The organism is Kitasatospora sp. NPDC101108, assembly GCF_055584725.1.
The window spans coordinates 1-53120 of the sequence record NZ_JBVJLM010000001.1 but is presented as its reverse complement, the minus strand read 5'-3'; the positions used below and the strand labels follow the sequence as shown (position 1 = coordinate 53120).

Sequence of the window (53120 nt, the reverse complement as noted above, 5' to 3'; positions counted from 1 at the left end):
TGGGGTCGTCGTGGGGTCGTCGTGGGGTCGTCGTCCCGTCGTCCGATCGCCGGGTGTCAGTCGCGCGGGTCGAGCAGGACGACCGCGGCCGAGTACGGCGCGAGCGAGCCCGGTGCCGAGCCGTGCCGGACCGTCGGTGCCCCGTCGCCGTCGTGCCAGGACAGGGTGTGCCGCACCCGGTAGTCGCCGGGCAGGGAGAGCCGGAACGACTGGGCGTGCTCCGGGTCCTTGTTGACCAGGACGACGGCGAGCGTCCCGTCGGCCCGTCGGACGGCGTGCACGCCGAGCGCGGGGTTGTCCGTGCCGGCGGCCAGGGTGTCCCCGCCGCCCCGGAGCGCGGTGGTCAGCAGCTTCATGGTGTGGAACGGGGCGAACGGCGTCCCGACCGGGGGCTCGCACGGCTCGGCGCCGGACCAGCCCGCCGGACACTCGCCGGAGGACAGCAGCCCGAGGTCCCCCCACTCCTTGCCGTCCTTCCCGAACAGCTGCGGGCCGTTGTAGAGGGACCACCAGTCGACCTGGGAGACGCCGTTCTCCAGCAGTGACAGGTTGCTGTCCAGCAGGTAGAGCGCGCCGGCGGTGCCGCGCTGGCGCGGGTCGCCCTGGTTGTTCAGATTGGTCTCGCCTGCGACGATCGCGATCCGGTGGTCCGGTCCCGAGGCGCGGTCGAGGGCCGTGCGCACGGTGGCCATGGCGCGGGCGGTGGCCGAGGTGTCGGCGAGCAGCGCGGCCTCGGTGGTGGCCCCCGCATAACGCGCGTGGTACCAGTGCACGTCCACGAAGTCGACCGCCGCGGCCAGTCCCGGGGTGCCGAGGACCGCCTCCGCCCACTCCTTGGCGTGGGCGTCAGGGCCGGGCTCGCCCAGCCGCTGGGGGTCGTACGGGAAGAGCTCGATGCCGACCCGGATGCCCGGGTCGACGGCCTTCATGGCCTTCGCGTACTCGATGCTGTTGCGGGCGTACGCCGCCGGGCTGCGGTCCGGATGGGCGTCCGGCTCGCGGACGTCGAGGTCGTGGCCCGGCCCGGGCGGGGTCGGCCCGGCGGGCTTGTCCCAGCCGTTGAGGTAGGTCTCCTCGCCGATCACCCAGTCCCGCACGTCGTACCCCCGGGTCAGGTTGGCGTAGCGCACCCAGTCGGCGGCCTCCTGCGGGTCCCCGGGCCTGGGGTCGGCGTCGGTGCTCGGGTGGTCGGCGGTGTCGGTCGGCCCGGTCCCGTAGTTGACGTGCACCAGCATGCCGGCGCCCGCGGCCCGCGCCGTCCGGGCGAAGCGGTCGAAGGAGAACGCCGGGGCGAGGTTCTGGTAGCCGTAGCCGCCAGGACCGTTGTACGGACCGTACGGGTCCGGGCTGAGCCGGCCCCCGTGGTCGAAGTGGTAGAGGTCGCCCGGCCCGCCGGCGTTGAACGACAGGGTGCGGATGCCCGCCTCACGGATCAGCCCCGGGGTGTCGGAGCGGGTGAACGGGGCGCTCCAGAAGGGGGTGTTGACCCCGATCGCGTCGGCCGGGACGGTGTTGGTGACCCGTCCGTCGACGGTGACCGTCGAGGGGCCGGGTGTCGCGGCCTCCGCCACCGGGGCCACGGCCGGCCCCGCGACGACCGCCACGCCGATGGCAAGGGCCAGGATCCGCTTCGCCATGGTGCTCTCTCCTGCGGGTGCGTCCGATTGATGCACCGTCAGCTTCGCCGATCCCGGCCCCCGGGCGGCAGGACGCTTCGTCACGGATCGCGGATGACAGCTGTCACCCCCGGCGCCGTGACCGCTGTCAGCCCTGCGGCGCCTCCGCCCGGGTGAACCCGTGGCTCCGCTCCACCTTCACCATGTGGAGCGAGTACCGGTGGTACCGCTCGGGCCGCCCGAGCTGGTGCGCCGCGCGGCGCAGCGGTGAATCCCAGCGGTGAATCCCCGGACAGGACAGCGAGCAGGGGGCGCTCGGGCGGGGCTCCGGCGTCACCCGACCGGGCGAGCCGCCGGCCGGCCCTCCGGAACGCGGCCCGGGCCGGGCCCGAGCCTGCCACGGGCCGCCGTCGGCGGCGCTCCGGTACCCCGTCCGCGCGGTTCTCGACCGGCGCCCGGCCGCGCGGGCTCGTAGCGTCCCCGCAGAGGGCGCGTGCGCCCTCCCCGGTGTCCGGACCGGAGAGCGGAACCGGAACCGGATCCCCGATCCGAGGAGGCAGCCATGGACGCCACTCGAACCCCGCCACCGCCACCGAGAGCCGCTGCCGCGTCCCCGGACTGGCCGAAGGGCGCCAGGCCCGCCTGGTCCGCGCCCGAGGTGGAGTGCCACCGCACCGGCGCCGAGGTCACCGCGTACGCCGGACGGCGGGCCCCGCAGTGGCCCGACCGCTGAGCCGCGAGCAGTTCCCGGCCAGGCCGTACGGGCTGCGCGAACGGCACCGGGACGCCCACCCGTTCCACCTGCGCCGGCACTCCGGTGGCTGCACGCCACCGGAGCTGCGGCGCTGGGCCACCAGCCGCCGGTACCACCAGCTCTTCCTGGCCCGCGGGAACGCCGCGATCATCGCCGACTGCCCGCATTCGGAGGTCTCTCGCGCCCGGGCCGGCCGGCTCACCCACCAGGACGGGGCCCACCAGGACGGGGCCTGCCAGGACGGGGCCTGCCAGGACGGGGCCTGCCAGGACGGGGCCTGCCAGGACCGGCCCGGCCGGGGGAGCCCCGACCGCGCCGAGGGCCTCGACGAGCGGCACGTCGCCTGCGGGGTGCACTCCGCCGCCGCCGGCTACCCGCGGTTCCGGAACCGGCCCCGGACCGAGGGAGCGGCGGCGGCGCTCACCGGGACGTTCCCGCCCGACCGCATGGCCGGCCGGTGAGCACCGCCCCGGCCCGTTCCGTCCCCGGACTCCGCCCGGGCGTCCGGCTGGTGCACGACCCGGTGCGCGGCCGTGCCGCGCTGCTCCATCCCGAGGGCGTGCTGCTGCTCAACGACACGGCCGCCGCCGTCCTGCGGCACTGCGACGGGCGCCGCGACACGCGGTCGGTCACCGCCGGGCTCGCCGAGGAGTACGACGGGGTGGACGACGCCCAGGTCGACGCCCTGCTCGCCGACCTCGCCGGGCGGCGACTGCTCACCCTGGACGGGACGGGTGCCCCCGTCCGGCCCGTGACGGCCGCCGCACCCTCCGGCGGCGCCGCCCGCGCACCCGCCCCCCTCGGACTGATCGCCGAACTCACCTACCGCTGCCCGCTCCGGTGCACCTACTGCGCCAACCCGGTCGAACTCGCCCGCTACCGCGCGGAACTGGACACCGCGCAATGGCTGGACATCCTCGACCAGGCGCGCGGGCTCGGCGTGCTCCAGCTCCACCTGACCGGCGGCGAACCGCTGCTGCGCCGCGACCTCACGCAACTGATCGGCCGCGCGGCGGAGTCGGGCCTCTACACCAATCTGATCACCAGCGGGGTCCCGCTCGCCCCGGGCGGCGCCCGCGCACTCGCCGAGGCGGGCCTCGACCACGTGCAGCTCTCGCTCCAGGACGCCGAGCCGCGTGCCGCCGACGCCGTCGCCGGGATCGCCGCCCACGACCGGAAGCTCGCCGCGGCCCGGGAGTTCACGGCCGCCGGCCTGCCGCTGACCGTCAACGCCGTACTGCACCGCGGCAACCTGGCCCGGCTCGGCGCCCTCGCCGACCGGGCGGTCGCACTCGGCGCCGACCGGGTCGAACTCGCCCACGTCCAGTACTACGGCTGGGCCTGGCGCAACCGCGCCCACCTCGTCCCCGACGCGGAGCAGATCCGGCAGGCCGAACGGGACGTCGCCGCCGCCCGGGAGCGCCACCGCGGGCGCGCCGAGATCGGGTACGTCCCCGCCGATCTGCACGGCGGCACCGTCAAGCCCTGCATGAACGGCTGGGGCCGCGAGCAGTTGGCGGTCACCCCCACCGGCGACGTCCTGCCCTGCCTCGCCGCCGCGCAACTGCCCGATCTGGCGGTGCCCCACGCGGTCACCGACGGACTGGCGGCGAGCTGGCACGACTCGCCCGCGTTCAACCGCTTCCGGGGCACCGACTGGATGCCGGAGCCGTGCCGCGGCTGCGCCCTTCGCGAGCTGGACCACGGCGGCTGCCGCTGCCAGGCCTACCAGTTCACCGGCGACCCGGCGGCGACCGACCCGGCGTGCCGGCTCTCGCCGCACCACCACCTGGTCACGGACCCGGTCCCGGCGGGGACGGCGGCCCCGGTGCCCCGGCGCTTCCGCTGAGGGCGAGCCCGAGCGTCGGAGAAGGGAACGCCGCCGTGAAGATCAGAGTCCTCGGAACCGCCGCCGGCGGCGGCCTGCCGCAGTGGAACTGCGGCTGCGCCGAGTGCACCGCCGCCCGCCGCACCGGCGCCGCCCGCAGCCAGGACTGCCTGGCGGTCAGCGGCGACGGCCACGCCTGGTACCTGGTCAACGCCTCCCCGGACCTGCGGACCCAGCTGCTCGCGGCCCCCGAACTCGCCCCCACCCCGGGCACCCGGGACACCCCGCTGCGCGGCGTCCTGCTGACCAGTGGCGAACTCGACCACACCCTGGGCCTGTTGACCCTGCGCGAGGCCGCCCGCCTGGCCGTGTACGCCACCGAGCCGGTGCGCCGCGCGCTCCACCAGATCTTCCCCGCCGGCCCGCTGCTCGCCTGCTACACCGAGGCCGACTGGCACACCGTCACCCCCGGCGAGCCCGTGGAACTCGCGGGCGGGCTGCGCGCGGAGGCCTTCGCACTCGGCGGCAAGCGCCCCCGGTACGCCGCCGACCTGCCCGCCGGGGGCGGGAACGACCGCACGGACTGGGTGACCGGCTACCGGTTCACCGGAGCGGACGGTGCCGCCGCCGTGTACGCCCCGGGCCTGGCCGACTGGACCCCGGCCGTCGACCGCGCGGTGGCCGGGGCGGACGTGGTCCTGCTCGACGGCACCTTCGGCACGGCCGAGGAGCTCGCCGAGCGGACCGGCGGTGCACGCCGCTCGTCCGGCATGGGCCACCTCGCGGTGCGGGACTCGCTCCCGCACCTCGCCGGCCAGCCGGGCCCCCGCTACCTCTACACCCACCTCAACAACACCAATCCGCTTGCCCGGCCCGACCGGCCCGGGGCGGCGGACCTGACAGCGGACCTGGCGGCCGCGGGCGCGGCGGTCGCCGAGGACGGCCTGCTGATCGAACTCTGACCCGGCCGGAACCCGGGTGTCCCCGACCACCGCCGGCCGGGCCAGTTGCCCGGCGAGGTCCCGGAGTTGTCACGGAATCGCCGCACCGGGCACACCGGGGGTGCGCGCGCCGATACGGTCCTCGCACAGTCCGCACCACGTCCCAGGGGGGACCATGCGTCGCACCACCTCGTCCTGGCCGCCGCTGCCGCCACCGTCGCCGCGCTCGGCACGGCCGCCTGCGACCCCGACACCACCACGAGCGGGAACGGCTCGGGCCCGACCGTCACCGTCACGACCGGGACGGCGCCCGCCGCGCCCGTCACCAGCGCCGGGGACGCCGAGGCCGCCAAGGACGTCGAGGTCACGGGCTGTGTGGTCGACCCGGCCATCCACTGGCCGACCGCCAACCTCAAGGTGACCAACCACAGCAGCAGGACGTCGAACTACATCATCCAGGTGGAGTTCGTCGACAGGTCCGGTACCCGCGTCGGCGAAGCCCCCGCCGCCACCAACAACCTCACCGCGGGCCGGTCCGCCACGCCGAAGGCGCTGGGCGCGACCGAGGTGAAGGGCGAGATCACCTGCCGGGTGAGCGGCGTCAACCGCTTCGCCGCCCCCTGACGGCGACGGACGGGCCCGCGCTCACGCGGCCCGCAGTTCCGCGAGCGCGTCCTTCGACAGGCTGACCCGGATCAGGGCGGCGGCCAGCCGGGCGTGCTCCTCCGGCGGGACGAGACCGCCCAGACCGCGCGGCGTGTGCGGCAGACCGAGGTCCTCGGCGGCCGCGCACGCCCGCTCGTCGAAGAACGGGCGCAACCACGGCCACACCGTCTGGACCTCCCGGCAGAAGATGTCGGCGCCGACCGGGCCGATCCTGGGCACCTCCTGGAGCAGCTCCCGCAGGGCGTCCGGATCGCCGTCGGCCTCGTCGCCGAGCCGGCGCAGGTCGCCGTGCCAGCGGTCGAGCACCAGCTGCGCCCCCTCGCCGAGCGCGGTCGCGGTGCTCTCGTCGTACCGGACGTAGTGGGCCCGGCCCAGCGCGTCCACCCGGTCCTGCCAGTCCGAGTCGGCCATCGCGCGCGGCGTGCGGTACCCGGCGGCGGACAGCTCCCGGGCGGCGTCGATGGCGGTGGCGGCGCTGATCCGGATCGAGCACAGCACCGTCATCACGAGGAGGCGGTACAGCGGGGAGGGCTTGTCCCGCAGCGTGATGCCGGCCTCCTCGGCGTACGTCCGGCCGTGCTCGGCGAGCAGCCGGTCGGTGATCGTGTCGACGCTCATCGCGTGCTCCTGTGGGTGGGCGGCTGTCAGGACCGGGCGAGCAGCGCCCGGTGGATACCGCGGTGGCCCAGCGCCGGCCACTGGCGTTCGGCCGCGCCCCCTCCGGCTTGCTCCCCGCGCGGCTGCCCGCGCCACCCCGGGCGAAACGCGGCCGGTGACGGCCGGTCAGCCCGCTCCGGGGAGCCGTACCTCCAGGTGGCCGGAGAGCACCCGGGTCTCCAGCACCGGCTGCGGCGCGGTGGCGGGGCCGCCGGCCACCTCGCCGTCCCGCAGCCGGAACTCGCTGCCGTGCCAGGGGCAGCGCAGGCAGCCGTCGACGACGCTGCCCTCCGACAGCGGGCCGGAGAGGTGGGCGCAGCGCTCCGCGAGCACGTGGCAGCGCTCGTCGTCGCGGACCACGACCACGGAGAGCTCGCCGGCCCGGCGGCGGACCGGCTGCCCGATGGGGAAGTCCTCGACCGGGCCCAGCGCGACCCAGTCCGCCGGGGCCAGCCGGGGCACCGCGGCGGCCCGGTCGGGCCCGGCGGCCTGCCGGTAGGCCAGGTGTCCGCCGAGTACGCCGCCGGCCGCCACGGCGGTCATCCCCGCCCAGCCGAGCAGCCGGCCGCGCCCGCGGTGCCCGCGGCAGCGGGCCAGCAGCGAGCCGGTGTACAGCAGCACACCACCGGTGTTGGCGAGCGCGTGCACCAGCCCGGTGCGCCGGCGCGGCGCGTCGAGCCGGGCCCAGTCCACCCAGCCCGCCAGTGCGGCGGGCCCGGCGGCCAGCAGGCCCGCCGCCACCAGGACGTCGGCCGAACGGCGCCGGCCCGGCGCCAGGTCGAGCAGTCCCGCCGACGTCCAGCAGCCGATCGGCAGCTGGACCAGTGCCGGGTGCAGCGGGTGACCCAGCCAGACCCCGTGCAGGGCATCACGGTACGGGCCCAGCGGAAGGGACTGGAACGCGTCGGCGATCGGCTGGGCCGGGGTGTCCAGCGCCTCCCAGTGCGAGGGCGCGTCCAGGGCGCGGCGCAGCAGGCGGGACCAGCGGTGGGTGTGCAGAGCTGTGGTGTCCATATCGGGCGGCTAGCCGAACCCGGCCCGGCCAAACCCGCCCCGACACCCGGGACCTCCGGTGGAAAAGGGCAGTGGCCCCCACTCCGTGCGGGTGACGATCCGGAGCACCCGCCCCGTCCGGGCGGGACTCGCCGGCCGGGGCCGGGCCGGGACCGGGTGTGCGGTGGCCCGGCCCGGGTAGGCGCGCAGCGTGGCCGGGGTGCATCGGCGAGTCGCACCTCCCCGGCCGGTTCTGCCCGCGACACCTATACTGCGGTGATCACGCCGCGGCGCGGCGTGGCCACCGGACCACCGGACCACCGCGGCACCGCCCGAAGGGCGGCGCGCGACGGAAGGAAAACGAGGCGGAGATGGCCGATCTGACGCGGATCGCGCGGATCATGGCCGAGGCGGTCAACGGCAAGGGCCGGCCGTCGCTGCCCGAACGGCTCTGCGCCGCCTGCGTGGAGGCACTGGCCGTCGAGTCCGCCGCCATCACCCTGATGGCCGACCCCGGCCACCGGGGCGGCGTGTGGGCCACCGACGAACGGGCCCGGCGGATGGAGGAGCGGCAGTTCAGCCTGGGCGAGGGCCCCGGCGTGGACGCCTTCCGCAGCCGTCGGCCGGTGGTGGTGGCCGACTTCCTGGCGCCCGACGAGGTTCGCTGGCCGGTGCTGGTCGTCGACCTCGCCTCGACGGCCCCGGCCGACCGCGTGCTGCGCAGCGCCTACGCCGCGCCGCTGCACCTCGGGACCTCCGGCATCGGCGTCCTGAGCCTCTACCGCTCGGGGCCGGGCGTCCCCGGCCCCGACGAGACGGCGGACATCCAGGTCGCCGCGACCAGTGTGACCCTCGCCCTCGTCGGCTCTTTCCTCGGGCCCTCCGGCGAAGTGCCCGCCCAGCTGTGGCTGGACGATCCGCCGCTCAACGGCGTGGAGGTCGACCAGGCGGTAGGGATGATCATGGTGCAGGCGCGGGTGCCCGCCGGAGAGGCACTCGACCTGCTGCGGGCCCACGCCTTCGCCCACGGCCGGGAGATCGACGAGGTCGCCCACGACGTGGTGGAACGGCGGCTGCGGTTCACGGAGGAGGACCGATGACGGATGACCGCGGGCAAGGACGGGGCGTAGCCTTGGCCCGAGGGGATACGGAGGCTGCAATGACGCGCGAAGCCCGCGTGAACGAGGCGTTCGCCGGGCTCACCGGGACCCTGGTCGGACCGGGATACGACACGGTCGAGTTCCTGCACCGCCTCACCGAGGTCTGCACGGCGCTCAGCGGGACGGCCGGCGCCGGTCTGGTGGTCTCGGACGGCCGCGGCGAGCTGCGCGACGTCGCCTACTCCAGCGACCGGGTCCGCCGGCTGGAGTCCCTGCAGATCGCCATCGGCGAGGGCCCGTGCCTGGACTGCCACCGCACCGGCGAACAGATCGTCGAACGCGACCTCGACCGGGCGCGCGGGCGCTGGCCCCGGTTCGCCCCGCAGGCGCTCGAACTCGGCTTCCGCTCCGTCCGCGCCGTGCCGCTGCGCCTGGAGGGGAACGTCGTCGGCGCGCTCAACGTGTTCGACGTCCGGGCGGGCACCGAGCCCGGCCAGGACGGCCCGGACGTCGTCCAGCCGCTCGCGGACCTCGCCGTGATCGCGCTGCTCCAGCGCCGGTACGGGCGCGAGCAGACCGTCGCGGAGGAGATCGGCTCGGCGCTGGCGGACCGCACCGCGATCGAGCGGGCGAAGGGCGTGCTCGCCGAGTCCGGCGGGCTGGACATGGACGCCGCCTTCGAAGTGCTGCGCTCCCACGCCCGGCGCAGCGGCACGGCCGTGGCGGACGCGGCCCGCGACCTGGTCGACGGCAGGCTGGCCCCGGCCACGGTGCTGGCGGGCTGACACCCACGGGCCGGGCGCGTGGTTCCTCCGCGTGATGGGCTGCATACTGTCCGGACACGTCCGGAGGTTCTCATGCCCATGGTGGATGTCATGGCGCTCGCCCGACTGGTCGCCGAGTACGGGTCCGCCGGATCGCGGCGGACGGCCGGTAGCGGTCGGCGCGCATTCCGGATCACCGGGGCCGGCGGTGTTTCCCCGCTGCGCCCCCGGGCAGCCGCCGGGTGTCGGAACCGCTGCCACCTGGGGCGACATCATGACCACACCTGATCCCGATCCCGACCGCACCCCGGCGCTGGACGAACACGGGGCACTGCCCGGCGGGGACACCCCACCGGCCGAAGGGGGAATCTCCGGAATCTCCCACCCGGAGCCCGTGGAAGTGCGGCGGGCCTGGGGGCCCTGGCCCGCCGTCGTGATCGTGCTGCTGGCGCTGGCGGTCTCCGTCATGCTGGTCGCGATGATCTTCGTGCTGGCCTGACGTGCCCCCGGCCGCTCGACCACCGCGGTCAGCGCTTGCCGGCCGCGAGTGCCTCACGGACGGTCACCAGGCAGGGGTCGCAGTACCGGTCCGGTACCTCCGCGCCGGTGCCGTCGGCTGCCGGAACCACCCGCTGGGACGGTTCGAGGAACCGTCCGCACAGTGACGACCTCGCGTCGTCCTTCGCCACCACGTGCCACACCACGGCGGGCGGCGACACCGCCGGGTCGTGTTCGGCCCACATCTCGTACACGGCGACCTCCGGGTCTCGGGGCTCGGTCACCCCATGCAAACCCGGGACACCCGGGTCGGCCACCGGGCCGGGCCCGGTGGGATGGTTACACCGCTCCGGAGCGGGCACACGCGCGGTCGGCCGGGAGGGACCCGGCCGGGCGACACGAGGAGGCCCCAGATGAGCATGGTGAAGGAGTCCGTGGACGTCGACGTCCCGCTGCACGCCGCGTACAACCAGTGGACGCTGTTCGAGGAGTTCCCCCGCTTCATGGAGGGCGTCGACGCGGTGACCCAGCTCGACGACCGCCACAACCACTGGCGCACCAGCATCGGAGGGGTCAGTCGGGAGTTCGACACCGAGATCGTCGACCAGCTGCCCGACGAGCGGATCGCCTGGCGGACCGTGGACGGCGACGTGGACCAGAAGGGCGTGGTGACCTTCCAGCGGCTGGACGATCTCCACACGCGGGTCAGCATGGCCATCGACTTCCGGCCCGAGGGCATGGTCGAGAAGACCGGCGACGTGCTGGGCGTGGTGGACCGGCGGGTGAAGGGGGACCTGAAGCGCTTCAAGGAGTTCATGGAGGAGCGCGGCCGGGCGGAGGGCGGCTGGCGCGGTCGGATCAGCCCGGGCTGACCCCACGCGGCTGACCCCACGCGCCGATGCGGCCCCGCTCCCCGGGATGTCCGGGGAGCGGGGCCGCACCCGTGGCCGAGCCGTCGGGCCCCTGGCGGGGCCCGGGGGGCGTCAGCTCTCGGTCGGCCGCTCGCCCTCGGCGTCCTCGCCGCCGGTCGCGCCCTCGACGGACTCCGGTGTCTCGATGCCCGGCCGGTCGGTGCGGTCCTCCGTCCGCCCGGCAGGGGTGTCCGGTTCCGGCTGCGCTGCTCCGCCGTCGGAGCGGATCCGTACCGCTTCCTCCTCGGCCGACAGGCCCGCCGTGTCGCCGGGGGCCTCGCCCCGCAGGTCGGTGTGGCTGTCCGGGAGGTCCAGCCGGCCGGCGGCGTCCTCCGGCACGTCCGCCACCGCGGTCCGCTCGTCGGTCTCCGGCTCCTCCTGGGCGAGCCGGGCGTCCAGGGACTCTCCCTCGGCCTGCTCGGCGCCGGTGGTGCCGTGGGACTCGGCGGCCACCGGGGTGTCCCCGGGGACGGCCGGGATCTGCGGGTCCTGTGACCACTCGCGGGCGGGGGAGCCGTCCTGGAGGTCGGGGATGCCCTCGTCCTCCGGCTCCGCGCCCGGGTCGTGGTGGCCCCGCTCGGGCTCCGGCAGCGGTTCGTCCGCCTCCGGCACCGGCTCCCCGGCCTCCCCCGGACCGGTCCGGCTCGTGCCGGTGGGCGGACCGGCCGAGGGCGGCGGATCGACCGAGGTCGGCGGCTGGTGCACCGGTCCCGCGTAGTCCTCGTCCGGCTGGACGCCCGGCACCGGGCCCTCGGCGATCTCCGGCTGCTGTTCGGCGCTCCCGGCCACGTTCGGCGTCCCGCCCTTGCCGATCGGCGACGGACGGCGCTCCGGGCCGTCGCGCCGCTCCTCGCCGGACTCCGTCCCCGCGGTGTCCGCCGGGCCGATCGCGCCGCCCATGTCGTGCAGCGGCCGTTCGTGTGACGATCCGTTCATGGTCTTCCTCCCTGCCGTGTGCGGCCCGGTCGCCCGGGACCCGGTGACGCGCCTACCCGGTCGCCGCCGCCCGTACCGGCCGGTTTGCCGGGCCGATGCGGGGTAGGCGCGCGGCATGGAGGACTTCGGACCCCCGGCGGACGACCGGTCCGCCGACGACACGGAAGCGTTCGACCTGTGCGACCACTGCGGCCGGGTCGTCGACGCCGCGGACCTGCTCAGCGCACTGGTCCCGGACTCCTCCGCGCTGCACCCGACCGATCCGGAGCTGGACGGCAGACGGGTGCTCACCGCCTGCACGGTGGAGCACCTCGCCGAACTGGTCGAGCAGTACCGCGACCGTCCCTTCGTCCCCGAGGAGCAGTGGGCCGGCAAGGTCTGCCGGGCGCTCGCCGAGCAGGAGGAACCCGTCCCGCTCAGCCTGGTCGCCCGGATGAGCGGTCTGTCCGAGCAGCAGGCGGCGCAGGGCGTGGAGTGGCACAACGCCCGCGCCCGCGAATGGCAGGCCCGCTACGGCGGCGGCACGGCCGCCGAGGAGGACGACGACGAGCTGTGAGCCCGACCACGCCGCGACTGACCACGGAGGACGACGCACCATGAGGACCGCCAAGCACTACCGCCTGGTCGTCACCGACCCGGACCAGGAACTCGTGCTCACCGCCACCGGGGCGATGGGGAGCGAGGGCACCCAGGTGTACGTGGACGAGTCCGGAGCCGTCCGCGCCGAGATCGACGGCGACGGCGCGATACGGACCATCACCTCCGCGCTCCCACTGGGCCGACCGGTCCGCGCGGAGCCGCTGGACTGATCACTGACCGTCGGCGCGACGGCCCGACGAGCCGCCGGCTGATTCCGAGGCCGCGCCCGGGACCAGCCGGTGACGGCTGTCGGGCCGACGGCCGTTCGGCGGGCGGCTCCCGTGCCGCCGGTCGCCCGACTTCGGCCGTCCGCGCCTCACGGGGTGTCCGGGTCCGCCGCCGGGGGCTCCGGATGGTCGGGCTGTTCCTCGTCCTCCTCCAGGCCCGCCGCGGGAGCGTCGGGGTCCGAAGGGCGGGGACGCGGCGGCCGGCCGCCGTCGAGCGGGGACCGGTCGGGCTCCTCCGGCCCGCCCTGCCGGTGGCCGACGCGACCGCGCATCGCCACCGCCCAGGAACGTCGTCTGATGCTCACCACTGCCTCCACCGGTTCGGTGCGGGTGCCTTCCTCCCGCCGGTGCCGCGCGGCTACCCGGATCGGAACCCACCAATCCGGCATGGCCGCGCGGTAGCCGGGTAGCCGCCGACATCCGGGGGCGCGGCCCGCCGCGCCCGACACCGCCGACCCTCGCAAGGAGGAGCGATGACCCACCCCAGCAAGGTCCTGGCGATCGTGACGAACTACGGCGTCGAACAGGACGAACTCCTCGTCCCCGTGCGGCACCTGCGCGAGAACGGCGTGCACGTCGACATCGCGGCCCCGAACCGGGACGACATCCGAACCCTGGTCGGCGACAAGGACCCGGGCGAGATCGTGCGCCCGACCCACACCCTCGACGAGATCGAACCCTCCGACTACGACCTGCTGCTCATCCCCGGCGGCACGATCAACGCGGACACCCTGCGGCTGCGCCAGGAGGCGGTGGCCCTGGTGCTGGCCTTCACCACCTCCGGCCGGCCCGTCGCCGCCATCTGCCACGGCCCGTGGATGCTGGCCGAGGCGGGCGTCGCCTACGGCAAGCGGCTCACCTCCTACCCGTCCCTGCGCACCGACCTCGCCAACGCCGGTGCCACCTGGGCCGACGAACCGCTGGTCACCGACGACGCCAACGGCTGGCGGCTGCTCACCTCCCGCAACCCGGGCGACCTCGACGACTTCCTGCGGGGCATCGACTCCGCCCTGAGCGCCCGCACCGGGGCCGCCGCCTGACCGGCCGGCTCGTGCCACGGCGCAAGCCACCGCGAGAGGCCACGGTGAAGGGCCACCGCGAAGGGCCACCGCGAAGGCCCGTACGGTGTCGCACGAGGCGGCACCGTACGGGCCTTTGCCGCGCCCTGTCAGCGCGACGGGAAGCGGTGGCGCTCCACCATCCCGGCGAACTCCTCCCAGAACGCCGCACCGGGCCGCTGACCGTCCGCGCAGACCGCGACCCCGGCCAACCCGTCCGGCGTGCCGAAACCGGCCGCCCGGGACAGCTCCACGCCCGAGCCCAGCACCGCGACCGTCCTGAAGTTTCCTGCGGAGGGGCGGAGTTCGGGCCGTCAGTGCCGCAGCAGGAGGTAGGCCGCCTCGGCCGGTCCGTCGGCCGCCGGGCAGAACGTCGGCGTGCAGGACTGGTACGGGCCGACCGCCGACCGGGTCGCGTCGGGGACCCGGATGGCGTGGGCGCCGGCCGCGAGCGCGGCGGCGATCACGGTCTCGTCGCAGCCGATCACCGTGACGCGGGAGGGCGGCAGGCCGAGCGCCCGGCAGGCCGCGCTCACCAGACCGGGTGCGGGCATGTGGCAGGCACAGCCGTCGTGCGACCCGTGCGGACACACCGCCCACAGGTCGATCGGCCCCAGCAGCGTTTCGGCCCGGGCCTGGACCGCCTCCACCTGGCCGCGTCCGATGATCCCGCGGGCCACCCCGGGCTGGTTGCTCAGCACGCCCACCGCGAAGCCCGCCCCGCGCAGCGCCGAGAGCGCGGCCCGGACGCCCGCCATCGGATGGACCATGGCGGGGTCTCCGTTGCAGGCCACGTTCTGGAGGAGGGTGCCGTCGCGGCCGAACAGCACGGCGCCCGACGGTCCGTCGGCCGTTCCTCCGGCCGGCGCCGCCTCGGGGCGGACGAACAGCCAGGGGCCGGTCCGGTCCGGGCGCTCGGCGGTCGGGCGGGGCTGCGGGACGGTCGGTACGGGTTCTCCTAGGTAGGCCATACTCCTGCGGGTTGCCGCCGTCGGGGGCCGCAAACGGTCCTGGCCAGGCGGATCGGGCGGGCCGACCGGGATCGGGGCGACCGGGATCGGGCGGACCGGGATCGGGGCGGCCAGGGCGGGGGTGGAGGGCTCAGGGCGAATGCTGCCCGGTGCTGTCGTGCCCGGTGAGGTGGTCGCGCAGGGCGGTGATCGCGCCGGCGCCCGGCGGCAGCCCCCAGACCGCCGATCCCGCCGGGCCCACCGAACCGGGCGAACCCGGCGAAGCCAGCGAACCAGGCGGACCCGCCCGGGGTTCGCGCAGCCGGCGCTCGCAGCGCCGCAGGTCGTCCGGCCGGGCCCGGGCCCGGAGGGCGGGGAAGAGCTGCTCCTCCTCGCCGCGCAGGTGGGTGCGGAGCACCAGGAGCAGCACGGCGATGGCCCGGCGCCGCCCGGAGACCGACAACCGGTGGTCGTCCGCCCGGTCGAGCAGCCGGCGGATCGAGGCGTGGGTGCGCCCGGCGGCGTCCGCGAGGGCCCGTCCGCCCGGCAGGCAGCGGCGCGCCAGTGGGTAGAGGTGCTCCTCCTCGGCCGCGAGGTGGGGCAGCAGGAGCCGGCGCAGGGCGGCCAGCAGCCGCAGGTCCTCGTCGTCGGTGATTCCGGCGCGGGTCCGGACGCGGTCCAGCTGCCGCAGCAGCGCCTCGATGGCCCGGTGCTGGGCGAACAGCCCGCTCGGGAACCCTTCGGCAGCGTTCATGGAGACCTCCGTTCGACGGGGGAGCGATTGAACGAAAGCGTCTGCCCGGTCCGGGCCCGGCCAACCGTGCAGCCGTGACCCGCAGGTCTCAGGGAGCGGTCGGCGGCGTCCGGGACGGTCATCCCGCCGCGACGCCCGAGCGCAGGTGGACGGTGACCTCGCGGTTCAGCCGCTCGCCGGGAAGCAGCCGGCTCAGCCGGTGGAGTCCCGCCCGGGGGCGAAGTGCTCGTGGTAGCGGCGCACCGCCTCGTCCAGCAGGTTCCGGCCCAGCCAGGCGAGCGGCAGCGGGTCGGCGATCAGCGGTTCGTGGTCCGGCCCGGTGCCGACCACCCGGCCGGTCAGCACCCAGGGCCGGCGCTGCGGGCAACTCTCCGCGAGATCCGCGTACTTCATCACCCGGCGGGCGACCCAGTCGGCGGCGGGCCGCGGCCACCACGGCTCGGGGCGCAGCGGGGTCACCGACAGCCCGGGCAGGGGTACGTCCGCCTCGTAGTCGCGGCTGAGGGCCCCGTCGTCGTCGGCGGGGCCCTCGGAGTACCGCAGGTAGACGTCCAGGTCGCCGGTGGCGAGCGAGGTCAGCAGAGCCAGATCGTCGATCAGGCCCATGCCGTCCTCGCCGCTCGTACTGCGCATCTCCCGCCGGCCTCGGTGACGTTGGCCGTCCCGGTCGTCGATCCGAAGCCGGGACGTACCCGGCGGCTGCCCGGACCGGCGGCGGCGAAACCGCCGCCGGCCACCGGCCCGGCGGCGTCTGCGCTGGTGACGGCCCCGCCGGCGGCCGGGTTTGCTCCCGGGCCGCCCGGGGACACGCCGACCGGCGGGGGCGATTGTCGAGGAGGAGACCAGCGATGTCGAACGATGCCATCGTCCTGCTGCGGGAGGACCACAAGGAGGTTCGCCGCCTGTTCCGCGAGTACCGGGGGCTCGCCGACGGCGGCGACGACGGCGCGCGCCGCAGGACGGTCCAGCGGATCGTCGAGGAGCTGACCGTCCACACCTACCTGGAGGACGAACTGGTCTACCCCAGGATCCGCCAGGAGCTGCCCGGGCTCGCCGAGGAGATGGACCGCGCCGAGCAGGAGCACCACGTCGCCGACCTGCTCTGCGAGGAGCTCAGCCGGATGTCCCCGGACGACGCCGGCTACGACGCCAAGACCGCCGTCCTGATCGACGCCGTGGAGCGGCACATCGAGCAGGAGGAGAGCGACGTCTTCCCGAAGGTGCGGGCCGCGCTCGGCCGCACGGAACTGCGGGAGCTGGGCGAACGGATGCAGGCCGTGCGCGAGACCGCCCCGCGCCAACCGGCGGCCGGCGGTGTCCTGCACCGCATCGCCGACGCGCTGGAGGGCTGACCCGGGCCGTCCGCGGCGGCGGTGTCTTCGAGGGCGCGCCGGAGCCCCTGCGGCGCCCCCGCTGGCACGTGTACTTCGAGACCGCAGACGTGGACCGCTCGGCCCGGGAGGCCGTACGGCTGGGCGGACGGCTGGGCGGACGGATCGCCGCGCCGCCGGCCGACTCGGCGTACGGGCGGGTCGCCGCCGTGGACGACCCGGAGGGCGGGCTGTTCCACCTGGTGTCCGCGGCACCGCCCGGTCCGTGGCCGGTTTCGCCCCGGTGGTCCCGGGCAGCCGAGCGGTGACCCGCGGATCGTGGACGGGGCCCGTGACCTGGTCACCGGCCGCGGCAAGTCCTGAGTGCGGGGGGGCGGGCCCGGCACCGGTCCCGCCCGCCGACCGAGGAGGTGCGAGGTGCGGCAACGACTGGACCGGATCGTCGGCCCCCGGGGTGACGGTGACCGGGTCAACCGGGGCCCCGGGTGGACCTTCCTCACCAACCACGCCCGGGTACTGGTGCAGATCGCCCGTGATCCGGGCATCCGGGTGCGCGGCATCGCCACCCGCTGCCTGCTCACCGAACGGGCTGTGCAGCGGATCATCGTCGACCTCGAAACGGCGGGCTACCTCTCCCACGAGCGCCAGGGCCGGGTCAACCACTACCGGGTGATCACCGGCAAACAGCTGCGCCATCCGGCCGACGCCGGACCGACCCTCGCCGAGCTGCTGGCCGCGCTGTTGCGCTGACCAGCAGCTCGGCAAGGGGCTCGGCGGCAAGGGGCTCGGCGGCAAGGGGCTCGGCGGCGAGGGGCTCGGCGGGGTCACTCGGTGGCGTGCTGGAGACCGACCCGGACGAAGTGCAGCAGGTCGGCGGCGGTGAGGGCGGTCAGCCCGGAGCAGACGAGCCTGGTCGCCCCGGGCGCGAACACCTGGGCGCCGGTCAGGCCGGTGGCGACCCACAGGCCGGCGCAGAACGGGCAGGTGAGCAGTTCGCCGACGGCACGGCGCACGCCCGTCCCCCGGACGTCCTCGGAGAGTTCGGCCGGGCCGGCCTGGCCGCGGAAGCGGGCGAACGGCAGCCGCAGCGGGCTGGTGACCGGGTCCTTCGTGAGCAGCCGGGACAGCCGGTGCACCGCCCCGGCGGTGAGCAGCACGTCCCACGGGCCGGGCGCGGGCAGCGGCCGCCCGGTGCGCCGGGCGACGGCGGCGAGCACGCCGGTGCCGCCGAGGTAGACGGCCATCGCGGCGAGGTACCCCCCGATCGGCTGCTCGCCCTCCGGCTCGTAGGTGCGGCGCTCCTCGCGGAGCGCGCCTTCGACGGTGTCGCCGGCGTCATCCGGCGGCCGGGGGCGTGCGGTCACCATCGGTACCACCGGCCACTGCCACCGCGGCGGCCTCCGGCGAACGCGAAACCGAGGAGCCAGAGCACCAGTACGGCGAGCGCGATCCACCACAGGGCGTGGACGGCGAAGCCCACTCCGCCGAGGATGATCGCCAGCAGCAGGACGAGGATGATGAGGATCATCGGAGTCGGTCCTCTCGTGGGCAGCGGGTCGTTACGGGTCCGGCGTGTGCCCGGTTCGGCCCCGTCCACACGCGTGCGGCGGCCCCGCTCCGAAGGGCCCACGGCCCGCGGGTATCCTGCCGGGATGCCTTCACCGGATGCCGGAAGCGATCCGGCCGTCGTGCTGTCGGGCTACGGCCCCGTGGGCCGCGCCTACGCCGAGCGACTGCTGACCCAGGGGGAGGGGCTTGCGCGCGACCACGGCGTACGGCCGAGGCTCGCCGCCGTACGCGTCGGCTCCGCGCAGGTCCTGCTCCCCGCAGGCCCCGACGGTCGAGCCGTCCCGTCGCGCGCGGAATGGGAGCCCCTGGCCGACCTGGCCCAGACCCTCGACCGGACCGGCGCACGGGTGCTGGTCCAGGCGCTCCCGTCCTCCCCGCAGGCCCGGCAGCAGGCCGCCGAGGAGGCCGTGCTGGCACTGGGTCGAGGCGTCCACGTCGTCACCGCCACCAAGAGCCACCTGCTGAGCCACTGGCGCGAACTCGGCGAGGCCGCGCGGGCCGGCGGCAGCCTGATCAGGATCTCCGGGGCCACCGGCGCGGCCCTGCCGGCCGCTGACCTGGCCCGCACCGGAGTGCGCGGGCTCGGCTGCCGCTCCGTCCGGGCCTGCCCCAACGGCACCGCCACCTTCGTGCTCGACCGCCTGGCGGCCGGCGACCCCCTCGACCGGGCGGTCGGCGAGGCCCAGCGCCGCGGCATCGCCGAGGCCGACCCCACGGCCGACCTCTCGGGCGGCGACGCGGCGACCAAGGTGCGGCTGCTCGCCGCCCTGCTGTGGGGCTGGGAGCCGTCCGCTGTTCGCGTCGGCACCGAGGCCGTGGACGCCTGCACGGGCCCGGCGGCGGTGGCCGCGGCGGCCCGGGGCAACCGGCTGCGGGCCGTGGCGAGCGCGAGCACGGACCGCCCCCTCGTGGTCGAGGTCCGCCTGGAGGAGACCGTGCCGGGCGACCCGCTGCACGCGCTCACCGGACCGGAGAAGGCGGTCGTCTACGGCTGCCCCGACGCCGGTGACATCACGGTCAGTGGCGGCCGGTCCAGTCCGCTCGGCGCGGCGCTCGCGATGCTGCGGGACACCCTCGACGTGACGGCGCCCCGCGGCCACGGTTTCGGCTGAGTCGAGCAGCCCTGCGGCACGGGTGGGATCGTGGACTCGTTGTGAGCACGGATCCTGCCGCCCGGCGGGCGGACGAGCGCGCGGACGGCGGCGCGGCCATGCGGCCGTGGCGCTTCGTCGTGTGGTTCGGCATCGTCAGCCTGCTCGCGGACTTCGTCTACGAGGGCGCCCGCTCCATCACCGGGCCGCTGCTGGCCTCGCTGGGCGCCACCGCGACGGTGGTCGGCGTGGTGACCGGCGCGGGCGAGGCGGCGGCGCTGGTCCCGCGCCTGCTGTCCGGGCCGCTCGCCGACCGCACCGGGCGGTTCTGGGCGCTGGCGATCGGCGGCTACCTGCTCACGGTGGCCGCCGTCCCGCTGCTCGGGGTGGTGGGCTCGCTCGGCGCGGCCTGCGTGCTGGTGATCGCCGAGCGGGTCGGCAAGGCGATCCGCTCCCCGGCCAAGGACACCCTCCTCTCCCACGCCACCGCCGCCACCGGCCGGGGCCGGGGCTTCGCCGTGCACGAGGCGCTGGACCAGGTCGGGGCCGTCCTCGGCCCGCTCACCGTCGCGGGCGTGCTCGCGGCCACCGGCGGCTACGGCCCCGCGCTCGGGGTGCTCGCCGTCCCGGGCGCGGCCACGCTCGGGCTGCTGTGGTGGCTGCGCACCCGGGTGCCCGACCCGAGCCGCTACGAGACCGTGCCACCCCCCGCCCCCCGGACCGCCTCCGCTCCGGCCGTACCGACGCCCGCGCGGGCGCGGCTGCCCCGCGCCTTCTGGGCGTACGCCGCGTTCACCGCCGCGACGATGACCGGCTTCACGACCTACGGCGTGCTCTCCTTCCACCTGGTGCGGCGCCACCTGCTCCCCGCCTCCGCCGTACCGGTGCTGTACGCCGGGGTGATGCTGGCCGGCGCGCTGGGGAGCCTGGCGACGGGCTGGCTGTACGACCGGATCGGCCCGCGCACCCTGGTGGCGCTGCCGGTGCTGGCCGCGGCCGTGCCCGCGCTGGGCTTCAGCGACGCCGTGGCGGCGGCGGTGGCCGGGGCGCTGGTGTGGGGCGCCGCCCTGGGCATGCAGGAGTCGACCCTGCGGGCCGTGGTCGCCGACCTCGTCCCCGCGCCGCGCCGGGCGACCGCGTACGGGGTGTTCGCGGCCGTCGTCGGCGCCGCCACCCTGGCCGGCGGCGCCCTCACCGGCGCGCTCTACGCGCTGTCCGTGCCGGCTCTGGTCGTCACCGTGGTCGCCGTCCAGGCCGCCGCCCTGGTGCTGCTCGTCGCCGTACGCCCCGGCCGCCGCTGACGTGGCATCCCGCACCTGACCCCGCACCCGGTCACGCCGCCGCCCGCAGGGCCGCCTCGCAGGCGAGGCAGCGCCGGTCGGCCAGGGCGGGCGGGTACCAGGGCTCGCCCGGGCGGGTCGGCCGGTAGTGGGAGTGCTCCATCGGGTCGGTGTCCAGGCCGCAGAGGGTGCGGGGGAGCGGGTCCTCGGGCACCTCCGGGTCGCCGCCCGCCGCGTGCACCGCGCACACCACCGGCTCCACGCCGTCCGGCCCCAGGGCTTCGTCCTGTTCCAGTTCGAACAGGACGACGATCGCCGTCATGTCGTCCCGCCCGTCCCGGGCACCCGGCCGGTCACCGCTTCCCCTTCGCCAGCCACTCGGCGAGCACGGCGGCCTGGCTGTGGTCGACGTCCTTGGTGGCGGTCAGCAGGGTGAGCCGGTCCTGGGCGGCGAGTTGGCGCAGGTGCCCGGCGGCCTCCTGGTGGTCGCCGTCGCGCAGCTCGGTGAGGTAGCGGCGGCGGAACTCGGTGAAGCGCTCCGGGTCGTGGCCGTACCACTTGCGCAGCTCGGTGGACGGGGCGACGTCGCGCAGCCACTCGTCGAGGCGGGCGTCCTCCTTCCTGATCCCGCGCGGCCAGACGCGGTCCACCAGCACCCGCTGCCCGTCCTGCGGTGAGGAGTCCTCGTAGACCCGCCGGTAGGTGATCTTCGCGGCCATGACGGAATCCTCTCGGTCTGCGCGGTGCGGCGGGAGGCACCGGGCGCCCCACACCAGCGTGTGCCCGGAACGGGCGGATCCGCACTCCGACGGCGGAGCGGGGCGACCCGCGCCCGGTGGGTGCCGCGTGGCGCCCGGGAGCCGTGCCGCGCCGCCGCTAGGGTCCCGCCGGGGGGCGTCATCGGCTCCATCACGGAGGTTCCATGAGTGCGTCCGACACCGCCGCGCCGCCGCGCACCCGGGCCAGGGTTCGACGGGGCAGCAGACTGCTGGGCTGGCTGTTCACCACCGACCACAAGGTGATCGGCAACCTCTACCTGGTGACGGCCTTCGGGTTCTTCCTGGTGGGGGGCCTGATGGCACTGCTGATGCGGACGCAGTTGCTGGGGCCGGACACCGGGTTCCTGTCGAACGAGCAGTACAACCAGATGTTCACCATGCACGGCACGATCATGCTGCTGCTGTTCGCCACCCCGACCTTCGCGGGCTTCGCCAACGCGATCATGCCGTTGCAGATCGGCGCCCCCGACGTGGCCTTCCCCCGGCTGAACGCCTTCACCTACTGGGCGTTCCTGCTGGGCGGGCTGATCGTGCTGAGCGGCTTCCTCACCGCGAGCGGGGCGCCCGCCTTCGGCTGGTTCGCCTACGCGCCGCTGAACGGGCCGGTGCACTCGCCGGGGACGGGCGGGGACCTGTGGGCGCTCGGCCTGGTGGTGGCCGGCCTCGGGACGATCCTCGGGGCGGTCAACTTCGTCACCACCATCACCTGCCTGCGGGCGCCGGGAATGACGCTGTTCCGGATGCCGATCTTCACCTGGAACGTGCTGTTCACCTCGATCATGGTGCTGCTGGCCTTCCCCGTGCTCACCGCCGCCCTGCTGCTGCTGGTGGCGGACCGCAAGTTCGGCGCCCACGTCTTCGACCCGGCCAACGGAGGCGCACTGCTGTGGCAGCACCTGTTCTGGTTCTTCGGCCATCCGGAGGTGTACATCGTCGCGGTGCCGTTCTTCGGCATCGTCACCGAGATCATCCCGGTCTTCAGCCGCAAGCCGCTGTTCGGGTACTACGGGATGATCGGCGCGACCGTCGCCATCACCTCCCTGTCGATGTCGGTGTGGGCCCACCACATGTTCGCCACCGGGCAGGTGCTGCTGCCGTTCTTCTCGATGATGTCCTTCCTCATCGCGGTGCCCACCGGGGTCAAGTTCTTCAACTGGGTCGGGACCATGTGGAACGGCTCGCTGTCCTTCGAGACGCCGATGCTGTGGTCGATCGGGTTCCTGGTGACCTTCCTGTTCGGCGGCCTGAGCGGGGTGCTGCTGGCCGCGCCCCCGATCGACTTCCACGTCACCGACAGCTACTTCGTGGTGGCCCACCTCCACTACGTCCTGTTCGGGACGGTGGTCTTCGCGACCTTCGGCGGCTTCTACTTCTGGTGGCCGAAGATCACCGGGAAGATGCTCGACGAGCGGCTCGGCAAGGTGCAGTTCTGGATCCTGTTCGTCGGGTTCCAGACCACCTTCCTGGTGATGCACTGGCTGGGCGCCCAGGGCATGCCCCGCCGCTACGCGACGTACCTGGCCGCGGACGGCTTCACCACGCTCAACGTGGTCGCCTCGATCGGCGCCTTCCTGCTCGGCGTCTCCAACCTGCCGTTCTTCTACAACGTCTGGATCACCACCCGGCACGGCACCCGGGTCGAGCAGGACGACCCCTGGGGCTGGGGCCGCTCACTCGAATGGGCCACCTCCTGTCCGCCCCCGCACCACAACTTCCTGGTGCTGCCCCGGATCCGCTCCGAGTCGCCGGCCTTCGACCTGCACCATCCGGAGGTTCCGACGGAGGAATCGGCCGGCTCCGGACACTCGCACGCCGGTCGGACCGGAGAGGGGGACGGGCGATGAAGGCCGAGGGATGGCTGTTCACCGTGATGACGGTCTTCTTCGCGGTGACCGGGCTGGTGTACGGGCTCTGGGCCCGCGAGCCCGCGGGCAAGGCGATCCTGACGGTGGCGTTCCTGATGTCGGCGCTGGTCGCGCTGTTCTGGTTCGTCCAGCACCAGCGCAAGGGCGGCGGACGGCCCGAGGACCGCAAGGACGGCGAGATCGTGGAGAGTTCCGGGCCGAAGGGCTTCTTCCCGCCGCGCAGCGGCTACCCGGTGCTGACGGCGGTGGGCGTGGCGCTCTTCGCGCTGGGCCTGGTGTACGCCCTGTGGCTGATCGTCTGCGGGACGGTGCTGCTCGGGTTCGCCGTGTTCGGGTTCATCTTCCAGTACCACGACCGCGGCGACGACGGGGCCTGAGCCGCCGGAACAGTCGGCCCAGCGGCCCGCGTCCCCCCGTCGGCGCGGGCCGTTCGGCGGCCGGCTGCGGGGGGTGCGCCGGAGCGGTGAGGACGGCCGTGACGGCGCGGGACTCCTGCTCGGTGGCGGGCAGCTCGACCCGGTCGCGGTGGTACCAGGTGCCGAGCGCCGCGCGGACCCGCTCGGTGCGGGGCGCGCCGGGCCGCGGTTCGTCCGGCCGCGGCGCGTCCCGGACCAGCATCGTGTACCGCTCGGCGGCCGGCACCGGCCGGTGGTGTCCGTCGAAGCCGCCCTCGATCGACTGGTCGATCCGGCCGGTCTCGTCGCCGTCCAGCAGCCGGCGGCGGTCGCGGGCCTGGAGGGCCAGGCAGAGCCGCCGGGTCAGCGCGAAGGCGAGCGGCGGTGCCAGGAAGAACGCCGCCCGCAGCACCCAGGTCAGCGAGTTGACCGAGACCCCGAAGTAGTACGCGATCACGTCGTTGCCGCCGGCGACGAGCAGCACCGTGTAGAAGGCGACCCCGGCCGCCCCCAGCCCGGTGCGGACGGGCTTGTTGCGGGGCCGGTCGCACAGGTGGCGCTCGCCGCCGTCCGGCGTCAGCCAGCGCTCCACGAAGGGGTAGGCGTACAGCCCGGCGAACAGCAGCCCGGGCAGCACCAGGGCGGGCAGGAAGGCGTTCCAGGAGACCGTGTGCCCGAGCACCACGGTCTCGACGGCCGGCATCAGCCGCAGGGCGCCCTCGATGAACCCGATGTACCAGTCGGGCTGGGCGCCCGCCCCGGCGATGTCGGGCCGGTAGGCGCTGTAGCGCCAGATCGGGTTGATCTCCGCGAGCATCGCGGACAGCGCCAGGATGCCGCCGACGGTGAACGCCAGGCCGGTGGTACGGGTCAGGAACTGCGGGAAGAACGGGTGCCCCACCACGTTCCGGTTGGTGCGGCCCGGTTCCGCCCACTGGGTGTGCTTCAGCACCACCACGAGGGTCAGGTGCAGGCCGATCAGCGCCAGCAGCAGCCCGGGCACCAGGAGGATGTGCACGGTGAACAGCCGCGGGATGATCGCGTACCCCGGGAACTCGCCGCCGAAGGCGAAGAAGCTGAGGTAGGTGCCGACCACCGGCACGGAGAGCAGGACGCCCTCGGCGATCCTCAGCCCGGTGCCGGACAGGGTGTCGTCCGGCAGCGAGTAGCCGGAGAAGCCCTCCAGCAGGGCGAGGGTGAACATGGTCACCCCGATCACCCAGTTCAGCTCGCGCGGGCGGCGGAAGGCACCGGTGAAGAACACCCGCAGCAGGTGCGCGCAGATCGAGGCGGTGAAGAGCAGGGCGGCCCAGTGGTGGATCTGGCGGACCATCAGGCCGCCGCGCACCTCGAAGCTGATCCGCAGCGTCGAGGCGTAGGCCTCGGACATCCGCACCCCGCGCAGCGGCAGGTAGGCGCCGTGGTAGTCGAGCTCGGTCATGCTCGGGGTGAAGAAGAAGGTGAGGAAGACCCCGGTCAGCAGCAGGACGACGAAGCTGTACAGCGCCAGCTCGCCCAGCAGGAACGACCAGTGGTCGGGGAACACCTTGCGGAGCAGTTCCCTGCCCGCCTCGGCCAGCGGGAGCCGCCCGTCGACTGCCCGTACGGCGCGTTCGCCGCGGGTCGGCCCGGCCGGGCTCGGCCCCACCGGCTCGCCGCGGTCCGACAGGCCGTCCGGAGACGGGCCGGTGCCCTGATTTCCGTCCATAGCGGGCAACCTAGTGCGAACCGCCCCGTCCGGGCGCGCAGGCCGTCGCGATCCTCCCTCCGGGCGAGCGACGGAGCACCCCATCGGAGCAACCGGCGGGGCCCGGGCGGCGGGGACGGCCGGCTCCGCCGCCCGTGGGCTCTGCGAGGCCGGCCTGCGGGCTCTACCCCCAGTAGCCCACGTGGACCGCGGAGGCCTCTTCGAAGAGAGACGGGCCGAACACCTCCACCGTGTTGCCGCCGGCCGCGAAGACCGTGCGGCAGGGCAGTTCGAGCACCGGCTCGTCCGGGTCCACGCCCGCGATGGCGTTCAGCTCGGTGGCGGCGAGCGCGTAGACGACCCGGCGGATGCCGCTCCAGTAGATGGCCCCGGCGCACATCGCGCAGGGCTCGGTGCTGGAGTAGAGGGTCGCCTCGGTGAGCTGGTGCGGGGCCAGGGTGCGCGAGGCCTGGCGGACCAGGTTGGTCTCCGCGTGGGCGGTCACGTCGTGGTCCGTCAGCACGGTGTTCTCGGCCGTGAGCAGGACCGTTCCGGAGGGGTCGGTGAGCAGCGCGCCGAAGGGGTGGTTGCCGTGGGCGCGGGCGGAGGCGCCGATCTCGATGGCGGCGAGCAGGAGGGCGGGGGAGTGGTCGGCCATGACGGGGTCTCCTCGGGGCGGTGCAGGTGGTGGCGTTAAACGTATAACGTCTGGGGTCGGTCAACGTCAGGGGTCGGTGCTGTCAGCTGCCGTAGCCTCCTCCGCCGGGGGTGCGGATCTCCAGGGCGTCCCCCGCCGCGAGGTCGGCGCTGCCGCAGCCGGGCAGCTCCTCGACGCTGCCGTCGGCGCGCAGGATCCGGTTCTCGCCGAGGCCGCCGGGGGAGCCGCCGGCCAGGCCGTACGGGGGGACGCGGCGGTGGCCGGAGAGCAGACTGACCGTCACCGGTTCGCGGAAGCGCAGCCGGCGCAGCGCGCCGTCGCCGCCGTGCCACCGGCCTCCGCCGCCGCTGCCGGGGCGGACGGCGAACTCCTCGACCAGGACGGGCAGGCGCCACTCCAGGACCTCGGGGTCGGTGAGGCGGGAGTTGGTCATGTGGGTCTGGACGACGTCAGCGCCGTGGAAGCCGGGCCCGGCGCCCGAGCCGGAGGCGATGGTCTCGTAGTACTGGTGGTGCTCGTTGCCGAAGCTGAGGTTGTTCATCGTGCCGGAGCCCTCGGCCTGGACACCGAGCGCGGCGTAGAGCGCGCCGGTGATGGCCTGGGAGGTCTCGACGTTGCCCGCGGCGACGGCGGCGGGGTGGGCCGGGGCGAGCATCGAGCCGGGCGGGACGACGATCCGCAGCGGGCGCAGACAGCCGTCGTTGAGCGGGATGTCGTCGTCGACCAGGGTGCGGAAGACGTACAGGACGGCGGCGGTGACCACGGCGGAGGGGGCGTTGAGGTTGCTCGCGAGCTGGGGCGAGGTGCCGGTGAAGTCGACGGTGGCGCTGCGGTCCCGGTGGTCCACCCGGACCTCGACGGCGATCACGGCGCCGGAGTCGGTCTCGTAGCGGTAGGAGCCGTCGCCCAGGCCGTCGACGGCTCGGCGGACCGCCTGCTCGGCGTTGTCCTGGACGTGCCGCATGTAGGCCTGGACGACGTCGAGGCCGAAGTGCTCGATCATCGCGTTGACCTCGTCGACGCCCTTGCGGTTGGCGGCGATCTGGGCGCGCAGGTCGGCGAGGTTGGTGTCCGGATCGCGGGAGGGGTGGCGGGCCCCGGTGAGGAGCCGCACCGTCTCGGCCTCGCGCAGCCGGCCGTCCACCACCAGCGGCCAGTCGTCGAAGAGCACGCCCTCCTCGTCGATCTCGCGGCTGGCGGCGGGCATCGACCCGGGGGTGATGCCGCCGATCTCGGCGTGGTGGCCGCGGGAGGCGACGAAGAACAGGACGTCCCTCCCGGCGGTGTCGAAGACCGGGGTGACCACGGTGATGTCGGGCAGGTGGGTGCCGCCGTGGTACGGGTCGTTGACCGCGTAGGTGTCGCCCGGGCGCAGCTCGGGGCCGCGGCGGCGGATCACCTCCTTGACGGTGGTGCCCATCGAGCCGAGGTGCACCGGGATGTGCGGGGCGTTGGCGACCAGGTTGCCGTCCGGGTCGAACAGGGCGCAGGAGAAGTCCAGCCGCTCCTTGATGTTGACCGACTGGGCGGTGGACTCCAGCCGGGCGCCCATCTGTTGGGCGATCGCCGTGAAGAGGTTGTTGAACACCTCCAGCAGGACGGGGTCGGCGGCGGTGGTGACGGCCTCCTCCGTACGGGCCTCGACGTGTTCGACCAGCAGGTGCCCGGCCGGGGTCACGGTCGCCCGCCAGCCGTCGTCCACCACGGTGGTGGCGTTGGCCTCGGCGATCACCGCCGGGCCGGTCACGGTGGTGCCGGGGCGCATGGACTCCCGCTCCAGCAGCGGGACCCGGCGTCGCCCGCCGCCGCTGCGGAGTTCGACGGTGCGGGGCTCGACGGTGCGGGGCTCAACGGTGCGGGGCTCGGAGGCGGGCGAGAGGGCGCCGAGCACAGGTTGTTCGGTCAGGCCGGTGCCCTCGACGGCGAGGGCCTCGACGACCAGCGGCCGGTCCATCAGGAAGGAGTAGGTGGCCCGGTGCCGCCGCTCGAACTCGGCGCGCATCTCCGCCGGTTCGGCCAGCGGGACACGGATCGTGGTGTCGGTGCCCTGGTAGCGCAGCCGGGCCCGGCGGGTCAGCCGGATCCGCTGCTCCGGGACGCCCTGGTCGAGCAGCCGGTCGGTGGCCTCCGCCGCCAGCGCGTCGGCCCGCTTCCGGACGGCGGCCATCTCGCCGTCCGCCAGCGGCCGTTCGACGGCGTGCTCGCGCAGCACGGTGGTGTCGGCCAGGCCGATGCCGAGGGCGGACAGCACACCGGCCATCGGCGGCACCAGCACGGTGCGGATGCCCAGCGCCTCCGCCACCGGGCAGGCGACCTGGCCGCCCGCGCCGCCGAAGGTGGTCAGCGCGTAGCGGGTGACGTCGTGGCCCTGCTGGACGGAGATGCGCTTGATCGCGTTGGCGATGTTGCCGACCGCGATCCGCAGGAAGCCCTCGGCCGTCTCCTCGGCGGAGCGGTCGCCGATCTCCTCGGCCAGTTCGGCGAACCGACGTACCGTCAGCTCCCGGTCGAGCGGCTGGTCGCCGTCCGGGCCGAAGACCTTCGGGAAGTGCTCGGCCTGGATCCGGCCGAGCAGCAGGTTGGCGTCGGTGACGGTCAGCGGCCCGCCGGCGCGGTAGCAGGCCGGGCCGGGGTCCGCGCCGGCCGAGTCGGGTCCGACCCGCAGCCGTTCGCCGTCGAAGCGCAGCACCGAGCCGCCGCCCGCCGCGACGGTGTGGATGGCCAGCATCGGCGCCCGCAGCCGCACCCCGGCGACCTGGGTGGTGACCACCCGTTCGTACTCGCCCGCGAAGTGCGAGACGTCGGTGGAGGTGCCGCCCATGTCGAAGCCGATCACCCGGTCGTAGCCGGCCAGTCGGGACATCCGCACCATGCCGACGATGCCGCCCGCCGGGCCGGACAGGATCGCGTCCTTGCCGCGGAAGTGACCGGCCTCGGCCAGGCCGCCGTTGGACTGCATGAACATCAGCCGTACGCCCGCGAGTTCGTCCGCCACCCGGTGGACGTAGCGGCGCAGCCCGGGGTCGAGGTAGGCGTCGACCACCGCGGTGTCGCCGCGCGGCACCAGCTTCATCAGCGGGCTGGCCTCGCTGGACAGGGACACCTGCTCGAAGCCGAGCCGCTCGGCCAGGCGCCCGATCTCGCGTTCGTGCGCGGGGTGGAGGTAGCTGTGCAGGCAGACCACGGCGAGGGAGCGGATGCCGTCCGCCAGGCAGCTCCGCAGCTCCTCGGCGAGCCGGTCGAGGTCGGGCGGGCGCAGCACCTCGCCGTCGGCGGTGATCCGCTCGTCCACCTCGACCACCCGGGCGTACAGCGGCTCGGGCAGGGTGATCTCGCGGGCGAAGATCCGCGGCCGGTTCTGGTAGCCGATCCGCAGCGCGTCCGCGAAGCCGCGGGTGACGCACAGGGCGGTCGGCTCGCCGGTGCGCTCCAGCAGGGCGTTGGTGGCCACCGTCGTCCCCATCCGGACCGCGTCGACGTCCCGCCCGAGGTCGGCGTCGGGCGGCAGCAGGGCGCGGATCCCGGCCACGGCGGGGTCGCGGTGACGGGCCGGGTCGTGCGAGAGCAGCTTGTGGGTCAGCAGCCGTCCGTCCGGGGCCAGCGCCACCACGTCGGTGAAGGTGCCGCCGCGGTCCACCCAGAACTGCCAGCCTCTCGGCGCCATGACCGGCTCCCCCTCAGGCCCCGGCGTGTGCGAACAGCGCGGCGTGGCGGGCGACCGCGGCGGCGTGGTCGGCGCACTGCTGGTAGCAGCAGGCGAGCAGCACCAGGTCGGCGGCGTCCACCGGGTCGGTGGCACCGTCGTGCAGCAGCAGCTCGTACAGCAGGCGCTGGCGCCGGGCGACCTCCGGCAGCTCGGTGAGCACATGGGTGACGCCCTCGGGCGCGCCGGACTCCAGGGCGTCGGCCGCCCGTGAGAGCAGGTCCAGCGCCGCCCCGGCGATCCCGCGCAGCGGGGCCAGCAGCCGGTCGCCGTACGGCTCCCGCTCCTGCCGTGCCCAGGCCGCCCCGAGCAGGCGCTGCGCCAGTTGCCCGAGTGCCTCCGCCTCGCACCCGACGTGGATGCCGACGACGACCCCGGGGCGGCCGTCGAGCGCCGTGGCGGCGTCCTCCTCGATCCGGGCGCGCAGCTCGGCCAGGGCCTTCTCGGCGGTCGCGATCGCGTCGTGGTCGGCGGCCGGGTCGGTCAGCACGGCGGTGACGCCGCGCAGGCCGGTGTCCGCCAGCCGGACGAGGCCGGCCAGCTCGCCGACCAGAGCGCGGTAACCGGACATCCTGATCACCTCCCGCTCCCCCGACCAGTGTCTCCCCGCCGCCCCGCCGCCGCCCCGGCGGGCGGCGGCGCGGCGGCCACGCCACCGGGTGAGCGCGGCGGCCGGCGTGAACACGTACGGCTCAGCGGTCGTCGCGTACGGGTGCGGACGCGCCGGGAGGGGCGCACGGTGGGCCGTAGTACGAGGAGCTCTCAGGTCACGCACACCCGCGAACCCGGGCTCCATGACCACACCACCGAAGGAGACGGCCGAATGAGCCGGATCAACCCGATCGATGTCCAGAGGGCCCTGAAGGGCGCCCACTACCCCGCCGACCGCGACGAACTCGTCGAGCGCGCCCGTACGAACGGGGCCGACGAGAACCTCGTGGGCCAGATCTCCGATCTCGATCGGGACAGCTTCGAGGGCCCCGACGAGGTCGAGCACGCGCTCTTCCGCCGGAGCTGACCAGGCGCGGTGGCCGGAGGCCCGGGGACGCCCCCGGGCCTCCGGCTCGCGTTCCTAGCCGTAGAGCCGCGCGCCGTACCCCGGTCCGTAGTACTGCTCCAGGGCACCACGATCGTCGTCCCGGAGCGCCCCGGGAACCGGCGTACCGACGGCTTCCGGAACGTTCTGACCAACCCCCATGTCGGCCTGCTGTACGTGATCCCCGGGCGTTCGTCCGTGTCCATGGACGGGTCCTCGACGCCGGCCCAGCTGACCGGCGCGGCGACCGGGGCACCCGGCAGGGCCCGTGGGCGGCCGTCGTGTCCTCCGATCGGGTGCGGTTCCGACGCGGCGCGGGTACCCCCGGTCGCCGGTTCCCGCCCCACCGGTTTCCGGCCGCCCCGGAGGTTACGGGCACCGCCCGGCCGGGCAACCGCCTGGTGGGAGGTGGCGCGGATGGACGGGCCGGGGCTCTCCGGGCGCGAACTGCGGATCCTCACGGAGATCGAGAACCACCTGCAGGTGGACCGCCACCTGGACCGTGCCCTGCGCACCATGCGGCACGGCCCCCGCTGGCTGGCGGGCTGGCTGCTGCGTCAGGCCGCCCGGGTGCCGGTCTTCGTGTTCTCGGTGCTCGGGGGGCTCTCCGCGGCCCTGCTGCTGATCAGTGTCACCGCCCACTCAGCCGCCGTGCTCACGGGTTTCTCCCTGGTCTGGGCGTCGTCGATCACGCTGGGTGCGGTGCGGGTGGTCGCCCACCGCCGGGGCATCGCGCCGTGACCCCGGCCGTCCGCCCGGTCCCTCCGGCGGGGCGTGGTCCCGCAGCTCGCTGATCACCGCCCAGGCCACCGACACCACCGGCACGGCGACCAGCGCGCCCAGCACCCCGGCCAGCACGGCGCCGCCGATCACCGACAGGGCCACCGCCACCGGGTGGATGCGCACCGACCAGCCCAGCACCAGCGGGTGCAGCAGGTGCCCCTCGATCTGGCCGATGATCACGATCAGCGCGAGCACCAGCAGCGCCACCACCGGCCCGCGCGCGGCCAGCGCGACCAACGCGGCGACCGCCAGGGCGATCGGGGAGCCGATCAGCGGCACCAGCGCCGCGACGAACTCCAGCACCATCAGCGGCAGCACCAGCGGCACCCGCAGGACGGCCAGGGCGATGCCGACCAGGATCGCGTTGGTCGCCGCCACGATCAGCACCCCGCGGGTGTAGCCGGCGAAGGTGTGCCACGCGACCCGCCCGGCCCGGCCCCAGACCGGTCGGGCCCGGGCCGGGAGCTGGCGCTGCGCCCAGGTCCACATCCGGTCGCCGGAGTGCAGGAAGAACACCGAGCAGAACACCGCCAGGGCCAGCCCGGTGGCCATCTCGACCACCGTGCCGGCCCCGCTGAGCGCGGTGGTCAGCAGGGCCGAGCGGTGCGCCGAGAGGAACGTCCCGATCTTCGCCCGAAGGTCCGTGACGGTGCCGGGCCGGAGGTGGAAGGGGGCGCGGGTGAGCCAGTGGTCGATCCGGCCGAGGCCGCCGCGCAGCTCGTTGCCGAGCCCGTTCCACTCGTCGGCGACGTTCGTCCCGACCAGCGCCAGGACCCCGCCGACGAGCGCGATCGCGCACACGAAGGCCAGCAGCACGGCGAGCGAGCGGGGCATCACCCGGGCGAGCAGGTCGACCAGCGGGCGCAGCACGGAGGTGATCACCAGGGCCAGGAACAGCGCGATGACCGGCATCTGGAGCTGTCCGAGGACACTGACCACCAGGTACGCGGCCACGGCGAGCAGACCCAGCCGCCAGGCGTACCCCGCGGCGGTGCGCAACCCGGCCGGGACGCGCTCCGGGGGCGCCGCCGGACGGGCCCGGCGCAGCGCCACCCGGGGCGGCCGGCTGCCGAGCGGCCGGGGGCGCCGGGCGGGCCGTCCCGGGCCGTTCACGCCCACCGGCCGGCTCCACGGCGCGGACCGGGCCGGACGGGCAGCGCGAGCCGGACGGGCAACGCGAGCCGGACGGGCAGCTCGAACCGCACCGGCCGGACGGGCCGGTACGGCTGCGGGTCTCGGCGGGGCGTGCTCACGGGACGGCTTCCGGGGCTGGCCACGGCCGGCTCAGTCGGGGGTCTCGTGCGGCTCCGGCTCGTGGGCCGGTGCGATCGGCGCGGACTCCTGCCCGGCCTCCGGACGGGGCAGCCCCTCCTCGGGCTCCGGCCGCGGTCCGTCGTGGTCCGTCCGCGACCCGGGCGTCCCGACCGGGACGGGCGGGTCCTTGGGCACGGGCTTGTCGTGCTCGCGGGTCGGGTCCTGGTCGCTCACGGCGCTCGCCTCCCGGGTGGAAGTCCTGTTCCCAGCGTCTCTCCGGCTCGGGAACTCGTACACCTCGGCGGGGCGGTGGTCCTGACCTCCGGCCCCGACGGCCGTCCGAGCGGTTCGGCGCGTCGCGCGGCATGATGGTCGGGACGGCACCCCGCCGTTCCGAGCGGACCGGGAGGGCACGATGCCAGGGCCAACCGAGGTCCCCAGCGAGGGGGAGAACCAGAGCGGGAGTCTGCACGTCGTGGTGGACGACCGGGCCTCGGTGCGGGTCGTCACGGTCGCCGGGGAGCTGGACCACGACTCGGCGCACGTGCTGCGCGACGCGCTGACACGGCCGTTGCACGACGGCGTCCGGCGGATCGTGGTCGACCTCGCGGAGCTGCGGTTCTGCGACTCCACCGGCCTGAACATCCTGCTGCGTGCCCGGCTCGACGCGGACGCGGCCGGGCGGACCCTCGAAGTCGCGCGGCCCCGGCCGATCGTGGCCCGGCTGTTCGAGGTCACCGGCACCGACACCCTGCTGCGGGTCCGGCTCGAACCGGACGCGGAACCCGGCCCCCCGGCGACGGAGGCCGCCACGGACGCCCCGGCTCCCGACGCGGAGTGAGGTGGGCCGTCGTGAGCCCGCCGGGGAGCGACGGACCGCCGGAGTCCGGGCGGACCAGGCGGCTCCTGTTCGCGGGCAGCGAGGGCGCGGTGCGGCGCAGCCGTGAGTTCAGCCGGGCGGCGCTGTGGTCCTGGGGCTGGTTGCCCACCCTGGACGAGGAACGGCTGGCGGTGACGGAGGACGTCCTGCTGATGATCTCGGAGCTGGTCACCAACGCCTGCCTCCATGCGCCGGGCGGCCCGCGGGAGCTGCGTCTGGACTGGGACGGCGTGCGCCTGCGGGTGGAGGTCGCGGACGCCAGTCCGGTGGAGCCCCGGCTGCACCGGTACGCGGATCCGGGCCGGCCGGGCGGGCACGGCCTGCGGGTGGTGGACCGGCTCGCCCGGGCCTGGGGGTCGGCGCCCGAGGGCGCGGGCAAGCTGGTCTGGCTGGAGGTGCCGTCCCCGCTGGACCACCGCGCCCGCGGCCTCTGACACCGCCCCGCCTCTGACACCGCCACGCCCCTGACACCGTCCTGCCTCATCACCGGAAGCCCATGAACGGGCGAATCGCACGAGAGCCGCGTCGACCCCGGAATACCGGGTAGGAGCGCCGTGCAGCGGCCGCGGGTTCGCGGCCCTGCCGGGAGAACCACCATGTCCGGCATTCTGGAGAACGCGCCCCCGGCGCCGTCCGATCCGCCCCCGCGCCCGACCGAGGCCGAGCTACGCGCGATGGGGAAGACCGAGGCGCGGGAAATCAGCGACGCGCTGTTCGAGCGGCTGTCGGGGCTGGCGCGGGAGAGCGCGGCCTACAGCTACGTGCGCGGCACGATCATCGAGCTGAACATGCCACTGGTGCGGTTCATCGCGGCCCGCTTCCGGCACCGGGCCGAGGACATGGACGACATCCTCCAGGCGGGCACGATCGGCCTGATCAAGGCCGTCGACGGCTACGACCCGCACCGCGGCGTCGAGTTCATCACCTACGCCGTCCCCACGATCACGGGGGAGGTCAAGCGGTTCTTCCGGGACACCTCGTGGCCGGTGCGCGTCCCGCGCAGCATGCAGGAGCTGTACCTGACGGTGGCCCGTGGCTCGGACCGGCTGGAGCAGCGGCTCGGCCGTCCACCCCAGCCGGAGGAGATCGCCGAGGACCTCCACCTGAGCGTCGCGCAGGCCACCGAGGGCCTGGTCGCGGGCCGGGTCTACCGCCCCAGCTCACTGGACGCGCTGCGCGAGCAGGACTCCGACGAGAGCGGCAGCGCGATGCTGGACCGGCTCGGCGGCTGCGACCCCGGGATCGAACTCGCCGACTTCCGCACCGCCGTGCGCCCCCTGCTCGCCGAACTCCCCGAGCGGGAGCAGACGGTGCTCAAACTGCGCTTCTGGGACGGCTGCACCCAGTCGGAGATCGCCGCGCGGATCGGCGTCTCCCAGATGCACGTCTCCCGTCTGCTGAGCGCCACCCTGGGCCGGCTGCGGGAGCAACTGGAGGACCACGGCGCCCCCGGCTGGGCCGACGAACCGGCCGAATGCGGCTGAACTGTCCGGCCACTCGGCGTTTCCCCGCCCCCGCAGCGGTTAGTCGCGCTGCGGGGGTCGTCGCGGGAAGGCACGGAGGAGGAGCAGGATGGCGCGCCGCCAGCCGAAGGGCCCGGGCCTGACGTCCGACCGCATCAGCGCACCTGGAGTGTTCACCGCGCAGGCCACGCCGTGGGCCCAGGGCACGGTGGTCGCCCTGTACGGCGAACTCGACCTGGACTCGGTCGCCGAGCTGAACGAGGTGCTCCAGCCGGCCCTGGCCGAGCCCGCGACCGTCATCGTGATCGACTGCGCCGGCCTGGAGTTCTGCGACTCGACCGGCCTCAACGCCCTGCTGCGCGCCCAGGCCCGCGCGGTCGGCCACGGCAGCCGGATCGAACTGGCCCGCCCCCGGCCGCTGGTCCTGCGGATGCTCGAACTCACCGGTGCTGTCGACGCCTTCCGGGTGCGGGACACCGTTCCCGGCTGACCGTGCCGCCGATGGCGGAGGAGGATCGGGGAAGGGAGTCGACGGGGTCGAAGGGAGTCGGAGATGGCCGGGCTGCTGATCGACGGTGACGACCTGGTCGTCCGCCTGGCGTGGTGGGAGCGGATCGTGGCCCGCCGCAGGGAGGTGCGGGTGCCGCTGGAGGCCGTCACGGCGGTCGAGGTGCAGCCGGACCGTTGGCGGGCGCTGCGCGGCGTCCGGGAGAGCGGAGTGGCCGTTCCCGGCGCGCTCTGCCTGGGCGTGTGGCGGCACAAGGACGGACGGGACTTCGTCGCCCTGCGCGGCCACCGGCACGCCGTGCTGTGCGTGGGCCTGCGCCCGCCGGCGCCGTTCGCGGGGCTCGCCGTGGAGACGGACGACCCGGTGCGGACCGCCGCCGAGCTGCGGGCGGTCCGTGGGCCCGCCGCCCCCGTCTGAGCGGCCGCCGTGGTGGCCGAGGCTGCCGCCCCCGGGCTTCTGGTGGCAGAGTGGGAGCAGGGCGGTGGCCCGCCGCCCCGGGCCGGGGTGCCCTGCAGGCGCCCGGTCGTGCGATCCGGACGGTGGACGGATGGACGAGCACCCTGAGAACGGGCTTGCCGAACAGTCGCTGCGGCAGCTGCTCGCCGGGCTCACGGCCGTCCGTGACGGCGACTTCCGCACCCGGCTGGACCCGGACCGGCCGGGGGACCTGGGGGAGATCGCCACGGTCTTCAACGGGATGTCCGAGCAGCTGTCCCGGGTGACCTCCGAGGTGACCAGGGTCGCCCGCGAGGTCGGTACGGAGGGCCGGCTCGGCGGGCAGGCCCAGGTGCCGGACGCGACCGGGACGTGGCTGGACCTCACCGAATCGGTCAACGCGATGGCGGGCAACCTGACCGGCCAGGTCCGGGGGATCGCCCGGGTGGCCACCGCGGTGGCTGGGGGCGACCTCACCCAGAAGATCCGGGTGGACGCGCGCGGCGAGATCCTGGACCTCAAGGAGACCCTCAACACGATGGTCGACCAGCTGTCCGCCTTCGCCGACGAGGTCACCCGGGTGGCCAGGGAGGTCGGCACGGCCGGGAACCTGGGCGGACAGGCGACCGTCCGGGGCGTCTCGGGCACCTGGAAGGACCTCACCGACAACGTCAACGTGATGGCCTCCAACCTCACCGGCCAGGTCCGTTCGATGTCCGAGGTGGCGACCGCCGTGGCACGCGGGGACCTCTCCAAGAAGATCACCGTGGAGGCCAAGGGCGAGGTCGCGGCGCTCGCGGCCGCCATCAACACCATGGTGGACACCCTCTCGGTGTTCGCCGACGAGGTGACCAGGGTCGCCCGCGAGGTGGGCACCGAGGGCATCCTGGGCGGCCAGGCCCGGGTGCCGAACGTCGCCGGGACGTGGAAGGACCTCACCGACAGCGTCAACTTCATGGCGCACAACCTGACCAGCCAGGTGCGCAACATCGCCCAGGTGACCACGGCCGTCGCGGAGGGCGACCTCACCCGCAAGATCGACGTCGACGCGCGCGGGGAGATCCTGGAGCTGAAGACGACCGTCAACACCATGGTGGAGCAGCTGAGCTCCTTCGCCGCCGAGGTGACCAGGGTGGCCCGCGAGGTGGGCACCGAGGGCAGGCTCGGTGGCCAGGCCGAGGTCGAGGGGGTGTCCGGCACCTGGAAGCGGCTGACCGAGAACGTCAACGAGCTGGCCGGCAATCTCACCCGGCAGGTCCGGGCGATCGCCGAGGTCACCAGCGCCGTCGCGGCCGGCGACCTCACCCGCTCGGTCAGCGTGGACGCCTCCGGCGAGGTCGCCGACCTCAAGGACAACATCAACGCCATGGTCGAGTCGCTGCGCGAGACCATCCAGGCCAACCAGGAACAGGACTGGCTCAAGACCAACCTGGCCCGCTTCTCCTCCGCCATCCAGGGCCGCCGGGGCATCCAGGCCGTCGCCGACATGATCACCGAGGAGCTGACACCGCTGGTCGACGCCCAGTACGGGGCCTTCTTCCTGGCCGAGGAGACCGACGGCGGCACCGAGCTGGTCCGGATCAGCGCCTATGGCCGGGCGGCGGACGAACTCTCCGACCAGCGAGTCAAGTTGGGAGAATCCCTGGTAGGCCAGGCGGCACGCAGCCGGCGGATCATCGCGGTCGACGAGCTCCCGCCCGGCTACGCCGTCATCGCCTCCGGCGCCGGAGGCTGCGACGCCCGCTCGCTCGTCCTGCTGCCCATCGCGCTGGAGGAATGGCTCCTCGGCGTCCTGGAGTTCGCCTCCGTGCACTCCTTCACCGAGGTGCACCGCGACTTCCTGGCCCAGTTCGCCGAGGCCTGCGGCGTCAACATCGGGACCCTGCTGGCCAACGCGCGCACCGACGAACTGCTCGGCGAGTCCCAGCGGCTCACCGCCGAACTGCAGGCCAGATCCGAGGAGTTGCAGAACGGTCAGGAGGAACTCAGGCGCTCCAATGTCGAGTTGGAGGAACAGGCGGCCCTGCTCGCCGAGCGCAACCGCGACATCGAGGCGAAGAACCTGGAGATCGAGCAGGCCCGACAGGAACTGGAGGAACGCGCCCGGCAGTTGAGCCTGACCTCGATGTACAAGTCCGAGTTCCTGGCCAACATGAGCCACGAGCTGCGCACCCCACTGAACAGCCTGCTGATCCTCGCCCAGCTGCTCGCCCAGAACGCCACCGGCAACCTCACCCCCAAGCAGGTCGAGTACGCGGGCGTCATCCACTCCGCCGGCGCCGACCTGCTCCAGCTCATCAACGACATCCTCGACCTCTCCAAGGTCGAGGCCGGAAAGATGGAGCTGACCCCCGAACCCTTCGCCGTGCGCGAGCTGCTGGAGTACGTCGAGTCCAGCTTCGAGCCCCTCGCCGACCAGAGGGGCCTGACCTTCTCCGTCGCCGTCGACCGGTCCGTCCCGGACGAACTCGTCACCGACCAGGCACGGCTGCGCCAGGTGCTGCGCAACCTCCTCTCCAACGCGATCAAGTTCACCGACGACGGCCGGGTGGAACTGCGGATCCAACGCGTCGAGGGCCCGGAACTGCCGCTCGAACTCGGCCGGGTGGGGGCGGCGGTGGCCTTCCACGTCGAGGACACCGGCATCGGCATCGAACCCGACCAGCTGGACACCATCTTCGGCGCCTTCCAGCAGGCGGACGGCACCACCAGCCGCCGGTACGGCGGCACCGGCCTCGGGCTGTCGATCAGCCGGGAACTCGCCCGGCTGCTCGGCGGCGTCCTCACCGTCACCTCCACCGCGGGGGAGGGCAGCCGCTTCACCTTCTACCTGCCGATCGCCTCGTCCGAGCGGCGCGCCGCCGATCCGGGCGGCGAGCCCGGCGTGCTGGTGGTCGAACCCGAGTCGCCCGGCCTGCTCACCCTGCTCACCCGCGCCGCCGTGGAGTCCCTGGGCGCCGCGGACCCGCAGGTGCGGATCGACAGCGCCCAGGACGAACCGGGGCTGCGCGCCGCCCTCGCCAGCGGGTCGCACCGCTGCGTGGTGCTCGACCTCGCCCACTCCGGCGAACTCGCGCCCGTCCTGCTCGACGCGCTCGGCGACGGCACGGCCGTCCTCGGCTACCAGGGCGACGGCGCGACCGCCCCGGTCGCGGTAGGCGGACTGGAACTCACCCACGGACTGGACGACCTGCGCGAACGCGTGATCCAGCGGCTCGGCGGACGCCACCCGGCCGACCCCGGCCCGGCCGCCGCCGCGGCCGCCGACGAGCGGCTCGCCGGGCGGACCGTCCTGATCGTCGACGACGACGTGCGCAACGTCTTCGCCCTGGCCGCCGTCCTGGAGGAGAGCGGGCTGACGGTGCTGCACGCCACCGACGGCAGGACCGGACTCGACCTGCTGCGCGATCACCCCGAGACCGACCTCGTGCTGATGGACGTCATGATGCCCGGCCTCGACGGCTACGCCGCGATCGCCGCCATCCGCGCCGACGAGCGCTTCGCCCGGCTGCCGGTCATCGCCGTCAGCGCGAAGGCCATGCCCGGCGACAAGGGCAAGAGCCTCGACGCCGGCGCCGACGACCACGTCACCAAACCCGTCGACACCACCCGGTTGATCGACCGGATGCACCGCTGGCTGGACGCGCCATGACCGCCCGGCCCGAGCATGACGACGACAGCACGGCCCGGGCACTCGCCGGGACGGTCCGCCGGCTGCAGGACGCGGCGGTCCGGCTGCGGGCCGAGGCCCGGACCCGCAGCGTCGTCGACCTGGCCACCGGCATCCTGTCCGAGCGCCTCGGGGTCCTTCCGGCGGAGGCGGCCGCCCATCTGATCCGGCTGGCCCGCGAGTCCGGGGTCACGGTGGCGGCGCTGGCCGCGGACGTCGTGGGGCTGCCGACGGCCGCAGCCGGGGCGGCCGGGGAGCCGGCGGCGGCGGGTGACTCGGCAATAGCGGGTGACTCGGCAACGGCAGGGGAGACGGCAGCGGCAGCGGAGGAGGACCCGTCGGCGGGAGCGACGGACTGGTGGCAGGTGTCCGAGGCGGCGGAGGCGCCGTCCGGCGCAGCGCAAGGTGGGCCCGCCGTGGGGCTCGCGACCGCCGCGCCGCCCGTCGTCCCCGCCCTCGCCGCCGAGCCCGACCTGCAGCGGGCCGCCGGAGCCGTCCTGGAGCAGCTCGCGGTCTCGCTCGACGCCCGCGCCCTGGCCGTCTGGCAGCGCCTGCCGGGCGGCGGCCTCTGCCTCGCCGCGCACAGCGGACTCGCCGAGGCCGAGGCCGAGGCCTGGATCCGGGTCCCGCCCGGTGTCGCCACCCCGGCCCAGCAGGTCGTCGGCGGCGCGGCGGAGCTGTGGCCCGATGGTCCGGCCGCCGCCGGTCCGTCCGTCGGACCCGGATCGGCCCGGGCCGTCCTGCCACTGCTGGACGCGGGCCGGCGCCGGGGCGCGCTGGAGGTGCTCTGGCCCGAGCCGGGCCCGTCCCTCGGCCCGGCCCAGCGCCGGCAGCTGCGGGCCCTCGCCGAGCTCTGCACGACCCTCCTCGGCCCGGTCGGCCAACCGCCGACGCCCGAGGACCAGGACATCCTGCTGGAGGGCCTGCTCACGCCCGCGCTGCTGCTGGAGCCCCAGCTCAGGGGTGGTCAGCTGGTCGACTTCGCCATCCGGCGGGTCAACGCGCAGTTCCGCGACCCGCTCGGCCGCCCCCGCGGCGCGCTGGAGGGCGCCTCGTTCCTGGAGGCCTACCCCGTCGCCGGCGCGAGTGGACTCTTCGAACGGCTGCTCAGAGTGCACCGGACGGGCATCCCGCTGACCGCCGAGAACTTCCGGCTGGTGCTCCGGGACGGGCCGTTCGCGGTGCCCGCCACCGTACGGCTCGCCGTCGCCCCGCTCGGGGGGCGGCTGCTGGTCGGCTGGGACGCGGCGACCGGGCCGTCCGGCGACGACGAACAGGCGGCGCTGCTGAACCAGGCCCAGCGGCTCGCCCGGGTCGCCGGGTTCGTGGAGGACGCCGACCACCGCAGGATCCGCTGGAGCGACGGCCTGCGGCAGCTCTTCGGCCTGCCCTCCGGAGCACCGCCCGTCCCGCTGGTCCAGCTCGCCGGGCACGTCCACCCGGACGACGAACCCGCCGTGCGCCGCCTGGTCGACACCGTCCGGCACCGGCGGCGCGCCTCCTCCGCGGTGTTCCGGCTGGCCCGCCCCGGCGGCGCCTACCACTACACCCGGGTCATCGCCGAACCCGTGCTCGACGACGACGGCCGGCTCGTCGCGGTGCGCGGCGCCTACCACGACGTCTCCGCCCAGCACCGCACCGAGGTCGCCCTCGGCGCCACCCGGGCACGGCTGGCCGACAGCGAGCAGGAGTCCGCCGAACGCGCCCAGCTCGCCCTGCGGCTCCAGCAGGCCATCCTGCCCGCCGAGCCCCCGCTCGACGTGACCGGCCTGCGGGCGGCCGTGCGCTACCGCCCCGCCGCCAAGCGCGACCGGGTCGGCGGCGACTGGTACGACGTGCTGCCGCTGCCCGACAAGCGCGTCCTGCTCGCCGTCGGGGACGTCGCCGGGCACGGCGTCGGCGCCGCCACCGGCATGGTCGCGCTGCGCCACGCGCTGCGCGGACTGGCCGTCACCGGGGCGGGCCCGGCCCAGCTGCTGGAGTGGGCCAACACCGTGGCCCTGCGGGAACCCGGGCAGGTCACCGCCACCGCCGTGTGCGTGCTGCTCGACCCGGCCGGCGGCGAACTGCGCTGGGCGCGGGCCGGACACCTGCCCCCGATCCGGCTGAGCGGCGACGGCGCGCACCTGCTGCCGCTGCCGCACGGGGTGCTGCTCGGGGCCATGGAGGAGGCCCGGTACGAGGAGTACAGCGCGTACCTGTCCACCGGGGACGTCCTGCTGCTCTACACCGACGGCCTGGTCGAACGGCGGGACCGGCCGGTGGAGGACTCCGTCGACCAGCTGATCCGTACGGCCGGGGCGCCGGGCCCGGACCTGGAGCACTACCTGGACCGGCTGCTCGACCTCAGCCCCGCCGACACCGACGACGACACCTGCCTGATCGCCGTCAGGGTCGAGTAGGGCGCGCGTACCCGCGCCCGGCCGGTGCGCCGGGAACGTTACGGACCGGGACCGTCGGGTAGGCGCGGCCTGGAACGGGGGGTGGTCGACACCGGGACGGAAGGGGAAATCCCCATGCTGCTGCTAGGACTTCTGCTGATGGCGGCCTCCGGCGCCTTCATCGGGCTGCTGATCGCCGACAACCTCGCCGGCGGGCCGGAGTACCAGGTGACCGTCCTGGGCAACGACCTCGTGAGGCTGAACAGCCTCGCGATCTTCCTCGCCGGCGTCGCCCTCGCCCTGCTTTTCTGCCTGGGCCTGGCCATGATGGGGCTGGCCCGGCGCGCCGCCCGGCGTGCCACCGCGCGTCCGGTGGCGGCCGGCGGGTACCGCGGCGGCACCCGCCGTGTGGTGGAGCCGGACGCGCCGCCGGAGACGCTCGACGAGCCGGGCCGGACGGCACCCATGACACGTGAGGAAGGCGCCGACGAACAGGGCGGCCGCGCCGCCGGGGTCCCGCGGGAACCGCGACGGCGGCACCTCTTCGGGCACTGACGCCGTCGGGCACTGACGCCTTCGGGCACTGACGCCTTCGGCACCGGTCGGCGCACCGGAGCCACGGAAGGCCGGCGGACGGACGACAGGGTATGACCGGGGGCACCGGACGGAGGAGGGAGGTGCGGTCGGATGGGCGGAGCCCGGGTTCCCGCACGCGCGCGCTCCTCCCCGTGGCCGTGGGCGCGCCGAATGCTGCTGTCCGCCCGTCCGGGGGCGGTCGCCGAGGCGCGCTCCTGCACCGCGGGGTTCCTGGCCGACGTCGGCGACCCCTGGGTGGTCGCCGACGCCGTCCTGCTGGTGTCCGAGCTGGTCGGCAACGCCATCCGGCACACCGGCGCCCCGGGCTCGCTGCTCCTGGTGCGCTGCCCGGGACTGCTGCGGATCGAGGTCAGCGACGCCAGCCGCCGCCCGCCGCTGCCCAAGGCGCCGTACGGCCCGAGCGAGAGCGGTGGCCTCGGGCTGTTCCTGCTGAGCCGCCTCGCCCTCCGCTGGGGATGGCGCCCGGCGGGCCCGGGCAAGGCCGTCTGGTGCGAGCTGCGGATCCCCGACGGCTGACGCGCCGCCCGCCCGCTCCTCCGGTCACCTGCCCCGACCGGCCCCGTCCGCCCGGTGGCGGCTGAGGTAGGTCAGGACCGCGAGGACCCTGCGGTGGCCGCTGTCGGCCGGGGAGAGACCGAGCTTGGCGAAGATGTTGCCGATGTGCTTGTGGACCGCGTTGTCGGTGATGACGAGCCGGGCCGCGATCGTGGTGTTGTCCGCCCCCTCGGCCATCAGGGCGAGCACTTCGCGCTCGCGCGGGGTCAGGGCGGCGATCGGGTCGTGGGCACTTCGGGTGAGGAGCTGTCCGATCACCTCGGGGTCCATGACGGTACCGCCGTCGGCGACCCGCCGCAGCGCGTCGACGAACTCGCCCACCCGGCCCACCCGGTCCTTGAGGAGGTAGCCGACGCCGCCGCGCCCGTCGGAGATCAGCTCCCCGGCGTACTGCTGCTCGACGTACTGGGAGAGGACCAGCACGGGCAGGCCCGGGTGCCGGCGGCGGGCCCGGATGGCGGCGTGGATGCCCTCGTCGCGGAAGGTGGGCGGCAGCCGTACGTCGACGATCGTGACGTCCGGCCGGTGTTCGGCGACGGCGGCGAGGAAGCCGGAGGAGTCCTGGGTGACGGCGGCGACGTAGCAGCCCTTGGCGGCGAGGAGGAGTTCCAGTCCGCTGGAGAGCAGGACGTTGTCCTCGGCGATCACGACGCGCACGGCAGGCTCACCCCGATCGTGGTCGGGCCGCCGCCGGGGCTGTGGACACGGACGGTGCCGTCCAGGGCCAGGACCCGGTGGCGGATGCCGGCGATGCCGGTTCCGCGGGTCTCGTCGGCACCGCCGATGCCGTCGTCGGTGACGTCCATCGACAGCCGGTCGCCGTCGCGGGCGACCCTCACGGTGGTCCGCGTCGCCCGGCTGTGCTTGGCGGCGTTGGTGAGCGCCTCGGCGATCGTGAAGTACGCCACGGCCTCGACCGCCGCCGGAACCGTGCCGAGCTCGCCGATGTCGAGGGTGGTGTCGACAGCGGATCCGGCCGCGAGCGCGGCCAGCGCACCGGCGAGGCCGCGGTCGGCGAGGACCGGTGGGTAGATCGTCCGGATCACCGCGCGGAGTTCCACCATGGCCGCCTCGGTGGTCTCGTGGGCCTCCGCCAGGAGGCGGGCCACCGTCCCGGGGTCCTCGCCCAGGAGTTCCCGGGCCACGCCCAGCCGCATCGCGACGGCCACCAGCCGGGCCTGGGTGCCGTCGTGCAGGTCGCGTTCGATCCGGCGCAGTTCGGCGCCGTGCGCGGTCATGGCACCGGCCCGGGTCTCGGTCAGCGTGTCCACCCGCCGGGCCAGGCTCTCGGCGGCCGAGGGGGACAGCAGGGTCACGCAGAGCCGGGCGTGCAGCCGTGCCAGCACGGGGGCCAGCCAGTGGGTCAGGGCCGCGAGCACGACCGCCTGCGCCGTTCCCAGGGTCAGCGCCGTGCCCCACCCGGTCAGGGGAACACCGGCGGCGAAGCCGCCCGCGCGGGTCCCGGCGGGCAGTGCCCACCACAGCGGCACCGTGACGGCCGTGGTGACGGCGTTGCCCGCGCACAGCAGCACGACGAGCCCGAACAGCAGGCCCGTCACGGTGCAGGCGCCCAGCCACCCGAGGACGCGCCACGCACCGACCCGGACGGGCCCGGAGGGCGGCGCGAGCAGCAGTCGGTCGGCGCGGCGGCGGTGCCGGGACGCCCAGGCGCGGGACGCCGCCGGAACGGCGAGCACGGGCAGCGCGGGCAGGGTGAGCACGGCGGTGCACAGGCTTCCCAGGAGATAGCCCAGAGCCCGCCACGTCGGCCAAGGCCCGCGGGCCCCATGGAGGTTCATCCGCACAAGTCTGGTCCATGGCGACCGGGCCCGGCACTACAGCCCACTACCCCCTTTTCCCACCGGCGGGCGGTACCGACCACCCACCCCGACCGGACCTAGCGTCAACGCCCATGACGACCACACCGATTGCCCCGGCGCGACGCCGCGGCCGCGCCGTCCGCCGGAACCTGGCAGTGGCCGCGCTCCTGGCCGCGGTCATGGCCACCAACCTGCCCGGCGCGACGGCCGCCGGGCCGCACGACGACCGGAGCCGACCCCGCCGCGACGCCGACGCGATCACCGCCCTCGGCGTGACGGGCGTACAGGCCCGCCTGGTCACCCCGGACGGCCGGACCGTGACCGCCACCAGCGGAGTCGCCGACCTGACGACCCGGCGGCCGGTCCCCGCGGACGGCCACTTCCGGATCGCCAGCGTCACCAAGGCGTTCGTGGCCACCGTGATCCTGCAACTCGTCGGCGAGGGACGGCTCTCCCCGGAAGACCCGGTCGAACGATGGCTGCCCGGTGCGGTGTCCGGAAACGGCAACGACGGCAGGGCGATCACCGTTCGCCAACTGCTCCAGCACACCAGCGGCATCCACGACGACTACCCGGACCACACCTCGGCGGAGGACTTCCGGCAGCACCGGTACGACACCTCCACCCCGGAGCAGACCGTCGCCCGGGCGATGAGCCACCGGCCGGACTTCGAGCCCGACGAGGAGTGGCGGTACAGCAACACCGGCTACGTCCTGCTCGGCATGATCATCGAGCGGGTCACCGGGCACCCCTGGCACGAGGAGGTGCGGGACCGGATCGTCCGCCCGCTCGGCCTCGACCACACCTCCTGGCCGGGCACCTCACCCACGCTGCCCCGGCCGCACGCCCACACCTACCAGGCCTTCCGGGCCGACGAGCCGCTCGTGGACGTCACCGAGCAGGTCGGCCCCGGCATCAACGGAGAGGCCGGGCTCGTCTCCACCACCGCCGACCTCGACCGGTTCTTCCGCGCTCTGCTCGGCGGCCGGCTCCTGTCGACGGCGCAACTGGCCCGGATGAAGGAGACCCGGGCGGCCACCCAGTTCGACCCGCTCATGCCCGGCGTCACCGACGGCCTGGGGCTCTTCTCCCGTCCGCTGACCTGCGGCGGCGCCTACTGGGGCCACGAGGGCGGTGACGCCGGCTGGATCACCGCCGCCGCCGTCACCGCCGACGGCCGGCGCAGCGTCACCGTCTCCCTCTCCGGTGTCCGCGCCGACAGCGACGACGACGTCCGCCGAGTGGAACAGGCCGAGAGCAACCTGGTCGACGACGCCCTGTGCGGCGCGACCACCGACCCCGGCCGGAGCCAGGGTTGAGGCTTCCCGGAGACCGGGCACCTGACCTGGCCGAGGTCGATGGTGAGGGGGAGACGGTGCCGTTGGCCCGGGGGCCGGGGTGAGGGTGGAGACGGTGCCGTGAGCCCGGGGCCGGGTGACCGGCCCGGAGGTGATGACCACGGGGGCCTGGTCTCCCGGCGCCTCCCGAGCGGGCGACGGCGACCCCCGGCCGGTTACGCCGGGGGGATCGGGCCGAGGTAGGTGCCGCCGGAGGCGTCGATGGCCTGGCCGGTCACCCAGCGGCCCTGGGGGCCCGCGAGGAAGGCCACCACGTCGGCGACGTCGTCGGGCCGGCCGATCCGGCCCAGGGCGGTGATCGACTCCAGGCCGGCCGTCGCCTCCGGCACGCCCGTCCAGGCCGAGGTCATGTCGGTGAGGATCACGCCGGGGTTGACGGTGTTCACGGTGATGCCGCGCCGGCCGAGGTCGTTGGCGAGCGGTGCGGCGAGGGCGGCCAGCGCCGTCTTGCTGACGCTGTAGCCGATCTGGACCGGCGAGCCGATCCGGGTGGCCGCCGAGGCCATGTTCACGATCCGCCCGCCGTCCCGCAGCAGCGGCAGTGCCCGCTGGATCACGAAGACCGGTGTGCGGACGTTGATCGCCATCAGCCGGTCGAACTCCTCCTCGGTCATCTGCCCGATCGCACCGGCCAGGTGGATGCCCGCGTTGTTGACCAGGATGTCCAGGCCGTCCTCACCGTGCTCGGCCAGCCCGGCGGTGAGGCCCCCGAAGAGGTGGTCCAGCGCCTCGCCCTCGCCGAACCGGGCCCGCACCGCGAACGCCCGCCCGCCGGCCTTGGCGATCAGTTCCACGGTCTCCGCGGCCGCCTCCGCGTTGCCGCCGTAGTGCACCGCCACCAGCGCCCCGTCGGCGGCGAGCCGCAGTGCGACCGCCCTCCCGATCCCGCGCGAGCCGCCGGTCACCAGTGCCGTCCTGCCGTCCAGTTCGCCCATGCTCGCCGCCCCCTCCTGTCGCACCGGCCCGGTCCGGGGCCGGTTCCGGGTCGTCACGGCCCGACGCCGGACAACCCCTCATACATGCCCGGAGTCCGCGCACTGATGCCGGGCGAGGGCCCCGTCCCCGGCCGGCCGCTCCGGTGACGCTCGGTCACCGTCGTCGGACCGTCCGCCCATCACTCCGGGGGCCGCTGCCTCATGCGCCCGGGACAGTGGGTGGATCAGACTGCTGGCATGCGGCGGGTCGCGTGCGAGGAGAGGACGGTCATGAGTGCGGAGAGCGCGCGGAGCGTCCGGTGGCGGCCCCGGCCGGGGCAGGCGGACCGGCAGCTGGCGACGGCGGGCCTGTGGGCGATCGTCTGCCTGGCGATCGGCGGCCTGTGGGCGGCGTACGTGCTGAGCCATCTGGGCGCCCCCGGCCTCGCCCAACCCACCCGCCAGCTCGCGGTCCTGGGCTTCGGACTCGCCGCCGTGGCGGGAGGGGTGCTGCTGTACGCCCACCGCCCGGGCGTCCAGCTGGGCCGGGTGCTGCTGACGTACGGGACGGCCGTGATCGTTCCGCGTGCGGTCGAGGCCCTGATCTGGGTCGAGGTCAGCGCGCCGTGGGCCGTCGCGGCCGCGGTGCTGCTCACCGCGGCCGGATACACGATCAGCGGCACCCTGTGGCACGCGCTGCCGCTGTGGTTGCCGTACGGCACCCTGCCCACCGGGCGGTGGTGGTTCGCCATCGGCGCGATGGGCCTGTGGATGCTGCCCGAGACCTGCTACTACGTCTACCAGCCGACCGTCTTCGGCCGGCCGAACCCGCTCGCCGACAGCGCCCCCGCCGACTGGCTGCGGCACTTCAACGCGACGCTGCACATCACCCAGCTGAGCGTGTTCGTCGCCGCCACCCTCCTGGTGGTGCTCGTCCCGCTCGCCCGCATCCGTGGCGCGTCGCGGCAGCGCCGGCAGAGCGTGCTGGTCGCCCTCGCCGTCTACCTGCTCTGGGCCGGCGCCGAGGCCGGCTACTACTTCGCCGACCAGAGCCTGCCCTCCTACGCGGCCTACGCCGCCGCCTCCGCGCTGTGGACGGTGACCCTGGCCGCCGTGGTGGTGCGCGACGGCTCCTGGCGGCTGGACCGCTCGGCCCGCCGGGTGCTCGTCGGCCTGCTGGTCGCCACCGGACTGGCGGTCGCCTTCGTCCTGCTGGCCGGGCTGCTGTCCACCATGCTGCTGCCCGGCCACCGGCTGGGGGCGCTGTGCGTGGTGGCCGGCGTCTTCCTGCTGGCCAGCGGGCTGCCGCACGGCGTGCGCCGGGCCTCGGCCATCGTCGACCGCTGGTACTACGGCTCGCGCGCGCAGCCGTACCAGGTGCTGCGCAGCCTGGCGGTGCGGGTCAGCCAGACGGTCGACCCGCAGGACGTGCCGGCCGTGCTGTGCCGGACGGTCGGTGACGAACTGCGGCTCCCCGGGGTGGCGCTGACCGTCTCCACCCGCAGCGGCGAGCGTCGGCTCGCCGCCGTCGGGGAGCACCTGGGCACCGGCGAGGGCTTCGCCCTGGTCCACCGCGGCAGCGAGATCGGGCGGCTCACAGTCGCCCTGCGCCCCGGGCAGCGCGCGCTCGACGACAGCGACCGCGACATCCTGCGCTCGCTCGCCGACCAGGCCGCACCCGCCGTCGCCTCGCTCCAGCTGATGGAGGACCTCCGGGCCAGCCGCGAACAGATCGTCGCGACCCGCGAGGAAGAGCGCCGGCAGCTGCGCCGCGACATCCACGACGGGCTCGGCCCGATGCTGGCCGGACTGCGGCTGCGGCTGCAGGGAGCCGCCGCCGTGGACGACCCGGCGCGCTTCGCGGGCGCCCTGGAGGACGTCGCCGACGACCTCGCCTCAGCCGTCCGCGAGGTCCGGCGGATCACCGACCGGCTCGGGCCGACCGCACTCGGCGACTACGGGCTGACGCGGGCGCTGCGCCGCCTCGCCGACACCTTCAGCGGCGTGGAGCTCGCCGTCACGGCCCGGCTGACACCGGATCCGCTGCCCGACCTGCCCGCCGCGGTCGAGGTCGCCGTCTACCGGATCACCGCGGAGGCGCTCAACAACGTGCTGCGCCACGCCCGGGCGAGCAGCGCCACGGTGACCGTCCGGGTGGACCGAACCCTGCTGGAGCTCACCGTCGAGGACGACGGGCAGGGCCCGGGCCGCGGCGACGCCGGGCACCCGGGGATGGGGCTGCGGTCGATGAGCGAGCGGGCGGCGGAGATCGGCGGCAGCTGCACCGTCGACCCCGTCGGGAGCCTCGGCGGCACCCGGGTGCACGCGGTGCTGCCGCGCAACCCGGCGAGCTGAACCCGCCCGGGAGCGGGGGCTTCATGGCCCGGGGTCAGTGGCAGTTCGGCGGATTGGGGCACTTCCGACGGGGCTTGGCCGGCTTCGGCTCCTCGGCGGCCGGGCCGGTCGCGGCCGGCGCCCTGCGGGCCCGGACGGCGCAGGCGATCACGCTCGCGAAGACGATGACCGCGGCGGCACCGGCGGCGACGGCCACCGGGTTGGCCGATCTGGCGCTCATGGTGTCCTCCAGGGGGGTGGCGGCGCAGGCCGGTCGACCCGCCCTTCCATGGCACCGCCGCGCCCGCCCCATGCGCATGGGACCACGGTCCCGTCCCGGTCCCGGGCGCCGACTACGCGCTGTGCGGGCCCCACGCCTCCAGCGTCGCCGCCGCCCAGTCCCGCACCCGCTCGGGGAACCCCGCGGCCGGGAAGGCCCCGCCCTGCGCGACCTGCTCGATGGTGACGGCGAACCCACCCCGCGGCGCCTCCCGCCCCGTCGGGACCGCCCTACGCCGGGAAACCGCGCCCGTCGCGGCCCGGTCCGGCGCGGCCCGGCTCGCCGCGGCCCCGCCCGTCACCCGGTGCGAGTTCGCCGCGCGGGCCCGCCCGGTCAGCCGCTCCACCGCAGACGGCCCGCCGTCGAGGTACGCCCGCAGCAGGCCCCGCGCGGCCGTCCCGCCGTCGCCGGGCAGCCGGCCGGGGTGCTGCAGCAGGAAGCAGGACACCGACACCCCGTGCAGCGGCCCCCACGGCTCCGCCCGCGAGTGGTCCAGCGCCAGCAGCCCGTGGAACAGCTCCTCGCACCCCCGCGCACCGCACTCCCCGCAGGGGCCCGTCACTGCCGTACCTCCTTGCTCATGTACATCGACGACACGCCGTAGCCGCAGCGTCGGTACAGGGCGATGGCGGCCTCGTTCCCCCCGAACACGTTCAGGGCGAGCGCCGTCATGCCCTCCCGGGCGACGAGCCGCTCCGCGGCGGCCAGGACGGCGGCGCCGTACCCCTGACGGCGGAACGCCGGGTGGACGTGCAGGTGGTACAGCCAGGCGGAGCGGGAGGTGCCGGTCCCGTCGCGCGGGTCCGGGCCGATCCAGGCGGTGCCGACGGCCTCGCCCGCCTCGTTCTCGGCCATCACCAGGTGGTGGCCGGCGGTGGCGAGGCCGTCGGGGAGGAACCTGGCGGTGCCCTGGCGGGCGCGCTCCAAGGCCAGCTCCTCGGGCATGAGTTTGGCGAGTTCGCGCACCGTCTCCGCTTCGCGTGCCTCGGTGGCCGACCGGTACTCGGCCGGGGTCATCTGACGCAGGGTCACTGTCCGCTCATCCATCCCGCCATCCTCGGCCAAGGGGCGGCCGAGGCGAAAGCGCTTTTGCCGCGGGTAGGCCGAGGGCGTGGTACCGCGGTACTACGGACGGCCTGATGATCAGCCCGCAGTGCCACTGATCGGGCGCCGGCCGCCCTTAGCGTGGAAGCGTGGGCGGCCGGGAGGGCCCGGCCCCTGGACGTAAGGGCGAGCGATGATCGAGGCGCACCAGCTGACGAAGCGGTACGGCGAGAAGACCGCCGTGGACGGGCTGGACTTCACGGTCCGGCCCGGAGCGGTGACCGGGTTCCTCGGGCCCAACGGGGCGGGGAAGTCGACCACCATGCGGATGATCGTCGGACTGGACGCGCCCACCAGCGGCTCGGTGCGGGTCAACGGCCGCCGGTACGCCGAGCACGCCGCGCCGCTGCAGGAGGTCGGCGCCCTGCTGGAGGCCAAGTCGATCCACCCCGGCCGTTCGGCCTTCAACCACCTGATGGCCCAGGCCCACACCCACGGCATCCCGCGCCGCCGGGTCGAGGAGGTCATCGAGCTCACCGGCCTCCAGTCGGTGGCCCGCAAGCGCGCCGGGGCGTTCTCGCTCGGCATGGGCCAGCGGCTCGGCATCGCGGCCGCCCTGCTGGGCGACCCCGCCACGGTGATGCTGGACGAGCCGGTCAACGGGCTCGACCCCGAGGGCGTGCTGTGGATCCGCAACCTGCTCACCTCGCTCGCCGCCGAGGGCCGCACGGTCTTCGTCTCCTCGCACCTGATGAGCGAGGTCTCGCTGGTCGCCGACCACCTGATCATCGTCGGGCGCGGCAGGCTGCTGGCCGACACCACCGTGCAGGAGCTGATCCAGCAGGCCGGCGGCGACACCGTCAAGGTGGCCAGCGCCGACCCGGCCCGGCTGCGCTCCCTGCTCGCCGGGCCGGGCGTGGAGATCACCGGCCGCACCGGCTCGGAGGAACTGCTGGTCACCGGACGGACGGCCCGCGAGATCGGCCTCACCGCCGCCGAGCACGGCATCGCCGTGTTCGAGCTGACCCCCCGCACGGTCTCCCTGGAGGAGGCGTTCATGGACCTCACCCGGGACGCCGTCGAGTACCACGGCGCCACGACCACCACCGGGACCACCGGGACCACCGAGACCACGAGGAGCGCGGCATGAGTACGATCGCCCCCAGCCAGCCGTCGTCCACGCCCGCCGAGCTGAGCACCGCCAGACCCGCCTACAAGGTGACGGCCGCCCGCGTGCTGCGCTCGGAGTGGGCCAAGCTGTGGTCGCTGCGCTCCACCTGGATCACCCTCGGCCTGGCACTGCTCTTCCTGGTCGCCTTCGGCCTGATCGCCGCCTTCCAGTTCAAGTCGCGGATCACCTCCGGCCGCCCGATGGACCGGGACTTCGCCGCCCAGAGCACGCTCAGTCTCTCCCTGTTCGGCACCAACTTCGCCCAGCTCGCGCTCGGCGTCCTCGGGGTGCTGGTCGCCGCCGGCGAGTACTCCACCGGCATGATCCGCTCCACCCTGGCCGCCGTGCCGCGCCGCCTGCCGGTGCTGTGGTCCAAGGCCGCCGTGTACGGGCTGATCGCGCTGGTGCTGGGCACCGCCGGGGTGTTCGTCGCCTTCTCGGCCGACACCGGCATCCTCTCCGGCACCAAGGCGGCGATGACCTTCTCCGACGCGGGCGTGGTGCGCGGCCTGTTCGGCGCCGGGCTCTATCTCGGCCTGGTCGGCGTGATCGGTGTCGCCCTCGGCGCGCTGCTGCGCTCGGTGGCCGGCGGCATCGCCGTGCTGGTCGCCTCGCTGATGCTGATCCCCGGGCTGACCTCGCTGCTGCCCACCTCCTGGCAGGACCACATCAGCCCGTACCTGCCCAGCCACGCCGGTGAGGCGATGTTCGCCCTGCAGCACGACTCGACGACGCTGTCGCCGACGGCCGGCCTGCTGGTCTTCCTGGGCTGGACGGTGCTCGCCCTGGCCGGCGCGGCCGTACGGCTGCTGCGCACCGACGCCTGAGCCCCGGGCCCCGGCGAAGGGCCTGGCACACTCGCGGTGGGGGGCCGGGGGGGACCGCGCCCCCCCCCCCCGCGTTGCACGCACACCCCGGGGGGCCCCCCCCGGGTGGCGACCCCGGGGGGGTCGCCGCCGGCGGCCGGGGGGGGCCGGTGGGGGCGGC

The 53120-nt window shown here is 74.9% G+C and carries 60 protein-coding genes; 34 read left to right on the top strand and 26 right to left on the bottom strand.

What is annotated here, in order from left to right; genetic code table 11:
• Positions 1-56: 56 nt before the first annotated feature.
• Positions 57-1637, bottom strand: a complete 1581-nt coding sequence (locus ACZ6Z8_RS00300) for a hypothetical protein (RefSeq protein WP_465604543.1) — start codon at positions 1635-1637, stop codon at positions 57-59.
• A gap of 541 nt (positions 1638-2178) precedes the next feature.
• Between ACZ6Z8_RS00300 and pqqA the strand changes: the two genes are divergently transcribed.
• The 5 genes from pqqA to ACZ6Z8_RS00275 all read left to right on the top strand — a co-directional run bounded on the left by pqqA (position 2179) and on the right by ACZ6Z8_RS00275 (position 5763).
• Positions 2179-2349 (top strand): pyrroloquinoline quinone precursor peptide PqqA, encoded by a 171-nt coding sequence (pqqA, locus tag ACZ6Z8_RS00295; RefSeq protein ID WP_465604540.1) that lies wholly within the window; start codon positions 2179-2181, stop codon positions 2347-2349.
• Positions 2334-2831 (top strand): hypothetical protein, encoded by a 498-nt coding sequence (locus ACZ6Z8_RS00290; protein WP_465604537.1) that lies wholly within the window; start codon positions 2334-2336, stop codon positions 2829-2831. The genes pqqA and ACZ6Z8_RS00290 overlap by 16 nt, the downstream gene beginning before the upstream one ends.
• Complete coding sequence (pqqE, locus tag ACZ6Z8_RS00285) at positions 2828-4219, top strand: pyrroloquinoline quinone biosynthesis protein PqqE (protein ID WP_465604534.1); 1392 nt, start codon at positions 2828-2830, stop codon at positions 4217-4219. The genes ACZ6Z8_RS00290 and pqqE overlap by 4 nt, the downstream gene beginning before the upstream one ends.
• A 35-nt stretch (positions 4220-4254) precedes the next feature.
• Complete coding sequence (pqqB, locus tag ACZ6Z8_RS00280) at positions 4255-5160, top strand: pyrroloquinoline quinone biosynthesis protein PqqB (RefSeq protein ID WP_465604532.1); 906 nt, start codon at positions 4255-4257, stop codon at positions 5158-5160.
• A 66-nt stretch (positions 5161-5226) separates the two neighbouring features.
• A complete protein-coding gene (locus ACZ6Z8_RS00275) occupies positions 5227-5763 on the top strand; it encodes an FxLYD domain-containing protein (RefSeq protein ID WP_465604529.1) in 537 nt (178 codons plus the stop codon).
• Between the two features lie 21 nt (positions 5764-5784).
• On the opposite strand, the gene ACZ6Z8_RS00270 is transcribed toward ACZ6Z8_RS00275, so the two are convergent.
• Both ACZ6Z8_RS00270 and ACZ6Z8_RS00265 read right to left on the bottom strand, forming a co-directional pair.
• Complete coding sequence (locus ACZ6Z8_RS00270) at positions 5785-6423, bottom strand: endonuclease (RefSeq protein ID WP_465604527.1); 639 nt, start codon at positions 6421-6423, stop codon at positions 5785-5787.
• Between the two features lie 165 nt (positions 6424-6588).
• Positions 6589-7476 carry a Rieske (2Fe-2S) protein gene (locus ACZ6Z8_RS00265; protein WP_465604524.1) on the bottom strand — a complete coding sequence of 296 codons (888 nt, stop codon included), beginning with the start codon at positions 7474-7476 and terminating at the stop codon, positions 6589-6591.
• A 350-nt stretch (positions 7477-7826) separates the two neighbouring features.
• Between ACZ6Z8_RS00265 and ACZ6Z8_RS00260 the strand changes: the two genes are divergently transcribed.
• From ACZ6Z8_RS00260 to ACZ6Z8_RS00250, 3 genes are all read left to right on the top strand, one after another.
• Positions 7827-8555, top strand: coding sequence for a GAF and ANTAR domain-containing protein (locus ACZ6Z8_RS00260; RefSeq protein WP_465604521.1), 729 nt, complete (start codon positions 7827-7829; stop codon positions 8553-8555).
• Between the two features lie 59 nt (positions 8556-8614).
• Complete coding sequence (locus ACZ6Z8_RS00255; RefSeq protein ID WP_465604519.1) at positions 8615-9340, top strand: GAF and ANTAR domain-containing protein; 726 nt, start codon at positions 8615-8617, stop codon at positions 9338-9340.
• Positions 9341-9593: 253 nt separating this feature from the next.
• Complete coding sequence (locus ACZ6Z8_RS00250) at positions 9594-9818, top strand: DUF6480 family protein (RefSeq protein ID WP_465604516.1); 225 nt, start codon at positions 9594-9596, stop codon at positions 9816-9818.
• A gap of 28 nt (positions 9819-9846) precedes the next feature.
• On the opposite strand, the gene ACZ6Z8_RS00245 is transcribed toward ACZ6Z8_RS00250, so the two are convergent.
• Entirely contained in the window at positions 9847-10101 is a 255-nt protein-coding gene (locus ACZ6Z8_RS00245; RefSeq protein WP_465604513.1) for a hypothetical protein, read from the bottom strand.
• Between the two features lie 129 nt (positions 10102-10230).
• Here ACZ6Z8_RS00245 and ACZ6Z8_RS00240 point away from each other — a divergent pair, with 129 nt between their 5' ends.
• Positions 10231-10689 carry an SRPBCC family protein gene (locus tag ACZ6Z8_RS00240; RefSeq protein WP_465604510.1) on the top strand — a complete coding sequence of 153 codons (459 nt, stop codon included), beginning with the start codon at positions 10231-10233 and terminating at the stop codon, positions 10687-10689.
• A gap of 111 nt (positions 10690-10800) precedes the next feature.
• Here ACZ6Z8_RS00240 and ACZ6Z8_RS00235 read toward each other — a convergent pair whose 3' ends face one another.
• Complete coding sequence (locus tag ACZ6Z8_RS00235) at positions 10801-11664, bottom strand: hypothetical protein (RefSeq protein WP_465604507.1); 864 nt, start codon at positions 11662-11664, stop codon at positions 10801-10803.
• 115 nt (positions 11665-11779) lie between these two features.
• Between ACZ6Z8_RS00235 and ACZ6Z8_RS00230 the strand changes: the two genes are divergently transcribed.
• Both ACZ6Z8_RS00230 and ACZ6Z8_RS00225 read left to right on the top strand, forming a co-directional pair.
• Complete coding sequence (locus ACZ6Z8_RS00230; RefSeq protein ID WP_465604504.1) at positions 11780-12220, top strand: hypothetical protein; 441 nt, start codon at positions 11780-11782, stop codon at positions 12218-12220.
• Positions 12221-12260: 40 nt separating this feature from the next.
• Positions 12261-12473, top strand: coding sequence for a DUF6296 family protein (locus ACZ6Z8_RS00225; protein ID WP_465604501.1), 213 nt, complete (start codon positions 12261-12263; stop codon positions 12471-12473).
• A 146-nt stretch (positions 12474-12619) separates the two neighbouring features.
• On the opposite strand, the gene ACZ6Z8_RS00220 is transcribed toward ACZ6Z8_RS00225, so the two are convergent.
• The gene (locus tag ACZ6Z8_RS00220; RefSeq protein WP_465604499.1) at positions 12620-12835 is read right to left on the bottom strand and encodes a hypothetical protein; all 216 of its coding nucleotides are present in this window, start codon (positions 12833-12835) and stop codon (positions 12620-12622) included.
• A gap of 168 nt (positions 12836-13003) precedes the next feature.
• On the opposite strand from ACZ6Z8_RS00220, the gene ACZ6Z8_RS00215 reads away from it, so the two are divergent.
• Positions 13004-13570, top strand: a complete 567-nt coding sequence (locus ACZ6Z8_RS00215; protein ID WP_465604496.1) for a type 1 glutamine amidotransferase domain-containing protein — start codon at positions 13004-13006, stop codon at positions 13568-13570.
• A gap of 128 nt (positions 13571-13698) precedes the next feature.
• On the opposite strand, the gene ACZ6Z8_RS00210 is transcribed toward ACZ6Z8_RS00215, so the two are convergent.
• From ACZ6Z8_RS00210 to ACZ6Z8_RS00195, 4 genes are all read right to left on the bottom strand, one after another.
• Positions 13699-13857 (bottom strand): hypothetical protein, encoded by a 159-nt coding sequence (locus ACZ6Z8_RS00210; protein ID WP_465604493.1) that lies wholly within the window; start codon positions 13855-13857, stop codon positions 13699-13701.
• Positions 13858-13902: 45 nt separating this feature from the next.
• The gene (locus ACZ6Z8_RS00205) at positions 13903-14559 is read right to left on the bottom strand and encodes an HAD-IIIA family hydrolase (RefSeq protein WP_465604490.1); all 657 of its coding nucleotides are present in this window, start codon (positions 14557-14559) and stop codon (positions 13903-13905) included.
• A 130-nt stretch (positions 14560-14689) separates the two neighbouring features.
• Positions 14690-15292 (bottom strand): hemerythrin domain-containing protein, encoded by a 603-nt coding sequence (locus ACZ6Z8_RS00200; RefSeq protein ID WP_465604487.1) that lies wholly within the window; start codon positions 15290-15292, stop codon positions 14690-14692.
• Between the two features lie 192 nt (positions 15293-15484).
• Positions 15485-15925 carry a DUF6098 family protein gene (locus tag ACZ6Z8_RS00195; RefSeq protein WP_465604484.1) on the bottom strand — a complete coding sequence of 147 codons (441 nt, stop codon included), beginning with the start codon at positions 15923-15925 and terminating at the stop codon, positions 15485-15487.
• A 215-nt stretch (positions 15926-16140) separates the two neighbouring features.
• Here ACZ6Z8_RS00195 and ACZ6Z8_RS00190 point away from each other — a divergent pair, with 215 nt between their 5' ends.
• The 3 genes from ACZ6Z8_RS00190 (at position 16141) to ACZ6Z8_RS00180 (ending at position 17373) form a co-directional block, all read left to right on the top strand.
• The gene (locus ACZ6Z8_RS00190) at positions 16141-16644 is read left to right on the top strand and encodes a hemerythrin domain-containing protein (RefSeq protein ID WP_465604481.1); all 504 of its coding nucleotides are present in this window, start codon (positions 16141-16143) and stop codon (positions 16642-16644) included.
• Positions 16641-16931 carry a VOC family protein gene (locus ACZ6Z8_RS00185; protein WP_465606277.1) on the top strand — a complete coding sequence of 97 codons (291 nt, stop codon included), beginning with the start codon at positions 16641-16643 and terminating at the stop codon, positions 16929-16931. The genes ACZ6Z8_RS00190 and ACZ6Z8_RS00185 overlap by 4 nt, the downstream gene beginning before the upstream one ends.
• Before the next feature lie 130 nt (positions 16932-17061).
• Positions 17062-17373 carry a MarR family transcriptional regulator gene (locus tag ACZ6Z8_RS00180; RefSeq protein ID WP_465606275.1) on the top strand — a complete coding sequence of 104 codons (312 nt, stop codon included), beginning with the start codon at positions 17062-17064 and terminating at the stop codon, positions 17371-17373.
• Positions 17374-17447: 74 nt separating this feature from the next.
• Here ACZ6Z8_RS00180 and ACZ6Z8_RS00175 read toward each other — a convergent pair whose 3' ends face one another.
• Both ACZ6Z8_RS00175 and ACZ6Z8_RS00170 read right to left on the bottom strand, forming a co-directional pair.
• Entirely contained in the window at positions 17448-17990 is a 543-nt protein-coding gene (locus tag ACZ6Z8_RS00175; RefSeq protein WP_465604479.1) for a DUF1360 domain-containing protein, read from the bottom strand.
• Positions 17984-18151, bottom strand: a complete 168-nt coding sequence (locus ACZ6Z8_RS00170) for a hydrophobic protein (RefSeq protein WP_465604476.1) — start codon at positions 18149-18151, stop codon at positions 17984-17986. The genes ACZ6Z8_RS00175 and ACZ6Z8_RS00170 overlap by 7 nt, the downstream gene beginning before the upstream one ends.
• 124 nt (positions 18152-18275) lie before the next feature.
• Between ACZ6Z8_RS00170 and ACZ6Z8_RS00165 the strand changes: the two genes are divergently transcribed.
• Positions 18276-19304 (top strand): homoserine dehydrogenase, encoded by a 1029-nt coding sequence (locus tag ACZ6Z8_RS00165; RefSeq protein WP_465604474.1) that lies wholly within the window; start codon positions 18276-18278, stop codon positions 19302-19304.
• Between the two features lie 41 nt (positions 19305-19345).
• The gene (locus tag ACZ6Z8_RS00160; RefSeq protein WP_465604471.1) at positions 19346-20584 is read left to right on the top strand and encodes an MFS transporter; all 1239 of its coding nucleotides are present in this window, start codon (positions 19346-19348) and stop codon (positions 20582-20584) included.
• 31 nt (positions 20585-20615) lie between these two features.
• Here the strand turns inward: ACZ6Z8_RS00160 and ACZ6Z8_RS00155 are convergent, their stop codons facing one another.
• Together ACZ6Z8_RS00155 and ACZ6Z8_RS00150 are read right to left on the bottom strand one after the other, a co-directional pair.
• Positions 20616-20885, bottom strand: a complete 270-nt coding sequence (locus tag ACZ6Z8_RS00155; protein WP_465604468.1) for a hypothetical protein — start codon at positions 20883-20885, stop codon at positions 20616-20618.
• Between the two features lie 31 nt (positions 20886-20916).
• Positions 20917-21282, bottom strand: coding sequence for a DUF488 domain-containing protein (locus ACZ6Z8_RS00150; RefSeq protein WP_465604466.1), 366 nt, complete (start codon positions 21280-21282; stop codon positions 20917-20919).
• A gap of 203 nt (positions 21283-21485) precedes the next feature.
• Between ACZ6Z8_RS00150 and ctaD the strand changes: the two genes are divergently transcribed.
• On the top strand, positions 21486-23186 hold the full coding sequence (gene ctaD / locus ACZ6Z8_RS00145) for an aa3-type cytochrome oxidase subunit I (RefSeq protein WP_465604463.1): 1701 nt from the start codon (positions 21486-21488) through the stop codon (positions 23184-23186).
• Entirely contained in the window at positions 23183-23584 is a 402-nt protein-coding gene (gene ctaF, locus ACZ6Z8_RS00140; RefSeq protein ID WP_465604460.1) for an aa3-type cytochrome oxidase subunit IV, read from the top strand. The genes ctaD and ctaF overlap by 4 nt, the downstream gene beginning before the upstream one ends.
• On the opposite strand, the gene qcrB is transcribed toward ctaF, so the two are convergent.
• The 4 genes from qcrB to ACZ6Z8_RS00120 all read right to left on the bottom strand — a co-directional run bounded on the left by qcrB (position 23544) and on the right by ACZ6Z8_RS00120 (position 30221).
• Entirely contained in the window at positions 23544-25310 is a 1767-nt protein-coding gene (gene qcrB, locus ACZ6Z8_RS00135) for a cytochrome bc1 complex cytochrome b subunit (RefSeq protein WP_465604457.1), read from the bottom strand. The two genes, ctaF and qcrB, sit on opposite strands and share 41 nt — an antisense overlap.
• Before the next feature lie 163 nt (positions 25311-25473).
• Positions 25474-25947, bottom strand: coding sequence for a nucleoside deaminase (locus tag ACZ6Z8_RS00130; RefSeq protein WP_465604454.1), 474 nt, complete (start codon positions 25945-25947; stop codon positions 25474-25476).
• A gap of 82 nt (positions 25948-26029) precedes the next feature.
• The gene (locus ACZ6Z8_RS00125) at positions 26030-29611 is read right to left on the bottom strand and encodes a hydantoinase B/oxoprolinase family protein (RefSeq protein WP_465604452.1); all 3582 of its coding nucleotides are present in this window, start codon (positions 29609-29611) and stop codon (positions 26030-26032) included.
• 13 nt (positions 29612-29624) lie between these two features.
• The gene (locus ACZ6Z8_RS00120) at positions 29625-30221 is read right to left on the bottom strand and encodes a hypothetical protein (protein WP_465604449.1); all 597 of its coding nucleotides are present in this window, start codon (positions 30219-30221) and stop codon (positions 29625-29627) included.
• Between the two features lie 252 nt (positions 30222-30473).
• Here ACZ6Z8_RS00120 and ACZ6Z8_RS00115 point away from each other — a divergent pair, with 252 nt between their 5' ends.
• Together ACZ6Z8_RS00115 and ACZ6Z8_RS00110 are read left to right on the top strand one after the other, a co-directional pair.
• Positions 30474-30668: a DUF2795 domain-containing protein gene (locus tag ACZ6Z8_RS00115; protein ID WP_465604446.1), complete on the top strand. Its 195-nt coding sequence runs from the start codon at positions 30474-30476 to the stop codon at positions 30666-30668.
• 435 nt (positions 30669-31103) lie between these two features.
• Entirely contained in the window at positions 31104-31427 is a 324-nt protein-coding gene (locus tag ACZ6Z8_RS00110; protein WP_465604443.1) for a hypothetical protein, read from the top strand.
• Here ACZ6Z8_RS00110 and ACZ6Z8_RS00105 read toward each other — a convergent pair.
• Both ACZ6Z8_RS00105 and ACZ6Z8_RS00100 read right to left on the bottom strand, forming a co-directional pair.
• On the bottom strand, positions 31329-32588 hold the full coding sequence (locus ACZ6Z8_RS00105; RefSeq protein WP_465604440.1) for an AI-2E family transporter: 1260 nt from the start codon (positions 32586-32588) through the stop codon (positions 31329-31331). The genes ACZ6Z8_RS00110 and ACZ6Z8_RS00105 overlap by 99 nt on opposite strands.
• Before the next feature lie 165 nt (positions 32589-32753).
• Entirely contained in the window at positions 32754-32957 is a 204-nt protein-coding gene (locus ACZ6Z8_RS00100) for a hypothetical protein (protein ID WP_465604438.1), read from the bottom strand.
• A gap of 181 nt (positions 32958-33138) precedes the next feature.
• On the opposite strand from ACZ6Z8_RS00100, the gene ACZ6Z8_RS00095 reads away from it, so the two are divergent.
• The 9 genes from ACZ6Z8_RS00095 (at position 33139) to ACZ6Z8_RS00055 (ending at position 43173) form a co-directional block, all read left to right on the top strand.
• On the top strand, positions 33139-33564 hold the full coding sequence (locus ACZ6Z8_RS00095; protein WP_465604435.1) for an STAS domain-containing protein: 426 nt from the start codon (positions 33139-33141) through the stop codon (positions 33562-33564).
• An 11-nt stretch (positions 33565-33575) separates the two neighbouring features.
• Positions 33576-34037 carry an ATP-binding protein gene (locus tag ACZ6Z8_RS00090; protein ID WP_465604432.1) on the top strand — a complete coding sequence of 154 codons (462 nt, stop codon included), beginning with the start codon at positions 33576-33578 and terminating at the stop codon, positions 34035-34037.
• Between the two features lie 162 nt (positions 34038-34199).
• On the top strand, positions 34200-35087 hold the full coding sequence (locus ACZ6Z8_RS00085; protein WP_465604430.1) for a SigB/SigF/SigG family RNA polymerase sigma factor: 888 nt from the start codon (positions 34200-34202) through the stop codon (positions 35085-35087).
• A gap of 88 nt (positions 35088-35175) precedes the next feature.
• Positions 35176-35556 (top strand): STAS domain-containing protein, encoded by a 381-nt coding sequence (locus tag ACZ6Z8_RS00080; RefSeq protein WP_465604427.1) that lies wholly within the window; start codon positions 35176-35178, stop codon positions 35554-35556.
• Positions 35557-35619: 63 nt separating this feature from the next.
• Positions 35620-35991, top strand: a complete 372-nt coding sequence (locus tag ACZ6Z8_RS00075) for a hypothetical protein (protein ID WP_465604424.1) — start codon at positions 35620-35622, stop codon at positions 35989-35991.
• 130 nt (positions 35992-36121) lie between these two features.
• Positions 36122-39661 carry a HAMP domain-containing protein gene (locus ACZ6Z8_RS00070; RefSeq protein ID WP_465604421.1) on the top strand — a complete coding sequence of 1180 codons (3540 nt, stop codon included), beginning with the start codon at positions 36122-36124 and terminating at the stop codon, positions 39659-39661.
• A complete protein-coding gene (locus ACZ6Z8_RS00065) occupies positions 39658-42081 on the top strand; it encodes a SpoIIE family protein phosphatase (protein ID WP_465604418.1) in 2424 nt (807 codons plus the stop codon). Before ACZ6Z8_RS00070 ends, ACZ6Z8_RS00065 begins: the two co-directional genes overlap by 4 nt.
• Positions 42082-42195: 114 nt before the next feature.
• Entirely contained in the window at positions 42196-42615 is a 420-nt protein-coding gene (locus tag ACZ6Z8_RS00060) for a hypothetical protein (protein ID WP_465604415.1), read from the top strand.
• A 192-nt stretch (positions 42616-42807) separates the two neighbouring features.
• Positions 42808-43173: an ATP-binding protein gene (locus tag ACZ6Z8_RS00055; protein ID WP_465604413.1), complete on the top strand. Its 366-nt coding sequence runs from the start codon at positions 42808-42810 to the stop codon at positions 43171-43173.
• A gap of 24 nt (positions 43174-43197) precedes the next feature.
• Here ACZ6Z8_RS00055 and ACZ6Z8_RS00050 read toward each other — a convergent pair whose 3' ends face one another.
• Together ACZ6Z8_RS00050 and ACZ6Z8_RS00045 are read right to left on the bottom strand one after the other, a co-directional pair.
• On the bottom strand, positions 43198-43869 hold the full coding sequence (locus ACZ6Z8_RS00050; protein ID WP_465604411.1) for a response regulator: 672 nt from the start codon (positions 43867-43869) through the stop codon (positions 43198-43200).
• Entirely contained in the window at positions 43857-45011 is a 1155-nt protein-coding gene (locus ACZ6Z8_RS00045) for a sensor histidine kinase (protein ID WP_465604408.1), read from the bottom strand. Before ACZ6Z8_RS00045 ends, ACZ6Z8_RS00050 begins: the two co-directional genes overlap by 13 nt.
• A 113-nt stretch (positions 45012-45124) precedes the next feature.
• Between ACZ6Z8_RS00045 and ACZ6Z8_RS00040 the strand changes: the two genes are divergently transcribed.
• Positions 45125-46351, top strand: a complete 1227-nt coding sequence (locus ACZ6Z8_RS00040) for a serine hydrolase domain-containing protein (RefSeq protein WP_465604405.1) — start codon at positions 45125-45127, stop codon at positions 46349-46351.
• Positions 46352-46545: 194 nt separating this feature from the next.
• Here the strand turns inward: ACZ6Z8_RS00040 and ACZ6Z8_RS00035 are convergent, their stop codons facing one another.
• Entirely contained in the window at positions 46546-47325 is a 780-nt protein-coding gene (locus ACZ6Z8_RS00035) for an SDR family oxidoreductase (protein WP_465604402.1), read from the bottom strand.
• Positions 47326-47595: 270 nt separating this feature from the next.
• Here ACZ6Z8_RS00035 and ACZ6Z8_RS00030 point away from each other — a divergent pair, with 270 nt between their 5' ends.
• The gene (locus tag ACZ6Z8_RS00030) at positions 47596-49659 is read left to right on the top strand and encodes a sensor histidine kinase (RefSeq protein WP_465604400.1); all 2064 of its coding nucleotides are present in this window, start codon (positions 47596-47598) and stop codon (positions 49657-49659) included.
• Positions 49660-49693: 34 nt separating this feature from the next.
• On the opposite strand, the gene ACZ6Z8_RS00025 is transcribed toward ACZ6Z8_RS00030, so the two are convergent.
• The 3 genes from ACZ6Z8_RS00025 to ACZ6Z8_RS00015 form a co-directional block, all read right to left on the bottom strand.
• On the bottom strand, positions 49694-49879 hold the full coding sequence (locus ACZ6Z8_RS00025; RefSeq protein ID WP_465604398.1) for a hypothetical protein: 186 nt from the start codon (positions 49877-49879) through the stop codon (positions 49694-49696).
• Positions 49880-49991: 112 nt separating this feature from the next.
• Positions 49992-50480, bottom strand: a complete 489-nt coding sequence (locus ACZ6Z8_RS00020; protein ID WP_465604395.1) for a DUF5946 family protein — start codon at positions 50478-50480, stop codon at positions 49992-49994.
• Complete coding sequence (locus tag ACZ6Z8_RS00015) at positions 50477-50965, bottom strand: GNAT family N-acetyltransferase (RefSeq protein ID WP_465604392.1); 489 nt, start codon at positions 50963-50965, stop codon at positions 50477-50479. Before ACZ6Z8_RS00015 ends, ACZ6Z8_RS00020 begins: the two co-directional genes overlap by 4 nt.
• Before the next feature lie 190 nt (positions 50966-51155).
• On the opposite strand from ACZ6Z8_RS00015, the gene ACZ6Z8_RS00010 reads away from it, so the two are divergent.
• Positions 51156-52112: an ABC transporter ATP-binding protein gene (locus tag ACZ6Z8_RS00010; protein WP_465604389.1), complete on the top strand. Its 957-nt coding sequence runs from the start codon at positions 51156-51158 to the stop codon at positions 52110-52112.
• Positions 52109-52960 carry an ABC transporter permease gene (locus ACZ6Z8_RS00005; RefSeq protein ID WP_465604386.1) on the top strand — a complete coding sequence of 284 codons (852 nt, stop codon included), beginning with the start codon at positions 52109-52111 and terminating at the stop codon, positions 52958-52960. Before ACZ6Z8_RS00010 ends, ACZ6Z8_RS00005 begins: the two co-directional genes overlap by 4 nt.
• The last annotated feature ends 160 nt before the right edge of the window (positions 52961-53120 follow it).

Excerpts from the sequence above, each read along its gene's own strand:
- pqqA (WP_465604540.1), top strand. The coding sequence starts at position 2,179 with ATGGACGCCACTCGAACCCCGCCACCGCCACCGAGAGCCGCTGCCGCG.
- ACZ6Z8_RS00250 (WP_465604516.1), top strand. The coding sequence starts at position 9,594 with ATGACCACACCTGATCCCGATCCCGACCGCACCCCGGCGCTGGACGAA.
- ACZ6Z8_RS00110 (WP_465604443.1), top strand. The coding sequence starts at position 31,104 with ATGGACGGGCCGGGGCTCTCCGGGCGCGAACTGCGGATCCTCACGGAG.
- ACZ6Z8_RS00270 (WP_465604527.1), bottom strand. The coding sequence starts at position 6,423 with ATGAGCGTCGACACGATCACCGACCGGCTGCTCGCCGAGCACGGCCGG.
- ACZ6Z8_RS00060 (WP_465604415.1), top strand. The coding sequence starts at position 42,196 with ATGCTGCTGCTAGGACTTCTGCTGATGGCGGCCTCCGGCGCCTTCATC.
- ctaD (WP_465604463.1), top strand. The coding sequence starts at position 21,486 with ATGAGTGCGTCCGACACCGCCGCGCCGCCGCGCACCCGGGCCAGGGTT.
- ACZ6Z8_RS00080 (WP_465604427.1), top strand. The coding sequence starts at position 35,176 with ATGGCGCGCCGCCAGCCGAAGGGCCCGGGCCTGACGTCCGACCGCATC.
- ACZ6Z8_RS00005 (WP_465604386.1), top strand. The coding sequence starts at position 52,109 with ATGAGTACGATCGCCCCCAGCCAGCCGTCGTCCACGCCCGCCGAGCTG.
- ACZ6Z8_RS00035 (WP_465604402.1), bottom strand. The coding sequence starts at position 47,325 with ATGGGCGAACTGGACGGCAGGACGGCACTGGTGACCGGCGGCTCGCGC.
- ACZ6Z8_RS00070 (WP_465604421.1), top strand. The coding sequence starts at position 36,122 with ATGGACGAGCACCCTGAGAACGGGCTTGCCGAACAGTCGCTGCGGCAG.
- ACZ6Z8_RS00190 (WP_465604481.1), top strand. The coding sequence starts at position 16,141 with ATGTCGAACGATGCCATCGTCCTGCTGCGGGAGGACCACAAGGAGGTT.
- ACZ6Z8_RS00215 (WP_465604496.1), top strand. The coding sequence starts at position 13,004 with ATGACCCACCCCAGCAAGGTCCTGGCGATCGTGACGAACTACGGCGTC.
- ACZ6Z8_RS00065 (WP_465604418.1), top strand. The coding sequence starts at position 39,658 with ATGACCGCCCGGCCCGAGCATGACGACGACAGCACGGCCCGGGCACTC.
- ACZ6Z8_RS00120 (WP_465604449.1), bottom strand. The coding sequence starts at position 30,221 with ATGTCCGGTTACCGCGCTCTGGTCGGCGAGCTGGCCGGCCTCGTCCGG.
- ACZ6Z8_RS00300 (WP_465604543.1), bottom strand. The coding sequence starts at position 1,637 with ATGGCGAAGCGGATCCTGGCCCTTGCCATCGGCGTGGCGGTCGTCGCG.
- ACZ6Z8_RS00030 (WP_465604400.1), top strand. The coding sequence starts at position 47,596 with ATGAGTGCGGAGAGCGCGCGGAGCGTCCGGTGGCGGCCCCGGCCGGGG.
- ACZ6Z8_RS00125 (WP_465604452.1), bottom strand. The coding sequence starts at position 29,611 with ATGGCGCCGAGAGGCTGGCAGTTCTGGGTGGACCGCGGCGGCACCTTC.
- ACZ6Z8_RS00055 (WP_465604413.1), top strand. The coding sequence starts at position 42,808 with ATGCTGCTGTCCGCCCGTCCGGGGGCGGTCGCCGAGGCGCGCTCCTGC.
- ACZ6Z8_RS00130 (WP_465604454.1), bottom strand. The coding sequence starts at position 25,947 with ATGGCCGACCACTCCCCCGCCCTCCTGCTCGCCGCCATCGAGATCGGC.
- ACZ6Z8_RS00085 (WP_465604430.1), top strand. The coding sequence starts at position 34,200 with ATGTCCGGCATTCTGGAGAACGCGCCCCCGGCGCCGTCCGATCCGCCC.
- ACZ6Z8_RS00095 (WP_465604435.1), top strand. The coding sequence starts at position 33,139 with ATGCCAGGGCCAACCGAGGTCCCCAGCGAGGGGGAGAACCAGAGCGGG.
- ACZ6Z8_RS00230 (WP_465604504.1), top strand. The coding sequence starts at position 11,780 with ATGGAGGACTTCGGACCCCCGGCGGACGACCGGTCCGCCGACGACACG.
- ACZ6Z8_RS00255 (WP_465604519.1), top strand. The coding sequence starts at position 8,615 with ATGACGCGCGAAGCCCGCGTGAACGAGGCGTTCGCCGGGCTCACCGGG.
- ctaF (WP_465604460.1), top strand. The coding sequence starts at position 23,183 with ATGAAGGCCGAGGGATGGCTGTTCACCGTGATGACGGTCTTCTTCGCG.
- ACZ6Z8_RS00235 (WP_465604507.1), bottom strand. The coding sequence starts at position 11,664 with ATGAACGGATCGTCACACGAACGGCCGCTGCACGACATGGGCGGCGCG.
- ACZ6Z8_RS00075 (WP_465604424.1), top strand. The coding sequence starts at position 35,620 with ATGGCCGGGCTGCTGATCGACGGTGACGACCTGGTCGTCCGCCTGGCG.
- ACZ6Z8_RS00150 (WP_465604466.1), bottom strand. The coding sequence starts at position 21,282 with ATGGCCGCGAAGATCACCTACCGGCGGGTCTACGAGGACTCCTCACCG.
- ACZ6Z8_RS00045 (WP_465604408.1), bottom strand. The coding sequence starts at position 45,011 with ATGAACCTCCATGGGGCCCGCGGGCCTTGGCCGACGTGGCGGGCTCTG.
- ACZ6Z8_RS00010 (WP_465604389.1), top strand. The coding sequence starts at position 51,156 with ATGATCGAGGCGCACCAGCTGACGAAGCGGTACGGCGAGAAGACCGCC.
- ACZ6Z8_RS00170 (WP_465604476.1), bottom strand. The coding sequence starts at position 18,151 with ATGATCCTCATCATCCTCGTCCTGCTGCTGGCGATCATCCTCGGCGGA.
- ACZ6Z8_RS00175 (WP_465604479.1), bottom strand. The coding sequence starts at position 17,990 with ATGGTGACCGCACGCCCCCGGCCGCCGGATGACGCCGGCGACACCGTC.
- ACZ6Z8_RS00205 (WP_465604490.1), bottom strand. The coding sequence starts at position 14,559 with ATGGCCTACCTAGGAGAACCCGTACCGACCGTCCCGCAGCCCCGCCCG.
- ACZ6Z8_RS00025 (WP_465604398.1), bottom strand. The coding sequence starts at position 49,879 with ATGAGCGCCAGATCGGCCAACCCGGTGGCCGTCGCCGCCGGTGCCGCC.
- ACZ6Z8_RS00165 (WP_465604474.1), top strand. The coding sequence starts at position 18,276 with ATGCCTTCACCGGATGCCGGAAGCGATCCGGCCGTCGTGCTGTCGGGC.
- qcrB (WP_465604457.1), bottom strand. The coding sequence starts at position 25,310 with ATGGACGGAAATCAGGGCACCGGCCCGTCTCCGGACGGCCTGTCGGAC.
- ACZ6Z8_RS00195 (WP_465604484.1), bottom strand. The coding sequence starts at position 15,925 with ATGCGCAGTACGAGCGGCGAGGACGGCATGGGCCTGATCGACGATCTG.
- ACZ6Z8_RS00200 (WP_465604487.1), bottom strand. The coding sequence starts at position 15,292 with ATGAACGCTGCCGAAGGGTTCCCGAGCGGGCTGTTCGCCCAGCACCGG.
- ACZ6Z8_RS00040 (WP_465604405.1), top strand. The coding sequence starts at position 45,125 with ATGACGACCACACCGATTGCCCCGGCGCGACGCCGCGGCCGCGCCGTC.
- ACZ6Z8_RS00155 (WP_465604468.1), bottom strand. The coding sequence starts at position 20,885 with ATGACGGCGATCGTCGTCCTGTTCGAACTGGAACAGGACGAAGCCCTG.
- ACZ6Z8_RS00260 (WP_465604521.1), top strand. The coding sequence starts at position 7,827 with ATGGCCGATCTGACGCGGATCGCGCGGATCATGGCCGAGGCGGTCAAC.
- ACZ6Z8_RS00115 (WP_465604446.1), top strand. The coding sequence starts at position 30,474 with ATGAGCCGGATCAACCCGATCGATGTCCAGAGGGCCCTGAAGGGCGCC.
- ACZ6Z8_RS00265 (WP_465604524.1), bottom strand. The coding sequence starts at position 7,476 with ATGGACACCACAGCTCTGCACACCCACCGCTGGTCCCGCCTGCTGCGC.
- ACZ6Z8_RS00015 (WP_465604392.1), bottom strand. The coding sequence starts at position 50,965 with ATGGATGAGCGGACAGTGACCCTGCGTCAGATGACCCCGGCCGAGTAC.
- ACZ6Z8_RS00240 (WP_465604510.1), top strand. The coding sequence starts at position 10,231 with ATGAGCATGGTGAAGGAGTCCGTGGACGTCGACGTCCCGCTGCACGCC.
- ACZ6Z8_RS00225 (WP_465604501.1), top strand. The coding sequence starts at position 12,261 with ATGAGGACCGCCAAGCACTACCGCCTGGTCGTCACCGACCCGGACCAG.